The organism is Ramlibacter sp. (assembly GCF_050250995.1).
Taxonomy (GTDB): Bacteria; Pseudomonadota; Gammaproteobacteria; order Burkholderiales; family Burkholderiaceae_C; genus Ramlibacter.
Genome location: NZ_JBFWNP010000033.1, coordinates 1 through 55,119 on the forward strand (window position 1 = coordinate 1; position 55,119 = coordinate 55,119).

Consider the following 55,119-nt stretch of genomic DNA (forward strand, 5'->3'; position numbering starts at 1 on the left):
ACGGGGGACATTCGCGGAAGGGGCCGCCCCCGTCCCGGTCCGGGGTGCGCCACCGCATTCAACGCCACAGCTTCAGAATCTGTGGAGAAGGGCGCGGGCTACCCTTCTGCCGCCCACACTCCTAGCCGGAGCCCGCCGTCCCCCAATCGCCGCCATCGGCCGAATCAATCGGCGCCTGGCTGGCACCCTCCGGGTTTGCCCTTATCATTGACCTTGTCAATCGACACAACCACATCAATAGAGGAACCCAACAATGTCTCTGATCAACCAGCAAGTCCCCGAGTTCAGCGCCACCGCTTACCACAACGGCAAGTTCGTGCCGGTCACGCAGGACAACTTCAAGGGCAAGTGGTCGGTCGTCGTTTTCTACCCCGCCGACTTCACTTTCGTGTGCCCGACCGAACTGGGCGACCTGGCCGACAACTACGCCGAGTTCCAGAAGCTGGGCGTCGAGGTGTACGGCGTGTCCACCGACACCCACTTCACGCACAAGGCCTGGCACGACACGTCGGACACCATCCGCAAGGTGCAGTACCCGCTGGTCGGCGACGCCAGCCACCAGCTCGCGCGCTTCTTCCAGGTGCTCATCACCGAGGGCGAGGACACGGGCCTCGCGCTGCGCGGCACGTTCGTGATCGACCCCGAGGGCCGCATCAAGACGATGGAAGTGCATGACAACGGCATCGGCCGCGACGCCAAGGAAACGCTGCGCCGCGTGAAGGCCGCGCAGTACGTCGCCGCCCACCCCGGCGAAGTCTGCCCCGCCAAGTGGAGCGAAGGCGCGGAAACGCTGAAGCCGTCGCTCGACCTCGTCGGGAAGATCTAGCCCACCCCGAAGCGCCTGACGGCGCTTCCCCTCAAGGGGCGCAGCCTGCGGCCCGGCAAAGCCGGTTCCGCGCTGCCACGAAGGGCGCTACTGCCGCTGCGCGGCAGTGCGCCGCCGCATTCAACGCCATCTGAATTTTCGGCATCAACGCTGAGGTATCGCCATGCTCGACGCACAACTCAAAGCGCAACTGTCTTCCTATCTGGAGCGCATCACGAATCCCGTGGAGATCGCGGCCGCGCTCGACGACTCCGCGGCGTCCCTCCAGTTGCGCGACTTGCTGACGGACATCGCGGACGCCTCGCCGCTCGTGAAAGTCACCAAGACCAAGGGCGGGCCGCACCGCACGCCCTCGTTCGCCATCAACCGCCCCGGCGAGAACACCGGCGTGCGCTTCGCCGGCCTGCCCATGGGCCACGAGTTCACCTCCCTTGTGCTCGCGCTGCTGCAAGTGGGCGGCTATCCGCCCAAGGTGGACGAGGCCGTGCTGCGCCAGGTGCGAGAGCTGCCCGGCGACTACGAATTCGAGATCTACATCTCCCTGTCGTGCCACAACTGCCCGGACGTCGTGCAGGCCCTGAACCTCATGGCCGTGCAGAACCCGCGCATCCGCACGACGATGATCGACGGCGCCCTCTTCCAGAAGGAAGTGGACGAGCGCCGGATCATGGCGGTGCCCACCGTCTTCCTCAACGGCACGCATTTCGGCCAGGGCCGCATGACGCTCGAGGAAATCCTGGGCAAGCTCGACACGGCCGGCGCGCAGAAGCAGGCCGAAGCCCTGACGGCGCGCGAGCCCTACGATGTGCTGATCGTGGGCGGCGGACCGGCCGGCGCCGCGGCCGCGGTGTACGCGGCGCGCAAGGGCATCCGCACCGGCATCGCGTCGGAGCGCTTCGGCGGACAGGTGCTGGACACGCTCGGCATCGAGAACTTCATCTCGGTGAAGGAAACCGAGGGGCCGAAGTTCGCCCTGGCGCTCGAGGAACACGTGCGCCACTACGACGTGGACATCGTCAACCTGCAGCGCGCGAAGGCGCTGCGCCCGGTGAACGGCCACGTGGAGGTCGATCTGGAGAGCGGCGGCACCCTGAAGGGCAAGACCGTCATCGTTTCGACCGGCGCGCGCTGGCGGATGATGGGCGTGCCCGGCGAGAACGAGTACCGCAACAAGGGCGTGACGTTCTGCCCGCACTGCGACGGGCCGCTCTTCAAGGGCAAGAAGGTCGCGGTGATCGGCGGCGGCAACTCCGGCGTCGAAGCGGCGATCGACCTCGCGGGGCTCGTGCAGCACGTGACGCTGGTGGAGTTCGGCGGCGAACTGCGCGCGGACGCCGTGCTGCAGAAGAAACTGCGCTCGCTGCCCAACGTCGACGTGATCGTGAACGCGCAGACGACCGAGGTGACGGGTGACGGCCAGAAGGTCACCGGCCTCGTCTACAAGGACCGAACGAGCGGCGAGGACCGGCGGCTCGCGCTCGAGGGCGTCTTCGTGCAGATCGGGCTCGTGCCCAACACCGAATGGCTCAAGGGCACGCTCGAACTCTCGAGACACGGCGAGATCCTGATCGACGGCAAGGGGCAGACCTCGATCCCCGGCGTGTTCGCCGCGGGCGACTGCACGACCGTGCCGTTCAAGCAGATCATCATCGCCGCCGGCGACGGCGCGAAGGCCGCGCTCGGCGCCTTCGATCATCTGATCCGCCATTGACGCTGCGGCTTGGGGGATACTCCCGGGACGACAACAACATCCCGGGAGTGTTCGCATGCAAGGCGATCCCCAAGTCATCCAGCATCTGCAGGCGCAGCTCAAGAACGAGCTGACGGCCACCAACCAGTATTTCCTGCACTACCGCATCCTCAAGCACTGGGGCTTCGCCCGGCTCGCGAAGAAGGAGTACGAGGAGTCCATCGGCGAGATGAAGCACGCCGACAAACTCATCGAGCGCATCCTCTTCCTCGACGGCCTGCCCAATCTGCAGGACCTCGGCAAGCTGCTCATCGGCGAGGACGTGCCCGAGATCCTCGAGTGCGACCTGAAGAGCGAACGCGCCGCGCAGGCCGCGGTGAAGGAAGGCATCGCGCACTGCGAGTCCGTGCGCGACTACATCTCGCGCGAAATCCTCGAGCGCATCCTCGAGGACACCGAGGAGCACATCGACTACCTCGAGACGCAGATCGACCTCATCGCCAAGGTCGGGCTGCAGAACTACCTGCAGTCGCAGATGGAGCCGGCCTCCAGCTGAGCGGGCGCGCGCAGGCGCGTCGAGGGAAAGCCGCCGCACGCGGCTTTTTCTGCGACCGCAAATGAGAGTGATTCGTATTTGATGTATGCTTCAGCCGTTCAGAAAACGGAGAAGACATCTTGCCTACCTCATCGAATGCACTGCTTCCGCTCGGCGCGGCCATGCTCGCCGCCTCGTTTTCCAGCTGGGCGCAAACGCCCGCCACACCGCCCGAGTCGCGCCCGCCCCGAAACAGCACGACGCTCGCCCCGGTCATCGTCACCGACAAGGCCGAGGGCAAGGACACGATCCGCGCCACGACCACCAACATCGGCCGCGGCACGCAGGAACTGCGCGACATCCCGCAGTCGATCACCGTCGTCACCGAGAAGCTGATCGACGACCGCAACCTCGACACGCTGAAGGACGCGCTGAAGCAGACCGCCGGGATCACCTTCCTCGCGGCGGAGGGCGGCGAAGAGGACATCCGCCTGCGCGGCTTCTCGCTCGCCGGCACGGGCGACATCTTCCTCGACGGCATGCGCGACCCGGCCTTCTACGAGCGCGACACGTTCAACAACGACCGCATCGAAGTCCTGCGCGGATCGGCCTCGATGCTGTTCGGCCGCGGCTCCACCGGCGGCGCGGTCAACCAGGTGAGCAAGGTGCCGCGCCTGATGAACCAGCACGAGGTGACCACCACCCTCGGCAACTTCGCGTACAAGCGCCTCACCGGCGACTTCAACTGGAAGACCGGCGAGGATGCGGCGCTGCGCATCAATGCCATGGCGACGAACGCGAACAACAACGGCGCGGGCTCGAGCCTCGACAAGCAGGGCCTTGCGGGCGCGTTCCGCTGGGGCATCGGCACGCGCGACGAGTTCAACGTCAGCGCGTTCCACCTGAACAACAGGAACGGCATCAACTACGGCCTGCCCTGGATCCGCCCGACGGCCGCGTCGACGTCCGCGTCCAACACGATTCTTCCGGGCCTGAACCCCGAGGACTACTTCGGTGCCGCGAGCGACCGAGGCGACGGCAACGCGACGGTGGCCACCTTCAGCCACCTGCACCGCTTCGACAACGCGGAGCTGCGCACCCAGGTGCGCAAGGGCGCGTTCGAGCGCGACCAGCGCGCAAGCACCGTGCGTTTCGCGAATGCCACCACGCTGCAGAACTTCGGCCCCGGCACGGTGTTCAACCGCGGCTCGCAATTGAAGATCCAGGACGTCGATACGCTGCACGCCCAGTCGGACCTTTCCGCGAAGCTCAAGGCCTGGGGCATGGAGCACACGATCCAGACCGGCATCGACTTCGCGCACGAGGAGAAGACCGTCTATACGGCGCTCACCGCGGCACAAGGCGGCGTGGCGCCCACGAAGCCGCAGACGACGGCGGGCACGCCCTTCGACGGCGGCGCCGTCAGCGAAAATCGCCCGCTGCGCGTCGGCAACCAGTTCACCGCCAAGGGCTGGGGCGCCTACCTGCAGGATCTCGTGCAGGTCGCGCCGCACTGGAAGGTGCTGGGCGGCCTGCGCTACGACAGCCTCGACGGCAACTACGACGTGTTCGCCATTCCGAACAATGCGGCCGGACCGGTGACGGCCACGAACTACAACCAGCGCATCTCCGAATGGAGCAAGCGCGTCGGCCTGTTGTACCAGCCGACCGACCGCCACTCGTTCCACTTCTCCTACGGCACCTCGTTCAACACCTCGGGCGACACCTACTCGTACAACGCGCTGAGCGCGAACACGCCGCCCGAGTCGAGCCAGAACATCGAGGTCGGCGCGAAGATCGACTCCGCCGACAAGCGCTTCACCTCGCGCTTCGCGATCTTCCATTCGACGAAGAAGAACGAGCGCAACACCGACCCCGACACGGCCGCCACGCGCCTGCTGCTCTCCGGCAAGCGCCACACGGCCGGCTTCGAGGTGGACCTGTCCGGCCGCATCACGCCGAAGTGGGAAGTGTTCGGCTCGTACATGTGGATGCCGATCGCCAAGGTCGACGTCGCCGCATCCACCGCGACGACGGTCGGCAACCGCGTGGGCGACCGCCCGGGCCTGACGCCCAAGCACAGCGGCACCATCTGGACGACCTACCAGCTCACGCCGCAACTGCGCGTTGGCGGCGGCCTCAACTTCCGCGGCAAGCAGGCGGCGCCCGACGTGACGGCGCCGATGTGGGAAGCCCCGGGCTTCGTCACCGCCGACCTGATGGCCGAGTACACGATCAACGACCGCTTCACGCTCAAGGGCAACATCTCGAACGTGACGGACAAGTACTATGGCGACGTGCTCTATCGCGGCCACTACATCCCCGGTGCGGGCCGCCTGATCCAGCTCTCGCTCACGACCCGCTTCTGGTGATGCTCACCCTGCCCTTGCTCGATGCCGAAGAGGTGCGCCACGCGCGCGCCCTGCTCGCGCGCGCGCCGTGGGCCGAGGGCCGCGCGACGGCCGGTGCGCAGGCCGCGCTCGCGAAGAACAACGAGCAGTTGCCCGCCGACGGCGATATCCAGCGCGAACTGCAGCAGATGGTGCTGCGCGCGCTGGACCGTTCGCCGCGATTCCTTTCCGCCGCGCTGCCGCGCAAGGTGTTCCCGCCGCGCTTCAACCGGTATGCCGGCGACAGCAATTCATTCGGCATGCACGTGGACGGCTCGATCCGCTATGCGGAGGGCGGCGTGCGCGTGCGCACCGACCTCTCCTGCACCGTGTTCCTGAGCGAGCTCGAGGACTACGACGGCGGCGAGCTGGTGATCCGCGATCCCGGCGGCAGCCGGCGCGTGAAGCTGCCCGCCGGCCAGGCCGTGCTTTACGAGGGCACGACCCTCCACGAAGTCGCGCCCGTCACGCGCGGCGCGCGGCTCGCGAGCTTCTTCTGGGTCGAGAGCATGGTGCGCAGCGCCGAACGGCGCCGCCTGCTGCTCGAACTCGACGATGCGCTGACCGCGCTGCGCCAGCGCCACGGCGAGGACGCAAGCACCGTGGCCCTCGTCGGGACGTATCACAACCTCCTGCGCATGTGGGCCGAGACCTGAACCGCGCGCTCCCCATGCCCGCCTCGACCGCCGTGAACCCTCACCCGATTCCCCCTTCAGCGATCCATGCCATTGCGAATGCGATGGATTCGCATTTATACTTCGCGCACTGCCTGCCCACCCTGACCGAGCCCGAACATGATCGTCTGTGTCTGCCGCCGAGTGTCCGATCGCGAGATCGCGCGTCATGCGCGGGCTGGCATGAGCTTCGACGACATCCAGTTCGAGCTGGGCGTCGCGACGCAATGTGGCCGGTGCGAGGGCTGCGCGCGGGACGTGGTCGCGCAGTGCTGCGCCTCGCAACCGGTGGCCGCGATCAGCCAGCACTCGCCGAGCATCCAGGAACCCGCTGCCGCTTGATGTCCACCGGCCCGCGGCGCGGGGCGAGGCCCTCGCCGTGAATCGTTCCCAACGCAACTACGTCATCGCGGGCAGCGTGGTCCTCTTCCACGCCGCGGCGCTGTGGGCGCTGCAAAGCGGCCTGGTGCGGCGCGTCGTCGAGGTGATCGTGCCCGTGACCGTGCTGAGCGAATTGATCACGCCCCCGACCCCGGTCGAGCCGAAGCCGGTTCCGCCGCCCCCACGCCCGCCCGAGCCCAAGACGCCGCCGAAGCAGAAACCGACGTTGCCGCCCGCGCCCCAGCCCGTTGCGCGGGCCGAGGCGCCGGCCACACCGAACGCTCCGACCGGCGTCGTCGAGCCGCAGCCGCCCGCGCCACCCATCGCCGCGCCGGTCGCGCCTTCGCCGGCCCCGGCGCCGGCCCCGTACGTTCCGCCCGCGCCACCGCCCGCGCCACCGTCACCGCCGAAGATCGAGCTGCCGTCGAGCGACGCGAACTACCTGCAGAATCCCAAGCCGGCCTACCCACCGCTCAGCAGGCGCATGGGCGAGCAGGGCACGGTGATGCTTCGCGCCCTCATCGGCGCCGACGGCAACGTGCAGCGCGTCGAAATCCTGCGCTCGAGCGGCTATGACCGACTCGACCAGGCCGCGCTCGCCGCCGTGCGGCAGTGGCGCTTCGTGCCCGGCAAGCGCGGCGGCGTCCCCACGACCATGTCGCACGACATCCCTCTCATCTTCAACCTCGATTGAACTCCATGAATCCCGACTTCGGCCTCCTCAATCTCTGGCAGCAAGGCGACTTCGTCACGCGCGCCGTCGCCGTCCTCCTGCTCGGCATGTCGCTCGCGTCGTGGATGGTGATCATCCTCAAGGCGCTCGACCTGCGCCGCCATGCCGCCGAAGCGCGCCGCATCGAGGGCTTCTGGCATGCCGCCGACTTCGCGGACGGCCTGAGCAAACTCGGCACCGACCCCTCCAACCCGTACCGCGCGCTGGCGCTCGAGGGCCGCGAAGCCGCCGCGCACCACAACGCGCAGCCGCAACTGCACGACTCGCTCGACGCGAGCGAGTGGCTCACGCGCAGCCTGCGCAACTCCATCGACGAAGCGACGGCGCGCCTGCAGTCGGGCCTGGCCGTGCTCGCCTCGGTCGGCTCCACCGCCCCTTTCATCGGCCTCTTCGGCACGGTCTGGGGCATCTACCACGCGCTCATCTCCATCAGCACGGCGGGCCAGGCCACGATCGACAAGGTCGCCGGCCCCATCGGCGAGGCGCTCGTGATGACGGCGCTCGGCCTCGCCGTGGCCATCCCGGCCGTGCTGGGCTACAACGCCCTCGTGCGCGGCAACAAGTCGGTGCTCGGCAAGCTCAACCGCTTCGCGCACGACCTGCATGCCTATTTCATGACCGGCGCGCGCGTCCCCCGCGCCGGCATGCCCAATGTTGTGTCGATGAAAAAAGGCAGCTGACATGGCCTTCGGAACCCAGGAAGACGTCGACGACGTCATGAACGAGATCAACATGACGCCGCTGGTCGACGTCATGCTGGTGCTGCTCATCATCTTCATCATCACCGTCCCGGTGATGAAGCATGCGGTCAACATCGACCTGCCGACGGCGAACGCGCAGCGGCAGGAGACGAAACCCGAGACGGTGCGCCTGTCGGTCGATGCGCAGGGGCGCTACTGGTGGAACGAAACCGCGGTGGACGATGCGGAACTGGCACGCCGCCTCAAGGCGGAGTCCGCCCGCGACCCGCAGCCCGAGCTGCACATCCGCGGCGACCGCGAGGTGCGTTACGAACGCGTGGCGCAGGCCATGGCCGCGGCGCAGTCGGCCGGGCTGAAGAAGATCGGCTTCATCACGGAGCCGAAGCCCTGAGCTCAGCCCAGCGCCGCGATCCCCGCCCGCCCGACCTCGACGTCCTGCGTCGACTTCACGCCGCTCACGCCGACGGCGCCGATGCAGTGGCCGTCCTTCAGGATCGGCACGCCGCCTTCGAGCAGGCCTTCCAGCCCCGGCGCGCTCAGGAAGGACACGCGCCCCCCGTTGATCATTTCCTCGTAGATCCGGCTCTCGCGCTGGCCCAGCGCCGCCGTGCGCGCCTTGGCCGGCGCGATCTGCGCCGAGATGGGCGCGGCGCCGTCGAGCCGCTGCAGCCACAGCAGGTGGCCGCCGTCGTCGACGACGGCGATGGACACGGCCCAGGCGTTTTTCAGCGCTTCGGCTTCGGCGGCGGCCGCGATGCGCTTCACGTCCGCCAGTTCGAGGGTAGGCTTGGTCTTCATCCGGCTAGCATAGCCGGAAAGGTTTCGCGCCTCTTTCGCGTCTCATCTTGAACCATTCTAGAATGCGCGCATCCAACCCCGACCTGGGTTGAAAGGAGTCCCCGATCATGAACGACCGTGTCCAGACCCTCCCGACCGCCGACTACGGCTACGTGGAGACCACGCGCGAACAGCGCAACAAGGTGCTGCGCAATACCTATTGGCTGCTGGCGCTGAGCCTCGTGCCGACAGTGCTGGGCGCGTGGCTCGGCATCGCAACCGGCATCACGCGCAGCCTCTCCGGCGGCGTCGGCCTGATCGTGTTCCTCGCGGGCGCGTTCGGCTTCATGTACGCGATCGAGAAGACCAAGAATTCCACGGCCGGCATCGGCGTGCTGCTCGCCTTCACGTTCTTCATGGGGCTGATGCTCTCGCGCATGCTCGCGATGGTCCTCGGCATGAAGAACGGCAGCGAAATCGTCATGACGGCCTTCGGCGGCACGGCCGGCGTGTTCTTCGTGATGGCGACGCTCGCCAGCGTGATCAAGCGCGACCTGTCCGGCATGGGCAAGTGGCTCTTCGTCGGCGCGATCGTGATCCTGGTCGGCGCGGTCATCAACGTGTTCGTCGGCTCCACGGCGGTCATGATGGCGATCAGCACGCTGGCCATCGGCGTCTTCAGCCTGTTCATGCTCTACGACCTGAAGCGCATTATCGACGGCGGCGAGACCAACTACATCAGCGCCACGCTCGCGCTGTACCTGAGCATCTTCAACGTGTTCCAGAGCCTTCTGGCGCTGCTCGGCATCACGAGCGGGAACGATTGAACCGCTTTCGCGGCTCACGACGGAACGGGGCTTCGGCCCCGTTTTTCATGGCCGGTCGAACACCGCGATCGATTCGACGTGCCCCGTGTGCGGAAACATGTTCACCACGCCGGCCGCGCTGCACCGGTAACCCGCCTGATGCACCAGCAGGCCCGCATCGCGCGCGAGCGTCGCCGGGTTGCAGCTGACGTAGACGATGCGCCGTGGCGGCTGCCAGTTGTCGCCCTTCAGCGCCGGGTTCTGCTCCAGGTCGGCGAGCGCCTTGGCAAGCGCGAAGGCGCCCTCGCGCGGCGGATCGACCAGCCAGCGGTCCGCGCGGCCATCCTCCACCAGCTGCTGCGTCGTCATCTCGAACAGGTTGCGCGCCGCGAACGTCGTCGGGGCGAGCGCCGTCGTGGCAGCGTTCAGCGCATGGTTCTCGCGCGAGCGCGCGACGAGCGCCTCGCTGCCCTCGATCCCGTGGACCTCGCCCGCGCGCGTCGCGAGCGGCAGCGTGAAGTTGCCGAGGCCGCAGAACCAGTCGATCACGCGCTCGTGGCGCGCCGGCGCCAGCAGGCGCACCGCGCGATCCACCAGGACGCGGTTGATGTGCGGATTGACCTGCGTGAAATCGGTCGGCCGGAACGGCATGCGGATGCCGTATTCGGGCAGCGCGTAGGCGAGCTCGGGGCCGCCCTCGTCCAGCAGCTTCACGGTATCCGGCCCCTTGGCCTGCAGCCACCATTGCACGCCCGGATGGTCGAGCGCGAACCGCCGCAGCTTCGCCAGGTCGCCCTCGGAGAGCGGCTCGAGGTGGCGCAGCACGAGCGCCGTGACCTCGTCGCCGCAGGCGAGCTCGATCTGCGGACAAGTCTCGATGGCCTCCATCGAGCCGATCAGCGCGCGCAGCGGCAGCAGCAGCGCGCTCACGTGCGGCGGCACGACGTGGCACTCGCGGATGTCGGCCACGTAGCGGCTCTTGCGCTCGTGGAAGCCGACCAGCACGGTTTCCTTCTTGCGCACGTGGCGTACCGAAAAGCGCGCACGCCAGCGGTAGCCCCAGTCGGGGCCCTGGATGGCCGGCAGCATCCGGTCGGCCTTCACCTTGCCGAGGTGCCACAGGTTGTCTTCGAGCACGCGCTGCTTGATCGCCACCTGCGCGCCCACGTGCAGATGCTGCATCTTGCAGCCGCCGCACGCGCCTTCGTGCAGGCCGAAGTGCGGGCAGCGCGGCACGACGCGCTGCGAACTCTCGCGCTGCACGCTCACCAGGCTCGCCTGCTCCCAGTTGTTCTTGCGGCGGTGAACGCTGGCCGTGACGGTCTCGCCCGGCAGCGCGCCGTCAATGAACACCACCTTGCCGTCTTCCCGCCGCGCCACGCCCTGCGCCTCGATGTCGAGGGCATCCACCCGCAACACCTCCGGCGGCGAAGCCGCTTTCCTGTCCTTTGATCGCATTCCCCGATTTTCTCAGGCTTGGGGCCGCGCATACTGCGGCGCATGGATATCCGCATCTGCATCGACGTGAGCGACCTCGACGCGGCCATCGCGTTCTACACGCAAGGAATCGGCCTGCGCCTCGGCCGGCGGTTGCAAAAGGGCTGGGCGGAACTGCTGGGTGCCACCTCGCCCATCGATCTGCTGTGCGAAGAAGATGGCTCGTCGCCGCTCGGCGCGGACCATCCGCAGCGCCGCAGCTTCGCGCGGCACTGGACGCCGGTCCACCTGGACTTCGCGGTCGACGACCTCGACGCAGCCGTCGCACGCGCCGTCGCGCAGGGCGCGAAGCTGGAGCGGCCGATCCAGGAACGGAAATGGGGCCGAATGGCCAATCTCGCCGACCCGTGGGGTCACGGCTTCGACTTCCTGCAGTTCGCCGGCCGCGGCTACGACGAGATCCTTTCGCCCTGACCCCATCCCGTCATTCCCGCGATGGCGGGAATCCAGGGCGCCCGTCTTCCGTGCGCCGCGCTACTTCCAAGCCGCCAGATACTCCGCCCAATGCGCCTCGGCATGCGCCAGCGTGCCCAGCGTCTCCTTCACCATCGCGATCTCCTGCTCGTACTCCGCGTCGTTGAAGCCGCAACGCATCTTCTGGAAGCGGCAGTACAGCAGGTAGGTGTTCATCACGTCCGTCTCGCAGTAGCGGCGGATGTCCTCGAGCTTGCCGTCGAGGTAGGCGGAATACACCTGCGAGCCATCCATGCCCAGCTTGCCCGGAAAACCGCACAATTTCGCCATCGCATCGAGCGGCGCGCTCGCGCGCGGCTGGTACATCGCCAGCACGTCCATCAGGTCCATGTGGCGCATGTGATAGCGGTTGATGTAGTTGTTGTACTTGAACTCGCGGTCGTCCGGCGCCCCACCCTCGCCCAGGCACCAGTAGCGGTCGGCGTTCACGCCGTGGCGCAGGCCGCGGTAGTTGAGCACCGGCAGGTCGAAGCCGCCGCCGTTCCAGCTCACGAGCTGCGGCGTGTGCTTGTCGATCGTGTTGAAGAAGGTCTGCACGATGCGCCCCTCGCTCGCGCCGTCGCGGTCGACGAAGGAATGCACGCGCAGCCCCTCGGCGTTGCGGAACACGCAGCTGATGACCAGGATGCGCTGCAGGTGCAGCGGCATGAAGTCGGACTGGTTCGCGTCCTTGCGCTCCTGCAGCCAGGCGGCGTGCAGCTGCGCATCGGTGACGTCGTCCGGCGTGTTGCGCAGCAGGCGCAAGCCGGCGATGTCGGGGATGGATTCAATGTCGAAAACTAAAACGGGCCACGGCATCGAGCGACTTTAACAAGTCGTCCGCACGGCCTCAGAAGAGCGCTTCCTTCGAGACGCCCTGCTTCACCATGTTCCGCTTCAGCTTGAGCAGGGCTTCGTTCTGGATCTGCCGCACGCGCTCGCGGGTCAGGCCGAGGCGGTCGCTCAGCACCTCGAGCGTCTCGGGCTCGCGGTCGCGCAGGCCGAACCGGCCTTCGAGCACTTCCTTTTCGCGCGTGGACAGGGTGTCGATCCAGCGGCCGAGCAGGCGCTCGACCTCGTGGTTGTGCGTGATGCCGGTCGGATCGACCGCGAGCTCGTCGGCCATGAATTCGCCGAGCGTGTGCTCCTCGTCGTTGCGGTCCACCGCGGCATCGATCGACCGGGGCGTCTCCGACATCGCGAGCAACTGCGCCACCTCGTTCACGTCGCGATTGAGCAGCGCGGCGATGTCCTCGACGCGAACGCCATCGCCCTCGACGCCGCCGCGCGCCGCCATGAAGGCGGGATCGTTCTCGAGCGTGCGGCGCGCGCGCAGCACCTGCTGCAGCTCGCGCACGACATGGACGGGCAACCGGATCACGCGCCCCTGGTTCATCACGGCACGCTCGACCGCCTGGCGAATCCACCACGTCGCGTAGGTCGAGAAGCGAAAGCCGCGCTCCGGCTCGAACTTGTCGATGGCGTGCATCAGGCCGAGGTTGCCCTCCTCGATCAGGTCCGAAAGCGGCACGCCCCGCCCGAGGTACCCCTTGGCGATGCTCACCACGAGCCGCAGGTTGTGCTCGATCATCGACTGGCGCGCCGCGAAATCGCCGGCCCGCGCGCGCGTCGCTGTGGCGAACTCTTCCTCGGGGGTGAACAGCTCGGTGCGGCGCACCTCGCGCAGATAGAGGGTCAGCGTGTCGCTCGATTCGCCGGCGACATCGGCCGGGATCTCGCGAAGCTGGATCTCGGGGACTTCCTCGGCCCGCTCAGCCGGCGACGCGCCCGCGTCCTCGCCATTGCCTTCGGGCAGGGGGGGAGCGTGGCCGTTGCGCCGCTTCATGCATCACCTCGGTGGCAGGTACTTCGTCGGGTCGACAGGCTTGCCCTGGCGACGGATTTCGAAATGCAGCTTCACGCGGTCGGCATCGGAAGAGCCCATCTCCGCGATCTTCTGTCCCTTGCTAACCGATTGGTCCTCGCGCACCAGCAGCGCCTGGTTGTGCGCATAGGCCGTGAGGTAGGTGTTGTTGTGCTTGAGGATGATGAGGTTCCCGTAGCCGCGCAGGCCGGCGCCCGCGTAGACGACGCGGCCATCCGCGGACGCGAGCACGGGGTCGCCGGCGCGGCCGCCGATGTCGATGCCCTTGTTCTTCTGCTCGTCGAAGCCCGCCAGCACGGAGGACCCTGCCGCCGTCGGCCACGACCAGGCGATGTCTTCTTCGCCCGCAGCCACCGGCGGCGTGTTCACCGGCAGCGACGGCGTGGAAGCCCCGGCGCGCGGCGCACTCGCGGCCGGCGCGGCGGAAGCAGCGGCGAGCGGCGCGGAGGCCACGGCCGCGGGCGGCGCGATCGGACGCGCGGTGGCTTCGCCCACCAACGTGCCCGGCGGCGCGACGCGAATCACCTGCCCGACCTCGATGAGGTTCGGGTTGTCGAGGTTGTTCCAGCGCGCGACGTCGCGCCAGTTCTGGCCGTTCTCGAGTGCGATGCGGATGAGCGTGTCGCCCGGCCGCACGGTGAAGTAGCCCGGCTTGCCCGCGTTCTCGGCGCCGGGCAGGACACGCGCGACTTCGGGGGCGCCGGAGGGCGCGACCACGACGCGCGGCGGCGTGCGATCTTCCAGCGGCGCGGGCGCGCGCGTCGGCGACGAGCACCCGGCCAGCACGGCCAGGCCTCCCACCAACGACAACCACCACCGGCAACGCGCACGCTTGTTCTGCATCTGGATCGATTCTTCTAGGCGACGCCTGATTTTAGGGGGACAAAGTGAACCGTCTCAAGCACACTTTGTCGCAGACCTGAAGATGTCTTCTCGACCATCATCAGGGCTTGCCGCCCGTCGGTTCCGAGGACGGGCGCGACGATGCGCGCGCCTTCGCCCAGCTGATCCAGCCACTCGCGCGGCATGGCGTCGCCGCCGGCCGCCGCGATGATGCCGGCGTAGGGCGCGCCCTTGGCGTAGCCGGCCATACCGTCGCCGAACAGAAGGTGGATGTTCGCAATGCGCAGCGGGCGCAGGTTCTCGCGCGCCTTGTCGTGCAGCCCGCGCAGGCGCTCGATGCTGTAGACCTCGCTCGCCACCTGGCTCAGCACGGCCGCCTGGTAGCCGCAGCCCGTGCCCACTTCGAGTACGCGGCCCAGCCGCCCGTTCGCGCCGCGACGCCCGCCCAGCAGCAGCTCGATCATGCGCGCCACCACGCTCGGCTTCGAAATGGTCTGCCCGAGCCCGATGGGCAGGCTGGTGTCCTCGTACGCCTGGTTCACGAGCGCGGAGTCGACGAAGCGGTGGCGCTCCACCGTCGCCATGGCAGCGAGCACTTGCGGGTCGCTCACGCCGTCGGCCGCGAGCTTCGCCACCATGCGGTCGCGCACCGCCTGCGAGTCGAGCCCATGGCCGCTCGGCGCGAGGCGCACGTTCATCGCGGTCGCCGCGCTGCGCACGGGCGGCTTCGCGCCGGCGAAGTCGAGGCGTGCGGGAAAGCCCGGCCGCTTCGTCGTCACGGAGCGTTCCCCGTTTTCGCCTGCGGCGTGGCCTTCGACCAGTACTGCAGCGCATCATGGTCGGTCAGGTCGACCTTCAGCGGCGTGATCGTCGGATGGCCCTGCAGCGCCGCGTGGAAGTCGGTGCCGTCCGCGTCGTCCTTGGCCGCGCCCGCGCCGCCGATCCAGTACATCACGTCGCCGCGCGGGCTCGTTTGCGAAATCACCTTCTCGGCGCTGTGGCGCCGGCCGAGCCGGCACACCTTGAACGGCTTCAGCGCCTCGTACGCGAGGTTGGGGATGTTGACGTTCAGCAACCAGAGCGCATCGTCGGCTTCGCGCCGCTTCAGCAGATGCTGCACCAGCTCGCGCGCCTTGCGCGCGGCCGCGTCGAGATTCGCCCAGCCTTTTTCCACCTGCGAGAACGCGATAGCCGGCACGCCGAAGAGATAGCCCTCCATCGCCGCGCCGACGGTGCCGGAGTAGATCGTGTCGTCGCCCATGTTGGCGCCGTTGTTGATGCCGCTCACGACGAGGTCGGGCTTGTAGCCGAGAAGGCCCGTGAGCGCGATGTGGACGCAGTCGGCCGGAGTGCCGTTCACGTAGCGAAAGCCGTTGCCCGCGATGTTCACGTACAGGGGCGCGTTGAGCGTGAGCGCGTTCGACTTCGCGCTGTTGTTGTGCTCGGGCGCGACGACCTCGACATCGCCCAGGTCGCGAATCGCCTCGTACAGGGCCACGATGCCGGGGGCCTGGTAGCCGTCGTCGTTGGAAAGCAGGATCTTCATGGGGTGCGGATCATTGTAGGGTTCGCCCGGCCCTATGATCGGTCGAAATATCTGCCCGGAGACCGACGATGCATGCATGGATTTGCGAGAACCCGACCGGCGTGGACGCCCTCGAATGGCGCGAGGTGCCGACGCCTTCGCCGAAGAAGGGCGAAGTGCTGATCGAGGTGAAGGCGGCAAGCCTGAACTTCCCCGACCTGCTGATCGTGGAGAACAAGTACCAGATCAAGCCGCCGTTGCCCTTCGTGCCCGGCGCGGAATTCGCGGGCGTGGTGGCGGCCGTCGGCGAAGGTGTCACGCACCTGAAGGTCGGCGACAACGTCGCCTCGCGCTCCGGCACGGGCGGGTTCGGCACGCATGCGGTCGCCGATGCGTCGCTCGTCATGGCGCTGCCCCCCGATTTCTCCCATGTCGATGCATCCGCGTTCTTCTTCACGTATGCGACGAGCCATCACGCGCTGATCGATCGCGGGCAGCTGAAGGCCGGCGAAACGGTCCTCGTGCTCGGCGCGGCGGGCGGCGTGGGCACGGCGGCCGTCGAGATCGCGAAGCTCAAGGGCGCGAAGGTGATCGCCGCCGCGTCGAGCGACGAGAAATGCGCCGTGTGCAAATCGATCGGCGCCGACGTCACGATCAACTACAGCAAGGCGACGCTGCCGGACGCATTCCGCGAAGCGATCAAGGAAGCCACAGACGGCAAGGGCCCGGACATCATCTACGACCCGGTCGGCGGCGACTTCGCCGAGCCCGCCTTCCGCTCGATCGGATGGCGCGGCCGTTATCTGGTGGTCGGCTTCGCCTCGGGGCCGATCCCGAAGCTGCCGCTGAACCTGCCGCTGCTCAAGGGCGCCTCCATCGTCGGCGTGATCTGGGGCTTCTTCGCCCGCCGCGAGCCCGAAGCCGGGCTCGCCGACATGCGCGAACTGGTGCAGTGGTACACCGAAGGCAAGATCAAGCCGGTGATCGACAGCACGCGGCCGATGAGCGAGCTGAAGGCGGCGTACGCGCACATGGCGTCGCGTGGTGTGAAGGGCAAGGTGGTGATGGTGAACTGACGCGCGTTCCGCGCGGATCAGTGCGCAGCGGGCTCGGCGAGCGGATACACCTCCAGTGGCGCGGCCTTGCCCTTGGCCACGAGATCGCGGCGCGGGCCGACCGCCCACGCGCCTGCCAGTTGACGGAGCATGACGCCGGACACCAGGATCTCGCCGCCGCCCGCCGCGCCCTCGATGCGCTTGGCGGTGTTGACGGTGTCGCCGATCACGTCGTACGCCTTCAGACCTTCACTGCCGAGCAGGCCCTCGACCACCGGGCCGGCGTGCAGCCCGATGCCGGCATGCAGGCCCCACAGCGACAGCGCATCCCGCGCGCGCGCCCGCAGCTCGCGGGCGCAGGCCACGGCGGTGGCCGGCGCGTCGAAGACGGCCAGCACCTCGTCGGCGGAGAACTTCAGCTTGATGGCCGCGTGGCGGCGCAGCACGGGTTCTGCCGCGGCGTAGTAGGCATTGAGGGCCTGCACCACGGTCTCGGGCGCGCAGCCCTCGCTCCATGCGGTGAAGCCACGAACATCCATGAACAGCACGCTACGTTCGCGCCGCGCCAGCGACAGGGCGGCAGGGTCCTCGATGGCGCGCTCCAGCAGCTCGGTGCCGAACAGCCATTCGGAATAGCGCTGGAGCTGCGTGGAGGTGCTGCGCAACAGCGCAAGGTAAGAGCGCGCCGACCAGGCCTCCAGCCCGCTGGACAGGCCCAGCAGCAGCGTGGCCAGCCCCATGAAGACGTGGGACGGGTCGCTCAGGAACACCGGCCACGAGAAGGGGCGGTTGCCGGTCAGCACCTCGAAGATCGCGTACATGATGAACAGGATCGAGGCCTTGGCGACATGCTCCAGCACGACGAGTGCCGCTGCCGCGCGCGGGCCGGCGGCGCGTTGCCCGTACTGCAGCAGCCCGATGGCGGCGCCGTAGCCCAGGTAGGCGACGTGGTTGGGCGCGGCAAAGAAGGCCGGCCCTTCGAGCGCGAACTCCACCCCCGCATAGAACGCCGGGCCCACCAGGTTGCCGAGGAGCCGGTTCACCGGGCGGGTGTCGCCGCGCTGCGTGAGCACCCAGGCCTGCAGCAGCGCCGCGGCCACCAGCACATACATGTCGGGCGCCAGCAGGATGCGGGGCCCCTCCAGCAGCATCTCGAGCAGCAGGTTGGCGATGGGGAACTGCGCGGAGTTGCGCAGCAGCTCCTGCGCGAGGCGTTGACGGAACGAACCGGCAATGCGAGCGTCGAGAACGGAAGAGGCGCCCATGGTTGGCTTCATGATGGTTCGTGGCCACCCGTGACTTGAGCAGGCCGGCATCGCGAGTTCGGCTTCGACAGCCTACCTGAACAGAGCCTCGATCCCTTTTTTCTCGATCACCTGCAGAAGCCGAGCCGCCGCTCCCGTCGGGCGTTTTCCCGAGGCGGGCGACTCCCACTTCTGGACAGCTGAGACGGTGACGTTTAGCGCGCTCGCGAATACCGACTGGCTCATTCGCGCCTTTTTGATGCGGATGTCGGCGACGTTCCGCGGCGTATAAACGGGAGGGGCCGCGCATAGCGCGCTCATCTCGGCCATGTCATCCTTGGTGAGCAAGCCATGGCGGTTCAAGTCGGCCGCAGTCTCCATCATCTCCAGCAGGATGCGATCCTCGGCCGACCCGGATCGTGAGTTTGTCTTCGACGTCATGTGCAAATCTCCTTGATCGAACCATCCACTAGCAGATCGACAAGTTTCTGCTCGCTGGCCGCCTGCAAACCCTTCGCGATCAACCTCGCCGCCGCTTCCTGCTTTTCCGAGAAGTCCGTTCCCGGATCCCCCTTTTGCCGTCCGGCGATGAAGAAGATAGCCCCCTTGTGCCTCTTCGCGATCAGCGTCCTTGTCCCGCCGCTCTTGCCCCTTCCGGCAGTCGCGATACGCTTCTTGCACAGACCACCACCGAGGTCAGCTTCGAACTGCCCTGCCATGACCTCGCCGGCCGCGGTACAGAGCATCGCATCCGACAGGATTCCGCGGGCCCAACGATCGAAGGATCGCGACTTGAAGACGCGCTTGGTATGGGTCATATTCTACGGGGCCATAGCACGAGGTGCAATAATCAGAGAGCATCGGCAGGATCGATGCCGTTCCGAACTGCATGCTGGTAACGCGCGTGCTCCAAAGCAACATACGTTCATCTCGTTCGCCCCCCGAAGGCGCAGCCGAGCGCGCGCCGTGCCTTCCACCCTCTCCCCCTCGGGGGAGAGGGCCGGGGAGAGGGGGTTCCGAAGTCTGGGGGGAACCCCATTGGCAAAAGCAAAGGCCCGCGAATGCGGGCCTTTGCTTTTGCTAAATGGGGTGGCTGATGGGACTCGAACCCACGACGACCAGAATCACAATCTGGGACTCTACCAACTGAGCTACAGCCACCGTAGAGCCCTCGATTATAGCGGGGCCGCCTTCACTGCGTGGTGGCCGCCCCCTCCGCGGGCTTCGGCGCCGTCAGCTGCACCTTGTAGCGCTCCTTCAGCAGGTTGAAGTAGGCCAGCGTCTCGGCCGCGGTCCACGCGTTCGCGTACTGCTGCACCTCCTGCTGTGCCTGCGGCGGCGGCGATGCGTCGCGGGGCAGGCCCTTGTTCACCTTCACGACGGCATAGCCCTCGGCGCCCATGTCCACGCCGACGAACGCCGGCACCGTGCTCGTGTCGGCGCGCAGCGCCGCTTCGACCACCTGGCGCGGCAGCTTCTGGTCGCTGATGCGCGACACGACCACGGCAGGCGTCAAGGCCGCATTCGCGCTGGCCGGGGCGGCCTTCCAGGCGGCGAGTTTCTCCTGGCCTTCCTTCTTCGCGAGCTCGGCGGCGCGCTGCGCGACGACCTGCTCGCGCACCTGCGCCTTCACTTCGGCAAAAGGCTTGGCGCGCGCCAGCGTGTACTGCACGATGCGGCCCGACACCATCTGGCTCGGCCCGAATTCCATCGCCTCGGTATTGCGCTTCTTCTCGACGCTGTCGGGCGTGAAGAGGGCCGTGAGGAACTTCGAACTGGCGAGCGGGCCCTTGGCGTCCCCCGCGCCCTGGCGCGTCACGTTGTCGGCCTTGCGGACCTCGAGCTTCAGCTTGTCGGCCACCGGCTTAAGCGTGTCGGCCTGCTCGTAGACGCCGTTGCTGAACGTCTCCGCGGCTTCGGCGTACTTGCGCTGCGCCTGCTGCTTCTTCAGCTCGGCCTCGAGCTGCGGGCGCATCTGCTCGAACGTGGGCGCCTGCTGGGCCTTGAGGTCGGTGAGCTGGATGATGTGGTAGCCGAAGTCGGTCTCGACCACTTCGCCGATCTCGCCCTTCTTCATCGCGAACACGGCATCGTCGAACGGGCCCGTCATCGCGCCGCGCTGGAACCAGTCGAGGTCGCCGCCGCGCGCGGCCGAGCCCGGGTCCTGCGAATTCTTCTTCGCGACGTCGGCGAAGCTCGCGGGATTCTTCTTCACCTCGGCCAGCAGCTGCTGCGCCTTGGCCTTCGCCTTCTCGCGCTCGGCGGCCGGGGCGGTCTTGGGCGCCGCGACGAGGATGTGGCTTGCGCGACGCTCCTCCTTGCCTGCGAGCCGCGACGCGTTCTGCTCGTAGTAGGTCTTGAGGTCCTGCTCGTTGACCGCGACCGTCTTCGACACCGCGTCGAGGTCGAGCACCACGTACTCGATGCTCGCCTGCTCCGGCTGCTGGAACAGCTGCGGGTTCGTCTTGTAGAAGGCTTCGAGCTCGGCATCGGTCGGATTCACCTTGGCGGCGAACTCGTGCGTGTTGAAGCGCGCGACCTGCACTTCGCGCTTTTCGAAGTAGGCGCCGAGCGCCACGGACGCGGGCGCGGCGCTCGGCATGGCGGTGGCCTGCAGGCCGGCGAGCACCTGCCGGCCAGAGATGTCGGCACGGATCTGGTTCTCGTACTGCTCCGGCGTCATGCCCTGCGAGCTCACGAGCTGGCGATAACGCGCCATGTCGAGCTTGCCGTCGGGGCCGCGCAGCGACGCGATCAGCTGGTCCTGCTCGAGCTCGCGCGCGAGGCGCTGGTCGCTGGTGACGAGCTTCGAGTGGTGCGCGGCGGAGGCGATCACGCGCTCGTGGACCAGGCGCTCGAGCGATGCGTACTTCGCTTCCGGGGAGTCGAGCAGCTTCGCATCGATGTTGGGAACCTGGCGGCGGATGCGCTCGGTCTCGTTGCGGTGCGCGTTGTCCCACTCGGCCTGCGTGATCGCGCGGCCGTCCACCTTGCCGGCGTCGGCGCCCTTCTCCTGGAAGCGGTTGTAGCCCTCCAGGCCGAACAGCACGAACGAGGGCACGATGAGGATGAACAGCATGAACTGCATCACCCGGGTGTGCTTGCGGACGAAATCAAACATGCTCGAAGACTCGCTTTGTCGACAGGAAAAACAAAAAGGCGAACCGGGGTTCGCCTTCGTTCGTTTGGTGGGTGCTGACGGGATCGAACCGCCGACCTACGCCGTGTAAAGGCGCCGCTCTGCCAGCTGAGCTAAGCACCCCACCGGGCGACCGCCTTCAGTTCAGCGCATCCTTGAGCGCCTTGCCGGGACGGAACTTGGGCACCTTGGCAGCCTTGATTTTAATCGCTGCGCCGGTCCGCGGATTGCGGCCGCTGCGCGCGGCCCGCTTCCCCACCGCGAAGGTCCCGAAGCCCACGAGCGAAACCGACCCGCCTTTCTTCAGCGTGGTCTTGATGGCGCCGACCATGGATTCGAGCGCGCGGGTGGCGGCGGCTTTGGAAATGTCGGCGTGCGTGGCGATGTGCTCGATGAGTTCGGTCTTGTTCACAAGGGCCCCTCGTGGAGAGTGTGGATTGAAGTTTCTGTTCGTCCGAAAAAATTTTTGTCTCCCGAATCCGAGGGGGGCGCAAGGCGCCGGAGCCGGGATGCGGGAGACACGTGTTTGGCCGCACGGGCCACTGCCGACCGATTAGAGCGAGCGCCGCAAACCGTGTCAATACGACCGGCGCATCGGGACCGCGCGAACGCGGAATTTCCCGCGGTAAGCAGTCGTCACGGCAGGGTTCAAAGGGCGTCGGCGATGGCCTTGCCGAGGTCGGAGGTCTTCGCCGTTCCCCCGATGTCGGGCGTGCGCGGCGCGCCGCTGCCGGGCTGCAGGACCTTCTCGATGGTGGAGAGGATCGCATCGTGCGCCTCCTTGTGCCCCAGGAACTCGAGCATCATCGCGCCGCACCAGATCTGCCCGATGGGGTTGGCGATCTGCATGCCGTAGATGTCCGGCGCCGAACCATGCACCGGCTCGAAGAGCGAAGGAAACTTGCGGTCGGGGTTGAGGTTCGCACTTGGCGCGATGCCGATCGTTCCCGTGCAGGCCGGACCCAGGTCGCTCAGGATGTCGCCGAAGAGGTTGCTCGCGACGACGACGTCGAAGAAGTCGGGCCGCTGCACGAAGTGCGCGGTGAGGATGTCGATGTGGAACTTGTCGAGCTTCACGCCCGGATACGCCTTGCCCATTTCGGCCACGCGCTCGTCCCAGTAGGGCATGGTGATCGCGATGCCGTTGGACTTGGTCGCGCTCGTCAGGTGCTTCTTGGGCCGGCTCTGCGCGAGCTCGAAGGCGAACTTGAGCACGCGGTCCACGCCGATGCGCGACATGATCGTCTCCTGCATGACGATCTCACGCTCGGTGCCGGGGTACATGCGGCCGCCGACGGCGGAGTATTCGCCCTCGGTGTTCTCGCGCACGATGTACATGTCGATCTCGCCGGGCTCGCGGCGGCTGCCGTCCTTGCGGACGACGGGCGCGACGATGCCGGGCATCAGGCGCGCGGGGCGCAGGTTCACGTACTGGTCGAATTCGCGGCGGAACAGCAGCAGCGAAGCCCACAGCGAGGTGTGATCGGCGATCTTCTCGGGCCAGCCCACCGCGCCGAAGTACAGCGCATCGTGGCCGCCCACCTGGTCCTTCCAGTCGTCCGGCATCATCTTGCCGTGCTTCTCGAAGTAGTCCCAGCTCGAGAAATCGAAGTGGTCGAACGCGAGGTCGATGCCGAACTTGCGCGCGGCCGCATCCATGACGCGCACGCCTTCGGGCATGACTTCCTTGCCGATGCCGTCGCCGGCGATGACTGCGATGCGCTTCTTGCTCATGTCTGCTCCTCGGGAAATGAAATGCGCGATCGGGCGAACCTTCGATCGTCGGAATGATTCTGCACCACGCGGCTCACGTGCCTTCCGTGCGGGCCGCACGCACGACCACGCTCACGCCGACCGCGGTGAGCGCCATGCCGCCCAGGATGAGCGGCGTGAGCGGCTCGCCGAAGAGCAGCCACGCCATCGTTGCGGTCGAGGGCGGCACGAGGTACATGAGCGCGGTGACGCTGGTGGCGGCGCCGCGCTGGATGAGCAGGTACAGCAGCGAGCTCGCGCCGAGCGTGAGCGCGAGCACGGACCACGCCATCGCGCCCGCGAGCTGGCCCGTGAGCCGCATCGGCTCGGCTTCGAGCAAGGCGAGCGGCAGCGTGACGGCGAAGGCGGCGAGCAGCTGCACGAGGCTTGCCGCGCGCACGTCGCAGGGGGCGAGGTAGCGCTTCTGGTAGAGCGTGCCCGACGTGATGGCGACGAGCGCCCCCGCGGCGAGCGAGAAATTGAAAGCCGTGACCTCGCCCAGGCCGAGCTTCTGCCACACCACGAGCACGAGGCCCGCGAGGCCCAGCGCCAGGCCGAGCCACTGGCGCGGGGTCACCGCGCCGCCGCGCGACGAGATCCAGATCGCCGTCAGCACGGGCTGCAGGCCGACCAGCAACGCGGCAAGCCCCGCGCCCATGCCGGCCTTCACCGCGGCCCAGACGCCGCCGAGATAGCCCGCGTGCATGAGGATGCCGATGACCGCAAGGTGGCCGATCTGCACGCGGTCGCGCGGCAGCTTCACGCGCGCCAGCACGATCCACGCCCCGAAGCACAGGACGGACAAGGCGTAGCGCCACGCCAGGAACTTCATGGGCGGCGAATACGGCATGCCGAAGCGCGCGACGATGAAGCCCGTGCTCCAGATCAGCACGAACACCGCCGGCATGGCGCGCAGCAGCGCATCCTGCGCGGCCTGCGCATCGCGGTCCCCGGAGGCCACTACTTCACCACCCGCTTGCGGATCTCGGGCAGCGCCTTGCGCAGGTAGTAGATCATCGACCACACCGTGAGGATGGCCGACACCCAGATGAGCACGGTGCCCCACTCGCCGGTGTCGATGGCGCCGAAGAGCACGCCGTCGTACAGCAGGAAGGGGATGGCGATCATCTGCACCGTCGTCTTCACCTTGCCCAGCATGTGGACGGCGACGCTCTTGGACGCGCCGATCTGCGCCATCCATTCGCGCAGCGCCGAGATGGCGATCTCGCGGCCGATGATGATGAGCGCGACGAAGACGTCGGCGCGCTTGAGATGGACGAGCACGAGCAGCGACGCGCAGACGAGGAACTTGTCGGCGACGGGGTCGAGGAAGGCGCCGAACGACGACGCCTGGTTCAGCTTGCGGGCCAGAAAGCCGTCGAGCCAGTCGGTGAGCGCGAACACGACGAACATGACGGTCGCCACGGTGTTCTGCAACTCGAGCGGCAAGCCGATGTAGAAAATCCCCACGAGCAGCGGAATCGCGACGATGCGCGTCCAGGTGAGGATGGTGGGGATGGTGAAGAACATCAGCCGCCGCCGTGCCGCGCCCAGGCGGCTGGAACACCCGCGGGGGGCGGCGTGGTACGCGAAGCGACGGGCGTGGGGACAGTCATCTGGGGGGATTCTGCATGAATGTCCGATCAGTGCAGCGCGCGGTAGATTTCTTCGGCCAGTTCGCGCGACACGCCTTCGACGGTCGCGATGTCTTCCACGCTCGCCGCCGCGACGCCCCGCACGCCGCCGAATCGCTGCAGCAGGCGGGCCCGCTTCTTCGCGCCGATGCCCGCGATCTCCTCCAGCCGGCTGCCGCCCACGCGCACCTTCGCCCGGCGCGCGCGCATGCCCGTGATCGCGAACCGGTGCGCCTCGTCGCGGATCTGCGCGACGAGCATCAGCGCGGCGGAGTCGCGACCGAGATACACCTTCTCGCGCCCGTCGGCGAAGACGAGTTCCTCCAGGCCGACCTTGCGGCCTTCGCCCTTCTCCACGCCGACGATCACGGACAGGTCGAGCCCCAGTTCCGCGAACACCTCGCGGGCCATGCTCACCTGCCCCTTGCCGCCGTCGACGAGCACGAGGTCGGGCAGGCGCTCGGCGCCGCCGGACGTGGCGCGCTTCTTCTTCGCGCCCGACGCCTCCACGTCATTCCCGCGAAGGCGGGAATCCAGGGCTTCCACAGCATCGGCGAGCGGCGGCTCCTCCGACGATGCACCCTCCGCCGCCAAGGCTTCGGCCGCATCCCCCGCCTCCACGCTGTCCGGCGGCGTCGCATCCGGCGTGTCCGGTCCCGCCTGCGCGAGCCGCGCATAGCGCCGCGCGAGCACCTGGCGCATCGCCGCATAGTCGTCGCCGGGCGTGATGCCGTCGATGTTGAAGCGGCGGTACTCGCGGTTGACCATCCGGTGGCCCTGGTAGACCACGCACGAGGCCTGCGTCGCCTCGCCCGCCGTGTGCGAGATGTCGAAGCACTCCACGCGGAAGGCATCGAGGTCGTCGGGCGCGAGATCGAGCGCTTCGACGAGCGCGCGCGTGCGCGCCTGCTGCGAGCCCTCCTCGGCCAGCAGGCGCGCGAGCTGCAGCCCGGCGTTCTTCTGCGCCATCTCGAGCCAGAGACGCCGCTGCTCGCGCGGGTTGTGGACGGCGGCGATCTTCACGCCCGCCTGCTGCGACAGCGCCGCGACGAGTTCCCGCGCGACCGGTTGGCTCGTGATGAGCGCGGGCGGCACGGGCACGCCGATGTAGTGCTGCGCGATGAACGCCTCGAGCACCTGCACCTCGACCGGCTGCGCCGTCGCCGCGTCCACGGCATCGTCGAACTCCTGCATTGCCGTCGCGTCCTCGACATGGCTCGGGAAGTACGCGCGGTCGCCCAGGTGCCGCCCGCCGCGCACCATGGCGAGGTTGACGCAGGCCTTGCCGCCCTGCACGCGCACCGCGAGGATGTCGACGTCCTTGTCCGAATCCGTCTCCACCGACTGCTGGTGCAGCACCTTCGACAAGGCGCTCACCTGATTGCGGAGTTCCGCCGCCTGCTCGAATTCGAGCTTCTCCGCGTGCGCCATCATTCGCCGCTCCAGCGTCGAGAGCACCTGCTGCGTCTGCCCGTTGAGGAACGCTTCCGCATTCGCCACGTCGTGCCGGTAGTCCGCGGGCGCGACGAGGTTCACGCAGGGGCCCGAGCAGCGCTTGATCTGGTACAGCAGGCACGGCCGCGTGCGGTTGGCGAACACGGTGTCCTCGCACGTGCGCAGGCGGAACACCTTCTGCAGCAGCTGGATGGATTCCTTCACCGCCCACGCGCTCGGGTACGGGCCGAAGTAGCGGTGCTTGCGGTCCACCGCGCCGCGGTAGTAGGCGACGCGCGGGAAGTCGGCGGCCCCGGCGGCCTTGCGGGCGGCGTCGGCGCCCGCCTTGTCCGCAGTGCCCGCCGTGCCCGTGATCTTGAGGTAGGGGTAGCTCTTGTCGTCGCGAAACAGGATGTTGTAGCGCGGCGCGAGCGTCTTGATGAGGTTGTTCTCGAGCAGCAGCGCCTCGGCTTCGGAGCGCACCGCCGTCGTTTCGAGCCGCGCGATCTTGCCGATCATGTGCCCGATGCGCGTGCCACCGTGGTTCTTCTGGAAGTAGCTGGAGACGCGCTTTTTCAGGTTGCGCGCCTTCCCCACGTAGAGCACGCCGCCTTCGGCGTCGTAGTAGCGGTAGACGCCGGGCAGCGCGGGCAGCGCCGCCACCTGGGCGAGGAGTTCGTCGGAATGGCCGGACATGTCCACCCTATTATCGGGAGGCATGTTGTTCGATGTTTTTTGCCGCGTGATCGACAACCACGGCGACGTGGGGGTCTGCTGGCGCCTGTGCCGCGAACTGGGCGAACGCGGCCATGCGGTGCGGCTGTGGATCGACGATGACTCGGCGCTGGCCTGGATGGCGCCCAAAGGCCACCCCGCCGTCACCGTCATTCCCGCGAAGGCGGGAATCCAGGGCGTCCGCGTTGAAACCCCAGGCGATGTCGTCATCGAAGCCTTCGGCTGCGAACTCCCCGGCGATTTCATCCACGCCATGGCCGGGCGCGGCTCGACGTGGATCAATCTCGAATACCTCAGCGCCGAGCCCTACGTCGAACGCAGCCACGGCCTGCGCTCTCCCGTGCGGGACGGCCTCGACAAGTTCTTCTTCTACCCCGGCTTCACGCCGCGCACTGGCGGCCTGCTGCGCGAGCAGGATCTGGCCGCGCGCCAGGCGGCCTTTGTCCGCCCTTCGAGCGACGAGCGCCGCGTGAGCCTCTTCTGCTACGAGCCCGCCGTGCTCGACGGCCTGCTGCGGCAACTCGCCGGCGCCTCCGTGAGCACCCGCCTGCTCGTCACGGCCGGACGCGCGCACGCCGCCGCTCGCGCCGCCATCGCGCGACTGGACGCGCTCGAACCCGGCTGGAACGCAGGGGGACAACTCATCGCAGAGTGGCTGCCGCTGCTCAGCCAGCGGAGCTACGACGAACTCCTGTGGACGTGCGATTTCAACTTCGTCCGCGGCGAGGACTCGCTCGTTCGCGCGCTGTGGGCCGGCCGGCCCTTCGCCTGGCAGCTCTACCCCCAGGACGACGGCGCGCATTTCGCCAAGCTCCGAGCCTTCCTCGACTGGCTGCAGCCGCCCCCGGCGCTGCGCGACCTGTTCCTGGCGTGGAACGGCGCTCCCGGTGCGGAATTGCCGGACTTCGATCCACCGGCCTGGCAGGACGCCGCACAGGCGGCACAGGCGGCGCGGGACCGCGCGCTCGCGCTGCCCGAACTCGCGGGCGCTCTCCTACGGTTCGCGGATCGGGGTAGAATCTAGGGCTTTGCGCAGGAGCCAAGACCGAGCTTCGCGACCTGCGCCCCACCTGCCGCCGGTGACGCCAACCCCCTAGCGGCTCTCCTCGACTGACACGCTTATGAAAATCGCTCAAGAAATCCGCGCCGGCAACGTCATCATGAACGGCGGCAACCCCTGGGTCGTGCTGAAGACGGAATATTCGCGCGGCGGCCGCAACGCCGCCACCGTGCGCATGAAGCTCAAGAGCCTGCTGAACAACCAGGGCACCGAAGTCGTCTTCAAGGCCGACGACAAAATGGACCAGATCATCCTGGAGAAGAAGGACTGCACGTACTCCTACTTCGCCGACCCCATGTACGTCTGGATGGACGGCGAGTACAACCAGTACGAGGTCGAGAAGGAGAACATGGGCGACGCGCTCAACTACCTCGAAGAGGGCATGCCCGCCGAGGTCGTGTTCTACGAAGGCAAGGCCATCTCCGTGGAGCTGCCCACCAGCGTCGAGCGCGTGATCACCTGGACGGAGCCGGCGGTCAAGGGCGACACCTCGGGCAAGGTGCTCAAGCCCGCCAAGATCGCGACCGACTTCGAAGTCGGCGTGCCGATCTTCGTGGCGCAGGGCGACAAGATCGAAATCGACACCCGCACCGGCGAATACCGCCGCCGCGTCTGAGAAGCCGAGTCGGGCAGGCGGCACAATCCGGGCTCCGCAGGGAGCTTGCCGAAAGGGCTCCCCAGGGAGCCCTTTTTCTTTTCCGCTCGATGGATTTCGACTTCGCGCACATCGCCGTACCGTTTCGCATGCAGCCGGGGCTGCGCAAGCTCGCGCGCGGCGCGGCGCGGCTCACGCCGCTGGCGCCGGCGAGCGCGCTGCGCGCCGAGAAGCAGCGCGTGCTGGAGGCGGGCGCATCGCGGCTCGCCGTGCCGGGGTTCGATGCGGCGCCCGCGCTCGAAGCCATCCACGACGTCCACCCCTACGACGGGCCGCTCGAACTCGCGTTCGAGGAAGACTTCGCGGTGCTCGACGGCGCCGACACCACCCTGCCCTGGCTGTGCGTGTGCGTGCCCTCACACTGGGCGCCGGAAGAAAAGATCGGTCTGCCGTTCGCGGCCGTGCATGCGCCCGTGGCGGACAACGCGACGCTGCTCGCCGCGTCGCGCCAGCTGGTGCGGCTGGCCACGAGCGGCGACGAGTTCGAGCGCTTCGTCTGGACCGTCACGCCCTCGGGCCGCTACGACCAGCACCCCCGCCGGCACGCCCGCGAGCCCTGGCCTGCGGCCGATGACGCGAAAGCCTTCGCCGCTCGCTGCCATCTCCGCGCGGAGCGCCAGGCCTTCTTCCCGGTGGGACGGGGCACGCGTCAGGCCGTGTTCACGATCCGCGTCATGCTGCAGCCGCTTGCCGAGGCCGTCGACACGCGCGAGAAGGCCGCTCGCCTGCACGACTCGCTTGCCTCGATGAGCGAGGACGTGCTCGCGTACAAGGGCCTCGCGCCGGCGCGCGAACCGCTGCTGCGCTGGCTGGAAGGACAACGCTGATGGAGCTGCTCTGGCGCATCGCGCAGGTCATCATCCCGGTCTTCCTGATCGTGGCGCTGGGCTTCCTCTATTGCCGGCGCGCGCAGCCCGACCTGCGCGGCTTCAACCGCGTCGTGCTGGACGTGCTCACGCCGCTGCTCGTCTATACCGGCCTCGCTTCCCGGGAGTTCCGCATCGCCGAGCACGGCACCCTGCTCGTGGGCGGCGCGCTCCTCACGCTGTTCGCGGGCGTGCTGGCCTGGGGCCTGTCGCGCGCGACCCGCACCGACCCCCGCACGCTCGTGCCGGTGGTGATGTTCTCCAACTCCGGCAACATGGGCCTGCCTCTGGCACTGCTCGCATTCGGCCCCGCCGGTTTCGGCGCAGCGGTGGCGCTTTTTTCCATCAGCAACATCATCCATTTCTCGCTCGGCGCGCGCATCACGAGCGCGCACGCCTCCACGCGAGAGCTGCTGCTGAGCCCGATGATGATCGCGAGCGCGCTCGGCTTCGCGAGCGCCGCGATCGGCGTGCGGCCGCCCGACGTGGTTTTCACGGGCATGAAGATGCTCGGCGACGCGATGCTGCCGCTCATGCTGTTCTCGCTCGGCGCGCGCCTCACGATGCTGAAGCGGGAAGACATTCCGCGCGGGCTGCTCGGCGCATTCGCGCGGCCGGTCATCGGACTCGCGGTCGGCCTGCCGCTGGCGTGGGCCCTCGGACTCGAAGGCGCGGCGCGCGCGCAGTTGCTGCTGTTCGCGGCGCTGCCGCCGGCCGTGATGCAGTTCCTGCTGGCCGAGCGCTACGAGCAGGAGCCCGAGCGCGTGGCGGCGATGATCCTGCTGGGCAATGCGCTCGCGGTCGTGTTCGTGCCGCTGGCGCTGGCGATCTCGCTGTAGCTCGCCTCAGAGTACCCGCCGCGACAGCAGCACGGTGAACACGACCATGATCGTGACCGCCGTCCCGGCGATCGCGATCCAGACCGTGCGCGTGCTCGCGGCGGCGGGCTGAAGCGGCACGGGCCGGCTCTGGGGTTCGGGCCAGGGCGTCGCCTCCGGCAGCCACTTCACGAAATCCGCCGCCAGTTCCGGCGAAAAGAAGTCGAGCGCGAGCCGCTGGCAGTCCTGCGCATCGTCGCCATCTGCGTGCAGCCACAACTCCACCGCCGAGCCGTGCACGCGCCGGTGCCGGATCGAGCGCAGCGGAATCTTCACGCGGTCCTCGCGCCAGCCGAAGACCCGCCGGAAGCGTCCCGCGAGCCGCAGCACGTCGGTCTGCACGCGCGTTTCGACCTCGCCGCGGAACCGCGGAATGGCCAGGCCGCGGCCGCGCAGGCCGAGCAATGCGCTGGAGAACGTGGCCTGGACGAGCGAGAAGCTGCCGCTGCGCGCGGCCTGGAACGCGGGATCGGACGGGTGCATCCTCAGCAGGTCCGACACGGCGAGACGCGCCCCCTGGTCGTCCACGAGCACATCGAAGCTCGCGAGCGTGTCCTTGATGCGCATGCCGACGATCGTGCGGCGGTCGTAGGGTCCGACCTGCCTGTCTCCCAGGATGACGTGATACTGCGGTTCGGCCAAGGAATTCGTTTCCTGCGTTCGACTTTCGGTGGAGGATAACGGAGACCCCGTTGGGGCGACAATCGCGCGATGTCTTCCACGCGCAACATTCACGACCGCCGCCTCTCGGATGCATGGGCCACGCTCACGGCGCATTCGCACGGCGGATTGCCGCTCGACCCCGACGCCAGCCGCCTCGCATTCGCCGACCCCGAGTTCCTGCTGCGCCGCGAGACGCGCGGCATCCGCTTCCAGCTCGAGCTGCTCAAGCCCGACCTCGAACAGGCCGCCCACGGCATCGAAAACACCATCGTGGTGTTCGGCAGCGCCCGCTTCCGTAGCGCCGAGGAAGCCGCCGCGCTCGTGAACGCGGCGGAGACGGCGGGCGACGAAGCGCAGATCCGCCGCGCCCGCGCGCTCGCGCGCAACTCGCATTACTACGAGAAGGCGCGCACCTTCGGCCGGATCGTCGCCGAGTACAGCGACGGCAAGGAGCCGCGCGACAAGCTCTTCGTTTGCACGGGCGGCGGCCCGGGCATCATGGAGGCCGCCAATCGCGGCTCGCACGAAGGCGACGGCATGAGCGTCGGCCTCGCGATCGCGCTGCCGATGGAGGAGGCGCCGAACCACTATGTGACGCCGGCGCTCTCGTTCCGCTTCCACTACTTCGCGCTGCGCAAGATGCACTTCATGATGCGCGCGAAGGCGCTCGTGGCTTTCCCCGGCGGCTTCGGCACGCTCGACGAGCTCTTCGAGGTCATCACGCTCGTGCAGACGCGCAAGGCGAAGCAGGTGCCCATCGTGCTGTTCGGCGCCGAATACTGGAAGCGGCTGATCGATTTCGACCTGCTCGTCGAAGAGGGCGTGATCTCGCCCGACGACCTGGCGCTGTTCACCTTCGCCGACGCGCCCGAGGATGCGTGGACCGCGATCAGGACTTTCTATCGTCTCTGAGCAGCCAGGCGACCCGCGAGCCGCCGAGCACCCACACCCCCACCGCCCAGAACACGCCCGCCACGCCGACGGCGGCGCCCGCCGCGCCGAACAGCAGCGGCATGGTCACGCTCGACGCCTGGATCACCATCATGCGCAGGCCGACGGCCTCGCCGTGGCGGTGCTCGGGCGTGATCTGGTGCAGCATGCTCATCACCATCGGCTGGACGCAGCCGAGGGCGACGCCGAGCAGCACGGAGCACAGGCCCATCGCGAGCGGCGTCTGCAGGAGCGGGTAGATGCCCAGCAGCACGCCCGTGGCGATCATCGCGCCGAAGATCAGCGCCCATTCGCGCAGGAAGGCCGCGACCATCGGCAACACGACGCGGATCAGTCCCGCGGCGATGGCGAACGCGCCCAGCAGCGTGCCGATCACCGAGGCGGAAAATCCGCGCTCGTGCCCCAGCACGGGCACCACGAAGGTATGCACGTCCCAGCAGGACGACAGGAACCAGTTGACGAGGAGCACGCGGCGGAAGGTGGTGTCGCGCAACAGGTCCCATGCGCGCGGCCGTCGCTCGCCCGGCGGCTGGATGACCGGGGGCAACTCCGTGGCACGGCGCATCGCGAGCCAGGTGGCGATCGGCAGCAGCGCCATCGCCAGGAAAGCGGCGCGAAAACCGGCGCCGTCGATCAGCAGGCCGGCGATGAAGGGGCCGAAGAAATTCGAGAACGCCGGGCCGATGGCCAGCCACGAGAACACCTGCTTGAGCTGCGTCGGCGTCTGCGCGGCGCGCCCCGCATGCCGTTGCAGTGCGATGACCGACGAACCCGTCGCCCCGCCCGTGAGCAGCGCACTCACGCACAGGACGGGAAAGATGGGCCAGATCGCAGCGAGTCCCGCGCCCGCCGCCGCGGCGATGACGGCGTAGCGAACCGGACGCTTGAGGCCGTGGCGGTCCGCGTAGCGCCCCGACGGCAGGGCGAGGAAGACCTGCGTCAGCGCGAAGAGCGCGATCAGCACGCCCACGGCCACTTCGCTGTAGCCCTGCCGCAGCGCCTGCAGCGGCGCGGCCAGGCGCATGCCGGCCATGCAGGCATGGGTCAGCGACTGTCCCGCGATCAGCAGGATCAGCTCGCGGGACATGCCGCCTTCAGTTTTCTGCGTCGTCACCGGGGACTTCCGTTTCGTCGGCCTGCGGCAGCAGGGACCGGGATTGCGTCTCGGGCAGCGCCTCGACCGCCTTGAGCGCGCGCCGCATCTGCCGGGTCCGCGTGTCGGCGCGGTCGATGGTGTCGGACGCCTTGTGGACCTGCTCGCGGATGCGCGCGACCCATTCGCCATAGCGCTCGAACTCGGTCTTGACCGCGCCCAGCACCTTCCACACCTCGGAGGCCTGCTGTTCCAGCGCGAGCGTGCGGAAGCCCATGTGCAGGCTGTTCAGCATGGCGAGCAGCGTCGTGGGGCCGGCGAGCGTGACGCGGTGGTCGCGCTGCAGCTGGTCCATGAGCCCCGGCCGGCGCAGCACCTCGGCATAGAGGCTCTCGATGGGCAGGAAGAGGATGGCGAAGTCGGTGGTATGCGGCGGGCTCAGGTAGCTCTCGCGGATCGTGCGGGCTTCATGGCGGATGCGCGCTTCGAGCGCGCGGCCCGCGCTGTCGGCCGCGGCCTGGTCCGCGCGCTCGTGCGCGTCGACCAGCCGCTCGTAGTCCTCGCGCGGAAATTTCGCGTCGATGGGCAGCCACACCGGCGCGCCCTCGGCGCTGCGGCCGGGAAAGCGGATCGCGAAGTCGACGCGCTGGTTGCTGCGCGGGCGCGTCTCCACCTGCTTCGCGTACTGCTCCACGGTCAGCACCTGTTCGAGCAGCGCTTCGAGCTGCACCTCGCCGAACATGCCGCGCGTCTTGACGTTGGTCAGCACGCGCTGCAGGTCGCCCACGCCGTCCGCCAGTTTCTGCATCTGGCCGAGGCCCTGGTGGACTTGCTCCAGCCGCTCGGCGACCTGCCGGAAGCTTTCGCCCAGCCGCTGCTCGAGCGTCGACTGCAGCTTCTCGTCGACCGTCCTGCGCATCTCCTCCAGCTTCGCGGCGTTGGTCTGCTGCAGGATGGCGAGCTGCGCTTCGAGCGTGCCTCGCACCTCGGCGATGCGGCGCGCGTTCGATTCGGACAATTGCTGCAGCTGCTCGGCGATGGTCCTGTGCAGCAGGGTCAGCTGCTGCGCGAAGGCATCGATCTGCGCGTTCTGCGTGCGCGTGGCCTCGGCGCCCTGCTTGACGATGGCCTCCTGAAAGGTCGCCAGCGTGTGCGTGAGTTCGGTCCGCGCGCCGCGCGAGGACTCGCTGATCTCGCGCCGCAGCTCGCGCTCGAGCCGTTCGCTGGCCGCCAGCAGTTCGACGCGCATCGCATCCTGCGATGCGGCGGCGGGGCGGCGCACCAGCAGCACGACCAGGACGACGAGGTTCGCCGCGGCGAGCACACCCGCCAGCGCGAGGGCGACCCCGGCGTCGATCAAGCCGCCGCCTTGCCCAGCACCTGCGGATTCAGCGGCGTGAGCGGCTTGCCGTGGACGAGGAAGCCGATCAGGTTGTCCGCGGCGAGGTTCGCCATCGCCAGGCGCGTGGGCATCGTCGCGCTCGCGATGTGCGGCGTCAGCACGACGTTCGGAACCGTCAGCAGATCCGGATGCACCTTCGGCTCGCCCTCGTACACGTCGAGTCCGGCGGCCGCGATGCGCCGCTCGCGCAGCGCGCGGGCCAGCGCCGCGTCGTCCACGATGCCGCCGCGCGCGATGTTGACGAGCGTCGCGGTCGGCTTCATCGAGGCGAGCTCCGCCTCGCCGATGGTGTGATGCGACTGCGGCGTGTAGGGCAGCACGAGCACCACGTGGTCGGCCGTGCGCAGGAGTTCCTCCTTGCCCACCCAGGTCGCCTTGCATTCGGCTTCGAGCGATGCTTCCAGCCGCGAGCGGTTGTGATAGATCACCTTCATGCCGAAGCCGTGCGCGCCGCGCTTCGCGATGCCCTGCCCGATGCGGCCCATCCCCAGGATGCCGAGCGTGCTGCCATGCACCTCGGTGCCCGCGAACATGTCGTAGCGCCAGCGGTCCCATTGGCCGGAGCGCAGGAAATGCTCGCTCTCCGTCACCCGGCGCGCGGTCGCCATGAGCAGCGCGAAGCCGAAGTCCGCCGTGGTCTGCGTCAGCACGTCGGGCGTGTTGGTCGCGAGCACGCCCCGCGCCGTCATCGCGGCGATGTCGAAGTTGTTGAAGCCCACGGCCATGTTCGCGCAGATCCTCAGCTGCGGGCACGCGGCCAGCAGTTCGGCGTCGATGGCCTGCGTGCCGGTCGTGAACACGCCGGCCTTGCCCTGCAGGCGCTGGATCAGCTCGGCGCGCGTCCACTGCGCGTCGTCCTGATTGGACTCGACTTCGAAATGCGCGGCGAGCCGCTCGAGCGTCTCGGGAAAGACGGCGCGGGTCACGAGGATGGGGAGTTTGTTCATGGAACTGCCGGAAGTGGGGTTCATCGGAACCAGATGAAGGTCATGGCCACGAACAGCGGAACGAGCACCGCGCCGGACCAGGCCATGTAGCCGAAGAAGCCCGGCATTTTGACACCGCGGCTCTCGGCGACGGCCTTCACCATCAGATTGGGCGCGTTGCCGATATAGGTGTTCGCGCCCATGAAGACCGCGCCCGCGGAAATCGCGGCGAGCGTCGCCGCGTGCGTCGTCATGAGCGTGGCCGCGTCGCCGCCGGCCGTGTTGAAGAAGACCAGATAGGTCGGCGCGTTGTCGAGAAAGGAGCTGAGCGCGCCCGTCGCCCAGAAATACATCGCCGGATCGGGGCTGCCGTCGGGCCGCGTCACCGCGGCGACGATGGGGCCGAAGGGGCCGGACGTCCCGGCGCGCAGCATCGCGATCACGGGAATGATCGTGAGGAAGATGCCCGCGAACAGCTTCGCGACCTCGGCCATCGGCGCCCAGTCGAACTGGTTGGTTTCATGCACGCGCCGCGGCGTGACCTTCAGCGACACGAGGGTCACGAGGATGAGCCCCGCGTCGCGCACGAGCCCGGGCAAGCCGACGGGCGTTCCGAAGACGTCGAAGGCGATGGGCGACTTCCACAGCCCGCTCATCAGCACCAGCGCGACGACCGCGCCGAGCAGCCAGAAATTGCGCGCGCCATCGAAGCCGATGCCGCGCGTGTCCGGCGTCGGGTCGCGCGGCAGCAGTTCCTCGCGCCGATGCCAGTAGTACGAATCCAGCGCGAAGAAGATCGCGAGCAGCGCGCCGACCAGGAACAGCGTCTCGGGGAAGATCTGGCGCACGGTCCAGAAGAACTCCACGCCCTTGAGGAAGCCGAGGAAGAGCGGCGGGTCGCCCAGCGGCGTGAGCGAGCCGCCCGCGTTGGACACGATGAAGATGAAGAACACGAAGACGTGCGCGCGGTGCCGGCGGTTGTCATTCGCGCGGATGAGCGGGCGCACCAGCAGCATCGACGCGCCCGTGGTCCCCATGAAGCTCGCGAGCACGGCGCCGATGGCGAGCACGGCCGTGTTGAGGCCCGGGCTGCCGTGGAGGTTGCCGCGGATGAAGATACCCCCCGAGACCGCGAAAAGCGCCGCAAGCAGGATCACGAACGGGATGTATTCGGCCACGAGCGCATGCACGACGCTCGCCGCGGCGAGGGGCGCGCCGAAGGCGAGCGCGAATGGCGCGAGAAAGGCGATCGACCAGGCCGCCGCGACCTTGCCGAAATGGCGGTGCCAGAAGTGCGGCGCGAGCAGCGGCATGAGGGCGATGGAAAGAAGCAGCCCGGCGAAGGGAATCCCCCAGGAAGCGGCAAGCCGGGCGCCGTCGATTTCCGCGGCCTGCGCGGGCACGCAGGCGAACAGCGCGGCCGCAAGGGCCGTTGCAGGTAGTGGATTGCGCAAAGCCGTGTCTCCTCGGCGTGGAGCATACCGAGTGCGCCGCCCCCCCGTCGAGCCTGTAGGCCCAGGCCTACGCCAGCTTGCGCGGCGCCCGCATGTCGCCGAAGCGGCGAGCCGCCTACCGTAGAGGCATTGGAGGCAGCCGCCATGAACCAGGATCGCATCGAGGGCCGCTGGAAACAGCTCAAGGGCAAGCTGCGCGAGCGTTGGGGCAAGCTCACCGATGACGACATCGACGTGATCGCGGGGCGACGCGACCAGCTGCTCGGCCGCATCCAGCAGCGCCACGGCATCGCCCGGGACGAGGCGGGTCGGCCTGCACAGGCCCGGGAGAGCCGGCAACCGGACACGTCGAAATGAACGGCCCCGTCCTCCTCGCCCTCGCGGCGGCCGCCTGGCTCGCGGCCCAGGATGCGAACGCGATGTCACAGGCCGAATACAAGGCGCAGCGGGCTCGCGTCCAGGCGGCCTATGCCACGGCGAAGGACCGTTGCACGTCCGTGCAGGGCAGCGTCCGCGTCTGCGATGCCGAGGCACGGCGCGACTACGACATCGCGCGCGCGGATCTGCGGGCGCGGTACCGGCCGACGCCGAACAACATGGAGAAGGCGCAGCGCATGAAGGCCGATGGCGAATTCCGGGTCGCCGTCGAGAAATGCGGCGACCTTCGTGACGGCGCGAAGGCGCTGTGCCAGGAAGAAGCGAAGACGAAATGGAAATCGGCGAAGGGCGAAGCCCTTGCCGAACGGGCCGAGCACCGCAAGCAGGCCCGCCTGGAAAAGAGCCAGCGCCCCTGAAGCGCGGGCGGCGCCCTATTCGAGCCAGCGCGTGAAGTTCGCGACCGGCTCGCGCGGCGTGTGGAAGCGGTTCACCGGCGCGGCGAGGTCGGCGTAGCCCAGCGACATCCCCGTGAGCAGCAACTGGCTGTCGGGGATGCCGGCATGCGCCTTCACGATCGTGCCGTAATCCAGCCACGCCGCCTGCGGGCAGGTATGAAGGCCGTGCCCGCGTGCCGCCACCATCACGTTCTGGATGAACATCGCCGCGTCCATCAGCGAGCCGCGGCCGAGCACCTTGTCGATGCTGAACATGAGGCCCACGGGCGCGTCGAAGAACTCGTAGTTGCGCTGGTGCTGCGCATGCATTTTTTCCTTCTCGCCCCGCTGGATGCCCAGCAGGCCGTAGAGGCCCCAGCCGTTCTCGCGGCGGCGGTCGATGAAGGGCGAGGTCCACTTCTCGGGGTAATAGTCGAAGTCCTCTCGATAGCGTGCCGCGGCCGCCGGGTTCGCCTGCACTTCGTCGTGCGCCGCGCAAACCTTGCGCGAGAGTTCGTCGCGACTCGCGCCTTGCAGCACGACCACGTTCCACGGCTGCGTGTTGGTGCCCGAAGGCGCGCGGCTCGCCACCCTCAGCAGCGACTCGATCAGCTCGCGCGGCACCGGCTTGTCGCGCAGGAACGCGCGGCAGGAGAAGCGGCTTTCGATGGCGGCATCGACGCTCGCGGCGTCGCTCACCTGGGTTTCGACCTGGCTCGTCGTCATTTCAGTGTCTCCAGCACGGACTTGAGTTTTTCGGGAAGCGGCGCGGGACGGCGGGTCTGCCGGTCCACGTAGACGTGGATGAAGTGGCCGCTCGCGGCGCACAGCGTATCGTCGGCGCCGAAGAGGCCGACCTCGTAGCGCACGCTCGAACTGCCCACGCGCCCGACACGCAGGCCCGCCACGACATCCTGCGGGAAGGCGAGCGGCGCGAAGTAGTTGCACCGGGTTTCGACGACGAGGCCGATGACCGCGCCGCCATGGATGTCGAGCGCGCCCTGCTCGATGAGGTGCGCATTCACCGCCGTGTCGAACCAGCTGTAGTAGACGACGTTGTTGACGTGGCCGTAGACGTCGTTGTCCATCCATCGCGTTCCGATGGTGCGGAAGACGCGGTAGGCGCTGCGGGATTCGGGCTCGGGGCGGGCGTCGCTCATCGCGCGCGATTGTGCCAGCGTGCCGCGTACCGGGCCGCGACGCGGAAGGTGTTGACCTGCGCCTGCACCGTGTCCTCCAGCCGTTCGCCGTAGCCGCCGGCCATCGCGAACGCGAGCGGCACGCCGCGCTCCCACGCCCAGTCGAACACGCGGCGGTCGCGCGCCTCCAGGCCGTCGAACGTGAGCTTCAGCCGCCCGAGCCGGTCGCCCTCGTGGGGGTCGGCGCCCGCGAGGTAGAAGACGAGTCCGGGGGAGAACCGCGCATCGAGTTCGGCCAGCGCGACCTCGAGTGCGTGAAGGTACTCGTCGTCGCCGCAACCGTCGGGCAGGTCGACGTCGAGGTCGCTCGCCTCCTTGCGGAACGGAAAATTCTTCGCGCCGTGCAGGGAGAGCGTGAAAACGGAATCGTCGCCGCGAAAGACGTGCGCCGTGCCGTTGCCCTGGTGAACGTCGAGGTCGACGATGGCGACGCGCAGCGGCCTGGCGCGCGTGCGCGACCATTCCGCCTGCATCAGCCGCGTCGCCACGGCCGCATCGTTGAACACGCAGAAGCCCCCGCCCCGGTCCGCATAGGCGTGGTGCGTGCCGCCCGCGATGTTGCCGGCTACACCCTCCGTGAATGCGGTGCGTGCCGCCGCGATGGTGGCGCCGACCGAGCGGCGCGCGCGCTCGGCCATGGCGAGGCTCCACGGGAAGCCGATCTCGCGCATGACCCTGGCGTCGACGGAGCCGTCGGCAATGCCCGCGATGTAGGCCGGCGTGTGGACCAGCGCGAGCTCGCCATCGGACGCGGGATGCGCCGCCTCCAGCATGACCGTGGGCAGTTCGGCCGCGAGGCGGTCGCGCAACAGGCGGTACTTGCCCATGGGAAATCGATGTCCCGGCGGCAGAGGCAGGACGAACTGATCCGTATGGAAGACCCGCATCCCCCGAATTTAGACCCGCGACCCCAATTTGTTGCATTGCAGCAAAAAATGCTTGCAATGCATCTCGACGACCCTATACTTCGATCCATGCTGCACTGCAACAAGAGTGCGGTGCAAGCCCCGAACCCTTGTCGAACTCACTGGAGATACCCACCATGCTGACCGCTGAACAAATCGTCGCCGCCCAGAAGGCCAACCTCGAAACCCTCTTCGGCCTGACCACCCGTGCGTTCGAAGGCGTCGAGAAGCTCGTCGAGCTGAACGTCACCGCTTCCAAGGCCGCGCTGGTCGAAGCCGCCGGCACCGCCCAGGCCGTCCTGAGCGTCAAGGACGCGCAGGAACTGCTGGCCCTGCAAGCCGCGCTGTTCCAGCCCCTCGCCGAAAAGACCGCCGCCTACAGCCGCCACCTGTACGACATCACGTCGTCCACGGGCGCCGAGTTCGGCAAGGCCTTCGAAGGCCAGTTCGGCGACGTGCAGCAGAAGTTCCTGGCCGTCGTGGACAACGCTTCCAAGAACGCCCCGGCCGGCTCCGAGACCGCCGTCGCCGTGTTCAAGAGCGCCGTTGCCGCCGGCAACAACGCCCTCGAGTCCGTGCAGAAGGCCGTGAAGCAGGCGACCGAAGTGGCCGAAGCCAACTTCAACGCCGTTGCGAACACCGCCGTCAACGCCGCCAAGACCACGACGGCCAAGGCCAAGCGCGCCGCCTGATACCAAAGCCTTCCGACCGGCGGCCTTCTGGAGGCCGGTCTCTACCCAACACGAGGCGTCTCGTCGATACTGCGGTTCACGAACCCCAGGTTCCACAGGTTGTCTCCTCGGGTCCTTTCGAAACCTCCAGAGGTTCAGGGATCCTTCCAAGCCCCAGTTCTCGAACTGGGGCTTTTTTTATGCTCACGACGCGCGGCCCTTCCAGCGGCGCAGGGTCAGCGCATTGGTCACCACGCTCACCGACGAGAACGCCATGGCCGCGCCCGCGAGCATCGGGCTGAGCATGCCGAACGCCGCGAGCGGAATTCCCACCACGTTGTAGAAGAAGGCCCAGAAGAGGCCCTGGCGGATCTTCGCGTAGGTCCTGCGCGAAATGTCGATCGCGTCGGCGACGAGCCGGGGGTCGCCCCGCATGAGCGTCACACCGGCCGCGTGCATCGCGACCTCGGTCCCCGTCGACATCGAGAAGCCGACATCGGCGGCGGCCAGCGCCGGCGCGTCGTTGATCCCGTCGCCCACCATCGCCACTTTCGCTCCGCCCTTGCGCAGTTCCGCGACGATGTCGGCCTTGTCCTGGGGCAGCACCTCGGCGCGGACCTCGTCGATCCCGAGTTCGTGCGCGACCGCGCGCGCCGCACCGCGGTTGTCGCCCGAGAGCATGGCGGACTTCACGTCGATGGCACGCAGCGCGTCGATGGCTTCGCGCGCCGTGGGCTTGACGACATCGCCGAAGGCCAGCAGGCCGAGCAGCGTCGGCGCGGCCGTCGTGTCGGCCAGCCACGAGACCGTTCGGCCTTCCGCTTCGAGTTGCGCGGCGCGTGCCGCCAGCGGCGAGAGATCGACACCCAGTTCGCGCATCCAGCGGCTGCTGCCCAGTCGCAATTCGCGACCTTGCGCCAGGGCCGACATGCCGCGGCCGGCGACGGCGCGGGCCTCCCGGGCCGGCACGACCGCGAGCGACGACTGCGAAGCCGCCTCCATGACCGCCTTGCCGAGCGGATGCTCGCTGCCGGACTGCACGGCCGCAGCCGCGGCCAGGAGTTCATCCGCGGTGCCGGTCGCGGGCTCGTACGCGGCAAGACGCGGCTTGCCCTCGGTCAGCGTGCCGGTCTTGTCGAAGGCGACCACTCGCACCTCGTGGGCGATCTCGAGCGCTTCGGCGTCCTTGATCAGGATGCCGCGGCGCGCGGCCACGCCGGTGCCCGCCATGATGGCAGTGGGCGTCGCGAGCCCCAGGGCGCAGGGACACGCGATGACGAGCACCGCGACGGCATTGAGGATGGCCTGCTCCCAGTCGCGCGCCGCGACGCCCCAGCCGATGAGCGTCAGCAGGGCCAGACCGATCACGACCGGCACGAAGACCTCGCTCACGCGGTCCACCAGCCGCTGGATCGGCGCCTTTTTCGCCTGCGCCGACTCCACCATGCGCGCGATGCGCGACAGCGTGGACTCGGCGCCCACCGCGGTCGCGGTCACGAGCAGAAGCCCTTCCGCGTTCACCGAGCCGCCCACGACCTTGCTGCCCTGCGACTTCGCGACCGGCAGGCTCTCGCCGGTGATCAGCGACTCGTCGACGTGCGTCGAGCCTTCGACGACGTGGCCATCGACCGGGATGCGCTCGCCGGGCCGCACGACGACCATTTCGCCGAGCTTCACCTGCGCGGCAGGCACTTCCATGTCGACGCTGCCGCGCCGCACGCGTGCGACATCCGGGCGCAAGGCATTCAGGGCGCGGATGGCCTCCGTCGTCTGCCGCTTGGCCCGGCCTTCGAGCCATTTGCCGAGCAGCACCAGCGTGATGACGACGGCGGATGCTTCGAAGTACAGGTGCGGCGCCCCGCCGTGCCCCGCGTGCCCCGCACCCCGGACCAGCAGGTAGATCGACATGAAATAAGCCGCCGAGGTGCCCAGGGCCACCAGCAGGTCCATGTTGCCGGCGCGCGCCTTCACCGCGCTCCAGGCCGAGCGATAGAAGCGAGCGCCCAGCCAGAACTGCACGGGCGTGGCCAGCGCGAACTGCCACCACCCGGGCAAGGCCCAGTCGGCGCCGAAGGCCATGCCCAGCATCGGAAACACGAGGGGGAAGGAGAGCAAGCCTGCCACGGCGACAGGCCACCACGGCGGCAGCGCCTGACCGACCGCCGCCTGCGCGGCGGCGTCGCCAGGGTCGGTCGGCGGCACGGTCGCCGCGTAGCCTGCCTTCTCCACGGCGCCGACCAGGCGCGGCAGCATCTCGTCCGCCTCGCCGACGAATCGGACTTCGGCCTTCTCGGTGGCGAGGTTGACCTCCGCCGAGACCACGCCGGGCGTCTTGTTCAGCGCCTTTTCCACCCGGGACACGCACGAGGCGCAGGTCATGCCGACGATATCGAGGCTCAGCGATTCCTCGGCCGGCGGATTCAGCATTTCGGAGTGGATTGCGGTGTTCATGGCAGCATGTTCGAGCCTGCCATGATGGAAAGGTCAAGTCTTTGACAAATATCGACCCACTCACAAACGAAGTCGATACAATTGAGAATGATTCGTGTTCTTCTACACGACCGTCCTCAAGGATTTCCTCGATGATCAAGAAAGCCTTCGGCATTGCCGGCGCTCTGGTCCTGCTCTCCGCCTCCTGCCCGGCCATGGCGCAGGAGCGGGTGCTCAACCTCTATTCGGCACGCCACTATTCAACCGACGAGGCGCTCTACGCGAACTTCACCAAGGCGACCGGCATCAAGATCAACCGCGTCGACGCGGACGATGCGGGCATCCTGGCCCGGCTGAAGGCGGAAGGCGCGGCCTCCCCCGCCGACGTGATCCTGCTCGTGGACGCGGTGCGCCTGCACAAGGGGGAGGCCGACGGCCTCTTCAAGCCGATCAAGTCGCAGGCGCTCGAAGCCGCGATCCCCGCGCAATACCGCGCCAGGCCGACGGCCGAAGGCACCACCTGGTTCGGCTTTTCCACGCGCGCCCGCGTCGTGCTGTACGACAAGATCAAGGTCAAGCGCGAGGACGTCGACACCTACGAGGAGCTCGCCGACCCCAAGAACAAGGGCCGCATCTGCATCCGCTCGGGCTCGCACCCGTACAACCTCTCGCTCTTCGGCGCCGTCACCGAGCATTTGGGCGAGCAGAAGGCCGAGGCCTGGCTCAAGGGCGTGGTGGCGAACCTCGCGCGCGACCCCAAGGGCGGCGACACCGACCAGATCAAGGCCGTGGGCGCGGGCGAATGCCAGGTCGCCGTGAGCAACACCTACTACATCGCGCGACTGCTGCGTTCGAACAATCCCGAGGACAAGGCGCTGATGGAGCGCGTGGGCGTGGTGTTCCCGAATCAGGCGACCTGGGGCACGCACGTCAACATCGCGGGTGGCGCGGTCGCGAAGAACGCGAAGAACACGGCCGCCGCGGTGCGATTCCTGGAGTACCTCGCGAGCAGCGAGGCGCAGAACCACTTCGCCAACGGCAACAACGAGTGGCCCACGGCCCGGGGCGTGAAGGTGAGCAACCCCGCGCTGCAGGGCATGAGCGGCGGCGGCGATTTCAAGGCCGAGACGATTCCGCTCGCCGCCATCGGCGCGAACCAGGTGAAGGTGCAGCAGATGCTGGACCGCGTCGGATTCAAATAACGGACGTTTCCCTTTCGCCCGTCTTCGGCCCGCTTCGGCGGGCCGTTTCGTTCCCGTTTCGTTGTGCCCGATAATTGACGTTGACGTAACGTCAATCAGGAGAAGACATGGACATCCAAGGCAAGGTATTCATCGTGACCGGCGGCGCTTCGGGCCTCGGCGAAGGCACGGCGCGCATGCTCGCCGCGGCGGGCGGCAAGGTCGTCATCGCCGACATGCAGGTCGAGAAGGGCGAAGCGGTCGCGCGCGAGATCGGCGGCGCATTCGTGAAGTGCGACGTGACGCAGGAGGCCGACGGCCAGGCGGTCGTCGCCAAGGCCACCTCGCTCGGCAAACTGATGGGGCTGGTCAATTGCGCTGGCATCGCGACCGCCGAGCGCACCGTCGGGAAGACGGGGCCGCACAACTTCGCGCAGTTCTCGCGCACCGTCACGATCAACCTGATCGGCAGCTTCAACATGATCCGCCTCGCGGCCGATGCCATGTCGAAGAACGAGCCGGAGTCGACCGGCGAGCGCGGCTGCATGATCTCGACCGCCTCGGTCGCGGCGTACGACGGCCAGATCGGCCAGGCGGCTTACAGCGCGTCCAAGGGCGGCGTGGTCGGCATGACGCTGCCCATCGCGCGCGACCTGGCCCGCAACGGCATCCGCAACATGACGATCGCGCCCGGTATCTTCGGCACGCCCATGATGTTCGGCATGCCCAAGGAAGTGCAGGAGTCGCTCGCCGCGAGCGTGCCCTTCCCTTCGCGACTCGGCACGCCGGAAGACTACGCGAAGCTCGCGAAGCACATCTTCGAGAACGACATGCTCAACGGCGAGGTGATCCGCCTCGACGGCGCGATCCGGCTCGCGCCGAAGTAATCGCCGGAGATCGGGAGCCCGTGATTCCCGCCTGCGCGGGTATGACGGGCAACATGATCCCGGGTTACCGCCTTCGCGGGATCCAGGGCTTCCATGACTTCATTCCGCCTCCTCGCCGCGCTCGCCTGCGCCACGCTGCTCGCCGCGTGCGCCACCGCGCCCCCTCCGCCCACCCAGCCCGAATCCGCCTCGGGCTGGACGCCCAGGCCCGGCTGGGCGACGACGAAATTCGCCGTCGCCGCGGCCAACCCGCTCGCCACCGAGGCGGGCTACCGCATCCTGCGCGCGGGCGGCTCCGCGGTCGACGCCGCCATCGCCGTGCAGATGGTGCTCACGCTCGTCGAGCCGCAATCGAGCGGCATCGGCGGCGGCGCGTTCCTCATGCATTTCGATGGCCGACAGGTCGAAGCCTACGACGGCCGCGAGACCGCGCCCGCCGCCGCGACCGAACAGCTCTTCATGCGCGACGGCAAGCCGATGGGCTTCGACGAGGCGAAGGTGGGCGGTCGAGCCGTCGGCGTGCCCGGCGCGGTGCGCATGCTCGAACTGGCGCATCGCGACCACGGGAAGCTGCCGTGGCCCGCACTCTTCGAGCCGGCGATCCGGCTCGCCAAGGACGGTTTTCCGCTTGGCGCGCGGCTGCGCACGCTGCTCGCGGCCGAGCAACATTTGCGCAAGGACGGCGATGCGGCTGCGTACTTCCTGCAGCCCGACGGCACGCCGCGCGCCGTCGGCAGCACCCTCCGCAATCCCGAACTCGCCAGCGTGCTCCGGCGTATCGCACGCGAAGGCTCGGCGGCGCTGCACGAAGGCGAGCTCGCGCAGGCCATCGTCGACAAGGTGCGCCAGCATCCCACCAACCCCGGCGCATTGACCCTGGCCGACCTGGCCGGCTACCGGCCGATGAAGCGCGCGCCGCTGTGCCACGACTGGCGGGCACGGGGCAAGGACTGGCGCGTCTGCGGCTTTCCGCCGCCCGGCTCCGGCGCGATCGCCATCGGGCAGATCCTCGGCATGCTGGCGCACACACCCGCGGCGACGCTGCCGCTGCAGCAAGGCCTGCCGTCCGCCGACTGGCTGCATCTCTACACCGACGCGGCGCGCCTCGCCTACGCGGACCGCGGCCAGTACGTCGCGGACCCCGACTTCGTCCCCGCGCCCGCCGGAGACTGGGCGAGCCTGCTCGCCCCCGCTTATCTCGCCGAGCGTGCGAAGCAGATCCAGCCGCGCGGGCCGAGCCTGAAGCAGGCGCAACCCGGCACGCCCGGCGCCGCGTCCGCCTCCTCGTCGTTCGCCCCCATGCCCGAGCAGATCGAACACGGCACCTCGCACATCAGCGTCGTCGACGCCGAAGGCAAGGCCGTTGCGATGACGACGACGATCGAGGACGCCTTCGGCTCGCGCCAGTTCGTGCGCGGCTTCCTGCTCAACAATCAGCTCACCGACTTCAGCTTCGCGCCGGCCGACGCGCAGGGCCGGCCCATCGCCAACCGCGTCCAGGCCGGCAAGCGGCCGCGCTCCTCGATGTCGCCCACGCTCGTGTTCGACAAGGCGTCGGGGCAGCTCGTCTTCACCGGCGGCAGCCCGGGCGGCGCGCAGATCATCCACTACACCGCGAAGGCGCTTTACGGCGTGTTCGCCTGGGGACTGGATGCGCAGCGCGCGATCGACCTGCCGAACTTCGGCTCCAACAACGGGCCGACATCGTTGGAGGCGGGGAAGTTTCCGCCAGCCACGGTGCAAGCACTGCGGAGTCGCGGCGCGGAAGTCCGCGAGCAGGACATGACGAGCGGGCTGCAAGGCATCCAGCGCACGCAGCGCGGCTGGTTCGGCGGCGCCGACCCGCGCCGCGAAGGCATCGTCATGGGCGACTGACCGCGCCCGCGGGCGTGCGGCTGATCCGCTCATACTCCGAAATCACCTGCGCGCCCAGCAGCAGCAGCCCCGCGGCGATCTCGAGGCTGAAGAGCACGACGATCGCCGTGGTGAGCGAGCCATAGACCACGCTCACCTGCGACAGCGTGCTGAAGTACCACACGAGGACGTGCCGCGTCACTTCCCACAGCAGCGCGGCCGTCGCGCCGCCCAGCAGCGCATGCCGCCACGACAGGCGGCCCACCGGCATCACCATGTACACCGACGACAGCAGCACGATCTCGCCGATCAGGCCGAGCAGGTAGAGCAGCACGCCCGAGACGCCCTTGAGCGACCACTCGAAGCCGAGGAAGAACAGCATGCGGTCGCCCATCGTCTCGAGCATGCCGGCCACGATCGTCATCACGAGCAGGCCGAACGCCAGGCACACGATGTAGCAATAGGGCAGCAGCGCCGAGACGAGGAAGTGCCGTCTGCGCACGGCGAAGCGATGCAGGAAGATCACGGACATCGCCTTTTCCAGCACGGTGAAGGCGAGCGAGCTGAAGAACAGCATGGTGAGCAGCAGCACCCAACCGATCACGCCGCGGTGGGTGACGAAGCTGGACAGCTCCGCGACCACCGCGCGCGACTGCCCCGGCATCACCCATTCGAGGTAACGGCCCAGCGTTTCGAGCAGTTCGCGCTGGTCGACCACATGCGACAGCGCGATGACGGCGAGGATCAGAAGCGGCACCACCGACAGCAGCGCGTAGTACGCGACGGCGCCCGCGAGGAGCAGGCCCTGGTTCTTCTTGAAGCCCGCGAGCACCTGCCTGGCGAACGCGGCGGGGCTCGCCAGCACATGGGCGGCGGCGGGGCTGATGACGCGCATGTGACGAGTATGCCCGTCCTCTTCGGATTTACCCGGTGGCCGAGTCGCCATCGACGCCCTAGATTGGCGCGAATCCCAAGGAGACCGCCCATGTCGTTATTCCGCCCCGACCGCCGCCGCTTCGTGCGCGCGGCCGCCGCCTCGTCGGCCGCCATCGCGCTGCCGTCGCTGTCGTTCGCGCAGTCGTATCCGACGCGGCCGGTGAAGCTCATCTGTCCGTGGCCCGCGGGCGGTTCGACCGATGCGGTGATGCGCGCGCTCGGCGAAAGCGCGAGCAAGCACCTCGGCCAGCAGATCGTGATCGACAACAAGCCCGGCGCGGGCGGCCTGCTCGGCGCGAACGAGCTCGCGAACGCGCGGCCCGACGGCTACACGCTGAGCCAGATCCCGCATGGCGTCTTCCGCATCCCGCACATGCAGAAGGTGCAGTTCGATGCCATGAAGGACTTCACCTGGATCGTCTGCCTCACCGGCTACACCTTCGGCCTGGTCGTCCCCGCCGATTCCCCGATCAAGTCGGTGAAGGACCTCGTCGACTACGCGAAGGCCAACCCCGGAAAGTTCAGCTACGGCTCCACCGGCACCGGCACCAGCCCGCACCTCGCGGTGGAGGAATTCGCGCAGCGCGCCGGCATCCGGCTCACGCACGTGCCCTTCAAGGGCAACGCGGAAAACATGCAGGCCATCCTGGGCGGCCACATCATGGGCGCGAGCGACGCGACGGGCTGGGGCCCGCACGTGGACGCCGGCAAGCTGCGCCTGATCGCCACCTACGGCAGCAAGCGCACGAAGCGCTGGCCGAACGTGCCGACGCTCAACGAGCTCGGCTACAAGACCGTGTCCGACTCGCCCTTCGGCGTCTGCGGTCCGAAGGGCATGGATGCGGCCGTGGTTCGCGCCATCCACGATGCGTTCAAGAAGACGCTCGACGATCCGGCGGTGATCGCGAGCTTCGACAAGTACGACCAGAGCGTGATCTACATGGACACCTCGACGTATACGAAGTGGGCGGCCGAGACCTACGCGGCGGAGAAGGCGACGATCGAGCGGCTGGGCATGGCGGCGAAGACCTGAGGACCTCGCCCCGACCCTCTCCCGCGCGCGGGAGAGGGGGGCATCGGCGTTTCTTGTAGGCTCGGTGGTTTCCCGCCATGGCCATTCCGCAAAACTTCATCCAGGAGCTGCTCTCGCGCGCCGACGTGGTGGAGATCGTCGGGCGCTACGTGCAGCTCAAGAAGGGCGGCGCCAATTACATGGGGCTGTGCCCCTTCCACGGCGAGAAGTCGCCCTCGTTCAGCGTGAGCCCGTCCAAGCAGTTCTATCACTGCTTCGGCTGCGGCAAGAACGGCAACGCCATCGGCTTCCTCATGGACTATGCGGGCATGGGCTTCGTGGAGGCCGTGAAGGACCTCGCGGGCCAGTACGGCATGCAGGTGCCGGAGGACGAGCGCTCGCCCGCCGACCGCGAACGCGCCGCGCAGGATCGCCAGAAGCAGGCCACGCTCTCCGACGTGCTCGAGAAGGCCGGCGCCGCCTGGAGGAAGCAGTTGCGGGGTTCGGCCAAGGCGGTCGACTACCTCAAGGGGCGCGGCGTGACGGGCGAAATCGCCAAGGTGTTCGGCCTCGGCTACGCGCCCGAAGGCTGGCGGGGGCTCGCGAGCGTCTTCCCGGACTACGACGACCCGCTGCTCGCGGAAAGCGGCCTCGTGATCGTGAACGACGATGACGGCAAGCGCTACGACCGCTTCCGCGACCGCGTGATGTTCCCCATCCGCAACGTGAAGGGCGAATGCATCGGCTTCGGCGGCCGCGTGCTCGGCGACGAGAAGCCGAAGTACCTCAACTCGCCCGAGACGCCCATCTTCAGCAAGGGCCGCGAGCTGTACGGCCTGTTCGAGGCGCGCAACGCGCTGCGCGAACACGGCTACGTGCTGGTCACCGAGGGCTACATGGACGTCGTCGCCCTCGCCCAGCTCGGTTTTCCGAATGCGGTGGCGACGCTGGGCACGGCCTGCACGACCGACCACGTGCAGAAGCTCTTCCGCTTCACCGACAGCGTCGTCTTCAGCTTCGACGGCGACGCGGCCGGCCGCCGCGCCGCGCGCAAGGCGCTCGATGGGGCCCTGCCCTATGCCACCGACGTGCGAACGGTGAAGTTCCTGTTTCTTCCGGCCGAGCACGACCCCGACACCTTCATACGCGAGTTCGGCCAGGACGCTTTTGCGCGCTACGTCCACGATGCCACGCCGCTGTCGCGCTTTCTCGTCGAGGTCGCGCGCGAGGGCTGCGACCTCGCGACGGCGGAGGGACGGGCGCACATGGCGGCGAATGCGAAGCCGATGTGGATGCAGTTGCCCGAGGGCGCGCTGAAGCGGCAATTGCTCACCGAGATCGCCGAACTCGCGCAGCTCGGCCCGCATGAGCTGGGCGAGCTGTGGGGACTCGCACCGGCAGCGCCGCCGCGCCAGAAGTGGCGCCCGCCGGCCCCGCCCGCGGCATCGCGGCCCCGCGTCGCCGGGCGGCAACTTCCCGTGAGTCGCCCCACCCGCGCCCTGCAGATCGTGTTGACCGAGCCGCTGGCCTGGGAGCGGCTGAGCCATGACGACCACCACCTGTTGTGCGAATTGCCGGCGCCGCACGGCCCGATGTTCGCGTGGCTCGACGCGCAGCACCACGACCACGGCGCGCAACCCTGGAGCGCCTTGCGCGAGGCGCTGCGCGGGCATGAACACGAGGACTTCGTGGCCGGCGAGGTGGCGAAACTGCCGCCCGAGATCGAAAGCGATCCGGCCGAGCTCGCGCAGATCCTCGCGCAGGAACGCAAGCTGAGGCAAGCCGAGGAAATGAAGCGCCTGTCGGCCACCGCGGCCACCGATCCGCAGGCCTACGAACGACTCAAGGTGCTGGTGGAAGCGCAAAAAGCGAAGCGCCCGTCTTGATTTCGAACGATGACGATATAATGTAAGGTTGCTGAGGCAAGAGCGACAGCAGCACCTCCGGAACGGCCAGCGCCGCGCAATGCGGGCATCCCCCAACAGGGCAGGCCAATCACCCGCAAGGACTGCACACCAAATGTTCGCCCTCCCATCTTGCCCGGCCGCCGCTCGTGCCTTATTTGCCGAGCCGGTTTCTCGCCCGCGCCGGGTCTTCGTGGCGCATCGTGTGTTTGCAGTTACTGCCGAGTATCCACTCCGAGGTATTTTTCATGCCCGCTGCCAAGTCCGCCGTCGCCGCGAAGACAACTACGAAACCTGTGGCCACGAAGCCGGTCAAACCTTCCACGACTGCGCCTGCCAAGGCTTCGTTGAAGGTCGTGAAGAACGACAAGCCCAGGCATCCCGCCACGCCCGCAACCCAACCCGCCAAATCCGTGCCCGCAACGAAGTCCCCCGCCAAAGCCGAAAAGTCCGAGAAGATCGTCGCCAAGGAAGAGCCGCGCAAAGCCGTCAAGGCGGCCGCGGCCGCCGTCGATGAGCCCCTGAAGAAGAAGCCGGGCCGTCCGCCCAAGTCCGCCTCCGCCGACGGCGAGTCGCCGGCCACCGGCGCGAAGCGCGGCCGCAAGCCCAAGGCGGCGGCCGGCGCCGCGGGCGCGAAGGGCGCGCTCGACGAGGGCGACGTAGACCTGGGCGACGTCGAGGCCGACTTCGTCGACAGCGAACCCGCGGCGGTGGTCGAGGCCCCGGCCGAGAAGGTCAAGCCCCTGCGCATGAAGATCAGCAAGGCGAAGGAACGCGCCTTGATGAAGGAGTTCGGGCTCGACGAGACCATCCTCACCGAAGAGGAAATGCTCAAGCGCCGAGCGCGCCTGAAGGCGCTCATCAAGCTCGGCAAGACGCGCGGCTACCTCACGCACGCGGAAATCACCGACCACCTGCCCGAGAAACTCGTCGACGCCGAGACGCTGGAAGTCGTGGTGTCCATGCTCAACGACATGGGCGTCGCGGTGTACGAGCAAACGCCCGACGCCGAGACGCTGCTGCTGACGAACACCGGACCCACGGCCGCGACGGAAGAGGAAGCCGAAGAGGAAGCCGAGGCCGCGCTCTCCACGGTCGACAGCGAATTCGGCCGCACCACCGACCCCGTGCGCATGTACATGCGCGAGATGGGCACGGTGGAACTCCTCACGCGCGAGGGCGAGATCGAGATCGCCAAGCGCATCGAGGGCGGCCTCATGGCCATGATGGAAGCCATCTCGGCATCGCCCGCCACCATCGCCGAGATCCTGCGCCTGGCCGCGGAGATCCGCGAAGGCAAGATCGTCATCTCGACCATCGTCGACGGCTTCTCCAACCCCAACGAGGCCGACGACTACGTGGCCGAGGAGGACTTCGACGAGTTCGATGCCGACGACGACGACGACGGCTCGGGCGGCTCGAAGGCGCTCACCAAGAAGCTCGAGGAGCTAAAGGCGCAGGCGCTGGAGCGCTTCGACCGCATCGCCGGCCTGTTCGAGAAGGTCCACAGGATCTACGACAAGGAAGGCTGGGGCACGCCGGCCTATCACAAGGCGCAGCACGCCCTGTCGGAGGAGCTGATGACGATCCGCTTCACCGCGAAGACCATCGAGAAGCTGTGCGACATGGTGCGCGGCCAGGTCGACGACGTGCGCAAGAAGGAGCGCGAACTGCGCCGCATCATCGTCGACAAGTGCGGCATGCCGCAGGAGGTCTTCGTGCGCGACTTCCCGCCCAACCTGCTGCAGCTGAAGTGGGTGGAGAAGCAGGCCGCCGCCGGCAAGCCCTGGAGCACGATCATCGCGCGCAACGTGCCCGCGATCCAGGAGCTCCAGCAGAAGCTGATGGACCTGCAGTCGCGCGTCGTCGTGCCGCTGGCCGAGCTGAAGGAAATCAACAAGCGCATGAACGAGGGCGAAGCGTCCTCGCGCGACGCCAAGAAGGAGATGATCGAGGCCAACCTGCGGCTCGTGATCTCCATCGCCAAGAAGTACACCAACCGCGGCCTGCAGTTCCTCGACCTGATCCAGGAGGGCAACATCGGCCTGATGAAGGCGGTCGACAAGTTCGAATACCGTCGCGGCTACAAGTTCTCGACCTACGCGACGTGGTGGATCCGCCAGGCCATCACCCGCTCCATCGCCGACCAGGCGCGCACGATCCGCATCCCGGTCCACATGATCGAGACGATCAACAAGATGAACCGCATCTCGCGGCAGCATCTGCAGGAGTTCGGCTTCGAGCCCGATGCGTCGATCCTCGCGGCGAAGATGGAGATCCCCGAGGACAAGATCCGCAAGATCATGAAGATCGCGAAGGAGCCGATCTCCATGGAGACGCCGATCGGCGACGACGACGATTCACACCTTGGCGATTTCATCGAGGACACCGGCAACACCGCGCCGATCGAAGCCGCCATGCAGGCCGGCCTGCGCGACGTGGTGAAGGACATCCTCGACAGCCTCACCCCGCGCGAGGCGAAGGTGCTGCGCATGCGCTTCGGCATCGAAATGTCGACCGACCACACGCTGGAGGAAGTCGGCAAGCAGTTCGACGTCACCCGTGAGCGCATCCGCCAGATCGAAGCCAAGGCGCTGCGCAAGCTGAAGCATCCGAGCCGCTCGGACAAGCTGCGGTCGTTCATCGACACGCTCTGACCGGAATGCGGCCCCTCGGGGCCGCATCTCTTTTGTGCGCCACAATGCGGCACATGAAAGAGGACGGCAAGCGGACCGGCACCCAGACGATCGAGCGCGTGGCGCTCCTCCTGCGCGAACTCGCCGTGCGCGGTTCCACGGGCTGGGCGGGACGCAACCTCGCCCAGCATTGCGGGCTGCAACCCTCCACGGCGCACCGCATCCTCCAGGGCCTGGTGCGCGAAGGCTTCGTCCAGCAACGCGCCTCGGACGCGCGCTATTTCATCGGTCCCTTCAACTTCGAACTGGGCCTGACCGTCCCCGGCCGCCTCGAACTGCTGGAGGCGGCGCCGGCGGTGCTGCGCCGCCTGGCGCGCGCGCTGCCGAACGTCACCACGGTGCTGTTCCTGCGCAGCGGCAACGAATGCGTCTGCACGGGGAGGGGCGGCGCTTACGCGAGAGCGGCGACGCTCACGAGGGTGGGCCAGCGAGTGCCAGCTCTGGCGCTGGCGAGCGGCATCGCCATCGTCGCGCACCTGCCCGAAGCCGAGGCGCGGGCCGCGTGGGACTATGCGCGCAAGAAAGGGGCACACCTGGGCGACGCGCACTTCGCCCAGCTGCGCGAGATGCTGAAATCGGCCCGGCGGGACGGCTACGTCGTCAGCGAAGGTGTTCTCTGGCAGACCGTCAACTCGATCGCCGTTCCGTTCGGACCGTCGAATTCGCCCATTGGCGCCGTCGCGATATCGTCTCGCTCGGCGGACACCTCGCCGGCGGCGCTGCTGGGTGCCCTGCCGGAACTACGGTTCGCCGCCGAGAAGTTGGCCGCGCATGCGGCATGGGAATGAAGGCCCGGGGCTTCGCTGCTGGATGTCACGGGCCTCGCCTGGCTACGCCCGCGACGACCGCACCATGCCGCGGCCCACGCGATACAGGAGCCACATCAACAGGCAGGCGATGGGTGTGATCGCCAGGAAGGCGGCCATCTCGCCGCAGGCTTCCCTGCCGCTCGTGCCGATGCAGCCCATGCCGTAGACCGAGGCGAAAGCGAGCCCCACCACGGCGCACCATGCCAGCCCGAGGCCGGCGCCGATGGCGATGGCGTAGCCCAGAAAGGTTTTCGTGCCGCGTTGCATGCGGCAGAAGAATACCAGCAGCGGGTCGCCTCGGCCAGCCGGGCGCACCCCTCAGAACGGATAGTGCCGCGGCGTCGTCTGAACGGTGATCCAGCGCAACTCGGTGAATTCGTGGATGCCGGCGCGCCCGCCGAAGCGGCCCATGCCGGAGCCCTTCACGCCGCCGAAGGGCATCTGCGCCTCGTCATGGACCGTCGGGGCATTCACGTGGCAGATGCCGGAATCGATCCGGCGAGCGACGTTGAACGCGCGGGCGATGTCGCGGCCGAACACCGCGGCCGACAGCCCGTACTCGTTGTCGTTCGCGCAGGCGATGGCCTCCTCGACGCCGCGCACGCGCACGATCGGCTTCACCGGACCGAAACTCTCCTCGTGATAGATGCGCATCGCAGGCGTCACGTGGTCCAGCACCGTCGCCGGCATCAGCGTGCTGTCCGCCTTGCCGCCGCACACCACCTTCGCCCCCTTCGCCACCGCATCGTCGAGCAGCGCATTGCAATGCTCCACCGTGCTCATGCCGATCACGCTGCCCAGCACCACGGGCTCCGGCTTGCGCGGGTCGCCGACGGGCAGACCCTTCGCCTTCGCCGCGAACTTGCGCGCGAACTCGTCGGCCACTTTCTCGTCGACCACGATGCGCTCCGTGCTCATGCAGATCTGTCCGCTGTTGGCGAAGCAGCCGAAGGCGGCGGCATTCACGGCGTCGTCGAGGTCCGCGTCGTCCAGGATCACGAGCGGCGCCTTGCCGCCCAGTTCGAGCACCGCGGGCTTCAGGTACTTCGCGCACGTGAGCGCGATCAGCCGGCCCACGCGCGTGGAGCCCGTGAAGTTCACGCGGCGCACGGCCGGATGCGCGACGATCGCTTCGACGACCGCCCCCGCATCCGCCGGCGCATTGG

General features: G+C 68.2%; 54 protein-coding genes, 2 tRNA genes and 1 pseudogene (1 of these 57 only partly in view). 27 read left to right on the forward strand and 30 right to left on the reverse strand.

Features of this window, described 5'->3' with window-relative positions:
- The first annotated feature begins 253 nt into the window (after positions 1 to 253).
- From ahpC to AB7E83_RS19010, 9 genes are all read left to right on the forward strand, one after another.
- Entirely contained in the window at positions 254 to 826 is a 573-nt protein-coding gene (gene ahpC, locus AB7E83_RS18970; protein ID WP_428572256.1) for an alkyl hydroperoxide reductase subunit C, read from the forward strand.
- Between the two features lie 163 nt (positions 827 to 989).
- On the forward strand, positions 990 to 2,537 hold the full coding sequence (gene ahpF / locus AB7E83_RS18975; RefSeq protein WP_428572258.1) for an alkyl hydroperoxide reductase subunit F: 1,548 nt from the start codon (positions 990 to 992) through the stop codon (positions 2,535 to 2,537).
- Between the two features lie 55 nt (positions 2,538 to 2,592).
- Positions 2,593 to 3,072, forward strand: coding sequence for a bacterioferritin (gene bfr, locus AB7E83_RS18980; protein ID WP_428572260.1), 480 nt, complete (start codon positions 2,593 to 2,595; stop codon positions 3,070 to 3,072).
- 119 nt (positions 3,073 to 3,191) lie between these two features.
- Positions 3,192 to 5,423 carry a TonB-dependent receptor gene (locus AB7E83_RS18985; RefSeq protein WP_428572262.1) on the forward strand — a complete coding sequence of 744 codons (2,232 nt, stop codon included), beginning with the start codon at positions 3,192 to 3,194 and terminating at the stop codon, positions 5,421 to 5,423.
- Positions 5,420 to 6,097 carry a Fe2+-dependent dioxygenase gene (locus AB7E83_RS18990; protein WP_428572264.1) on the forward strand — a complete coding sequence of 226 codons (678 nt, stop codon included), beginning with the start codon at positions 5,420 to 5,422 and terminating at the stop codon, positions 6,095 to 6,097. The genes AB7E83_RS18985 and AB7E83_RS18990 overlap by 4 nt, the downstream gene beginning before the upstream one ends.
- Positions 6,098 to 6,235: 138 nt before the next feature.
- Positions 6,236 to 6,457: a (2Fe-2S)-binding protein gene (locus AB7E83_RS18995; protein WP_428572266.1), complete on the forward strand. Its 222-nt coding sequence runs from the start codon at positions 6,236 to 6,238 to the stop codon at positions 6,455 to 6,457.
- 37 nt (positions 6,458 to 6,494) lie between these two features.
- Entirely contained in the window at positions 6,495 to 7,190 is a 696-nt protein-coding gene (locus tag AB7E83_RS19000) for an energy transducer TonB (RefSeq protein ID WP_428572267.1), read from the forward strand.
- Positions 7,191 to 7,195: 5 nt separating this feature from the next.
- Positions 7,196 to 7,909: a MotA/TolQ/ExbB proton channel family protein gene (locus AB7E83_RS19005; RefSeq protein ID WP_428572269.1), complete on the forward strand. Its 714-nt coding sequence runs from the start codon at positions 7,196 to 7,198 to the stop codon at positions 7,907 to 7,909.
- 1 nt (position 7,910) lies between these two features.
- Positions 7,911 to 8,321, forward strand: coding sequence for an ExbD/TolR family protein (locus AB7E83_RS19010; RefSeq protein ID WP_428572271.1), 411 nt, complete (start codon positions 7,911 to 7,913; stop codon positions 8,319 to 8,321).
- A 2-nt stretch (positions 8,322 to 8,323) separates the two neighbouring features.
- On the opposite strand, the gene AB7E83_RS19015 is transcribed toward AB7E83_RS19010, so the two are convergent.
- The gene (locus AB7E83_RS19015; protein WP_428572272.1) at positions 8,324 to 8,728 is read right to left on the reverse strand and encodes a GlcG/HbpS family heme-binding protein; all 405 of its coding nucleotides are present in this window, start codon (positions 8,726 to 8,728) and stop codon (positions 8,324 to 8,326) included.
- A gap of 107 nt (positions 8,729 to 8,835) precedes the next feature.
- Between AB7E83_RS19015 and AB7E83_RS19020 the strand changes: the two genes are divergently transcribed.
- Positions 8,836 to 9,534, forward strand: coding sequence for a Bax inhibitor-1/YccA family protein (locus tag AB7E83_RS19020; RefSeq protein WP_428572274.1), 699 nt, complete (start codon positions 8,836 to 8,838; stop codon positions 9,532 to 9,534).
- A gap of 45 nt (positions 9,535 to 9,579) precedes the next feature.
- Here AB7E83_RS19020 and rlmD read toward each other — a convergent pair whose 3' ends face one another.
- Positions 9,580 to 10,971, reverse strand: coding sequence for a 23S rRNA (uracil(1939)-C(5))-methyltransferase RlmD (gene rlmD, locus AB7E83_RS19025; RefSeq protein WP_428572276.1), 1,392 nt, complete (start codon positions 10,969 to 10,971; stop codon positions 9,580 to 9,582).
- A gap of 42 nt (positions 10,972 to 11,013) precedes the next feature.
- On the opposite strand from rlmD, the gene AB7E83_RS19030 reads away from it, so the two are divergent.
- On the forward strand, positions 11,014 to 11,424 hold the full coding sequence (locus AB7E83_RS19030; protein ID WP_428572278.1) for a VOC family protein: 411 nt from the start codon (positions 11,014 to 11,016) through the stop codon (positions 11,422 to 11,424).
- A gap of 60 nt (positions 11,425 to 11,484) precedes the next feature.
- Here the strand turns inward: AB7E83_RS19030 and AB7E83_RS19035 are convergent, their stop codons facing one another.
- Genes AB7E83_RS19035 through surE form a run of 5 tightly spaced genes read right to left on the reverse strand, consistent with a single transcriptional unit; the run spans position 11,485 to position 15,737 of the window.
- Positions 11,485 to 12,282 carry a 3'-5' exonuclease gene (locus AB7E83_RS19035; protein WP_428572279.1) on the reverse strand — a complete coding sequence of 266 codons (798 nt, stop codon included), beginning with the start codon at positions 12,280 to 12,282 and terminating at the stop codon, positions 11,485 to 11,487.
- Between the two features lie 31 nt (positions 12,283 to 12,313).
- On the reverse strand, positions 12,314 to 13,309 hold the full coding sequence (gene rpoS, locus AB7E83_RS19040; protein WP_428572280.1) for an RNA polymerase sigma factor RpoS: 996 nt from the start codon (positions 13,307 to 13,309) through the stop codon (positions 12,314 to 12,316).
- A 3-nt stretch (positions 13,310 to 13,312) separates the two neighbouring features.
- Positions 13,313 to 14,191 (reverse strand): peptidoglycan DD-metalloendopeptidase family protein, encoded by an 879-nt coding sequence (locus AB7E83_RS19045; protein WP_428572282.1) that lies wholly within the window; start codon positions 14,189 to 14,191, stop codon positions 13,313 to 13,315.
- Between the two features lie 14 nt (positions 14,192 to 14,205).
- A complete protein-coding gene (locus AB7E83_RS19050) occupies positions 14,206 to 14,970 on the reverse strand; it encodes a protein-L-isoaspartate(D-aspartate) O-methyltransferase (protein ID WP_428572284.1) in 765 nt (254 codons plus the stop codon).
- Positions 14,967 to 15,737: a 5'/3'-nucleotidase SurE gene (gene surE / locus AB7E83_RS19055; protein ID WP_428572286.1), complete on the reverse strand. Its 771-nt coding sequence runs from the start codon at positions 15,735 to 15,737 to the stop codon at positions 14,967 to 14,969. Before surE ends, AB7E83_RS19050 begins: the two co-directional genes overlap by 4 nt.
- Before the next feature lie 68 nt (positions 15,738 to 15,805).
- On the opposite strand from surE, the gene AB7E83_RS19060 reads away from it, so the two are divergent.
- Positions 15,806 to 16,792, forward strand: coding sequence for an NADPH:quinone oxidoreductase family protein (locus AB7E83_RS19060; protein ID WP_428572287.1), 987 nt, complete (start codon positions 15,806 to 15,808; stop codon positions 16,790 to 16,792).
- Between the two features lie 17 nt (positions 16,793 to 16,809).
- Here the strand turns inward: AB7E83_RS19060 and AB7E83_RS19065 are convergent, their stop codons facing one another.
- The 11 genes and pseudogenes from AB7E83_RS19065 to uvrC form a co-directional block, all read right to left on the reverse strand.
- A complete protein-coding gene (locus AB7E83_RS19065; RefSeq protein ID WP_428572289.1) occupies positions 16,810 to 18,036 on the reverse strand; it encodes an adenylate/guanylate cyclase domain-containing protein in 1,227 nt (408 codons plus the stop codon).
- A gap of 72 nt (positions 18,037 to 18,108) precedes the next feature.
- Complete coding sequence (locus AB7E83_RS19070) at positions 18,109 to 18,456, reverse strand: helix-turn-helix domain-containing protein (RefSeq protein WP_428572291.1); 348 nt, start codon at positions 18,454 to 18,456, stop codon at positions 18,109 to 18,111.
- Entirely contained in the window at positions 18,453 to 18,833 is a 381-nt protein-coding gene (locus AB7E83_RS19075; RefSeq protein ID WP_428572293.1) for a type II toxin-antitoxin system RelE/ParE family toxin, read from the reverse strand. The genes AB7E83_RS19070 and AB7E83_RS19075 overlap by 4 nt, the downstream gene beginning before the upstream one ends.
- Positions 18,834 to 19,100: 267 nt before the next feature.
- A tRNA-His gene (locus AB7E83_RS19080) sits at positions 19,101 to 19,176 on the reverse strand.
- 31 nt (positions 19,177 to 19,207) lie between these two features.
- On the reverse strand, positions 19,208 to 21,136 hold the full coding sequence (locus tag AB7E83_RS19085; RefSeq protein ID WP_428572294.1) for a SurA N-terminal domain-containing protein: 1,929 nt from the start codon (positions 21,134 to 21,136) through the stop codon (positions 19,208 to 19,210).
- Between the two features lie 65 nt (positions 21,137 to 21,201).
- Positions 21,202 to 21,277, reverse strand: a tRNA-Val gene (locus AB7E83_RS19090).
- Positions 21,278 to 21,293: 16 nt separating this feature from the next.
- Positions 21,294 to 21,578, reverse strand: a pseudogene (locus AB7E83_RS19095) (HU family DNA-binding protein); the annotation flags it as partial.
- A 224-nt stretch (positions 21,579 to 21,802) separates the two neighbouring features.
- Positions 21,803 to 22,888, reverse strand: coding sequence for a tartrate dehydrogenase (locus AB7E83_RS19100; RefSeq protein WP_428572296.1), 1,086 nt, complete (start codon positions 22,886 to 22,888; stop codon positions 21,803 to 21,805).
- A gap of 73 nt (positions 22,889 to 22,961) precedes the next feature.
- Positions 22,962 to 23,813 carry a DMT family transporter gene (locus tag AB7E83_RS19105; protein ID WP_428572362.1) on the reverse strand — a complete coding sequence of 284 codons (852 nt, stop codon included), beginning with the start codon at positions 23,811 to 23,813 and terminating at the stop codon, positions 22,962 to 22,964.
- A gap of 53 nt (positions 23,814 to 23,866) precedes the next feature.
- The gene (pgsA, locus tag AB7E83_RS19110; RefSeq protein ID WP_428572297.1) at positions 23,867 to 24,436 is read right to left on the reverse strand and encodes a CDP-diacylglycerol--glycerol-3-phosphate 3-phosphatidyltransferase; all 570 of its coding nucleotides are present in this window, start codon (positions 24,434 to 24,436) and stop codon (positions 23,867 to 23,869) included.
- 113 nt (positions 24,437 to 24,549) lie between these two features.
- A complete protein-coding gene (gene uvrC, locus AB7E83_RS19115) occupies positions 24,550 to 26,670 on the reverse strand; it encodes an excinuclease ABC subunit UvrC (RefSeq protein ID WP_428572299.1) in 2,121 nt (706 codons plus the stop codon).
- Positions 26,671 to 26,692: 22 nt separating this feature from the next.
- On the opposite strand from uvrC, the gene earP reads away from it, so the two are divergent.
- From earP to AB7E83_RS19135, 4 genes are all read left to right on the forward strand, one after another.
- A complete protein-coding gene (gene earP / locus AB7E83_RS19120) occupies positions 26,693 to 27,733 on the forward strand; it encodes an elongation factor P maturation arginine rhamnosyltransferase EarP (RefSeq protein ID WP_428572300.1) in 1,041 nt (346 codons plus the stop codon).
- 97 nt (positions 27,734 to 27,830) lie between these two features.
- Positions 27,831 to 28,385 (forward strand): elongation factor P, encoded by a 555-nt coding sequence (gene efp, locus AB7E83_RS19125; RefSeq protein WP_428572302.1) that lies wholly within the window; start codon positions 27,831 to 27,833, stop codon positions 28,383 to 28,385.
- Positions 28,386 to 28,474: 89 nt separating this feature from the next.
- Positions 28,475 to 29,251, forward strand: a complete 777-nt coding sequence (locus AB7E83_RS19130; protein WP_428572304.1) for a heme-dependent oxidative N-demethylase subunit alpha family protein — start codon at positions 28,475 to 28,477, stop codon at positions 29,249 to 29,251.
- A complete protein-coding gene (locus AB7E83_RS19135) occupies positions 29,251 to 30,129 on the forward strand; it encodes an AEC family transporter (protein WP_428572306.1) in 879 nt (292 codons plus the stop codon). Before AB7E83_RS19130 ends, AB7E83_RS19135 begins: the two co-directional genes overlap by 1 nt.
- Before the next feature lie 6 nt (positions 30,130 to 30,135).
- On the opposite strand, the gene AB7E83_RS19140 is transcribed toward AB7E83_RS19135, so the two are convergent.
- A complete protein-coding gene (locus AB7E83_RS19140; RefSeq protein ID WP_428572308.1) occupies positions 30,136 to 30,810 on the reverse strand; it encodes a hypothetical protein in 675 nt (224 codons plus the stop codon).
- 69 nt (positions 30,811 to 30,879) lie between these two features.
- Between AB7E83_RS19140 and AB7E83_RS19145 the strand changes: the two genes are divergently transcribed.
- Complete coding sequence (locus tag AB7E83_RS19145; RefSeq protein WP_428572310.1) at positions 30,880 to 31,743, forward strand: TIGR00730 family Rossman fold protein; 864 nt, start codon at positions 30,880 to 30,882, stop codon at positions 31,741 to 31,743.
- On the opposite strand, the gene AB7E83_RS19150 is transcribed toward AB7E83_RS19145, so the two are convergent.
- From AB7E83_RS19150 to AB7E83_RS19165, 4 genes are read right to left on the reverse strand one after another with little or no spacing between them, the layout of a single operon-like run.
- Entirely contained in the window at positions 31,721 to 32,869 is a 1,149-nt protein-coding gene (locus AB7E83_RS19150) for an MFS transporter (RefSeq protein ID WP_428572312.1), read from the reverse strand. The genes AB7E83_RS19145 and AB7E83_RS19150 overlap by 23 nt on opposite strands.
- A 7-nt stretch (positions 32,870 to 32,876) precedes the next feature.
- Positions 32,877 to 34,232, reverse strand: coding sequence for a DNA recombination protein RmuC (locus AB7E83_RS19155; RefSeq protein WP_428572364.1), 1,356 nt, complete (start codon positions 34,230 to 34,232; stop codon positions 32,877 to 32,879).
- Positions 34,232 to 35,224, reverse strand: a complete 993-nt coding sequence (locus AB7E83_RS19160) for a 2-hydroxyacid dehydrogenase (RefSeq protein ID WP_428572313.1) — start codon at positions 35,222 to 35,224, stop codon at positions 34,232 to 34,234. The genes AB7E83_RS19155 and AB7E83_RS19160 overlap by 1 nt, the downstream gene beginning before the upstream one ends.
- Before the next feature lie 20 nt (positions 35,225 to 35,244).
- On the reverse strand, positions 35,245 to 36,657 hold the full coding sequence (locus AB7E83_RS19165) for a sodium:proton antiporter (RefSeq protein WP_428572315.1): 1,413 nt from the start codon (positions 36,655 to 36,657) through the stop codon (positions 35,245 to 35,247).
- Between the two features lie 144 nt (positions 36,658 to 36,801).
- Here AB7E83_RS19165 and AB7E83_RS19170 point away from each other — a divergent pair, with 144 nt between their 5' ends.
- The gene (locus AB7E83_RS19170; RefSeq protein ID WP_428572317.1) at positions 36,802 to 37,014 is read left to right on the forward strand and encodes a CsbD family protein; all 213 of its coding nucleotides are present in this window, start codon (positions 36,802 to 36,804) and stop codon (positions 37,012 to 37,014) included.
- Positions 37,011 to 37,451, forward strand: a complete 441-nt coding sequence (locus AB7E83_RS19175) for a hypothetical protein (protein ID WP_428572319.1) — start codon at positions 37,011 to 37,013, stop codon at positions 37,449 to 37,451. Before AB7E83_RS19170 ends, AB7E83_RS19175 begins: the two co-directional genes overlap by 4 nt.
- 15 nt (positions 37,452 to 37,466) lie before the next feature.
- Here AB7E83_RS19175 and AB7E83_RS19180 read toward each other — a convergent pair whose 3' ends face one another.
- Genes AB7E83_RS19180 through AB7E83_RS19190 form a run of 3 tightly spaced genes read right to left on the reverse strand, consistent with a single transcriptional unit; the run spans position 37,467 to position 39,555 of the window.
- Positions 37,467 to 38,195 carry a nitroreductase gene (locus AB7E83_RS19180; protein WP_428572321.1) on the reverse strand — a complete coding sequence of 243 codons (729 nt, stop codon included), beginning with the start codon at positions 38,193 to 38,195 and terminating at the stop codon, positions 37,467 to 37,469.
- On the reverse strand, positions 38,192 to 38,629 hold the full coding sequence (locus AB7E83_RS19185) for an acyl-CoA thioesterase (RefSeq protein ID WP_428572323.1): 438 nt from the start codon (positions 38,627 to 38,629) through the stop codon (positions 38,192 to 38,194). Before AB7E83_RS19185 ends, AB7E83_RS19180 begins: the two co-directional genes overlap by 4 nt.
- Positions 38,626 to 39,555 (reverse strand): histone deacetylase family protein, encoded by a 930-nt coding sequence (locus AB7E83_RS19190; protein WP_428572325.1) that lies wholly within the window; start codon positions 39,553 to 39,555, stop codon positions 38,626 to 38,628. The genes AB7E83_RS19185 and AB7E83_RS19190 overlap by 4 nt, the downstream gene beginning before the upstream one ends.
- Before the next feature lie 155 nt (positions 39,556 to 39,710).
- Here AB7E83_RS19190 and AB7E83_RS19195 point away from each other — a divergent pair, with 155 nt between their 5' ends.
- On the forward strand, positions 39,711 to 40,265 hold the full coding sequence (locus tag AB7E83_RS19195) for a phasin family protein (RefSeq protein WP_428572327.1): 555 nt from the start codon (positions 39,711 to 39,713) through the stop codon (positions 40,263 to 40,265).
- Positions 40,266 to 40,448: 183 nt separating this feature from the next.
- Here AB7E83_RS19195 and AB7E83_RS19200 read toward each other — a convergent pair whose 3' ends face one another.
- Positions 40,449 to 42,695, reverse strand: a complete 2,247-nt coding sequence (locus AB7E83_RS19200; protein ID WP_428572329.1) for a heavy metal translocating P-type ATPase — start codon at positions 42,693 to 42,695, stop codon at positions 40,449 to 40,451.
- Between the two features lie 131 nt (positions 42,696 to 42,826).
- Between AB7E83_RS19200 and AB7E83_RS19205 the strand changes: the two genes are divergently transcribed.
- From AB7E83_RS19205 to AB7E83_RS19215, 3 genes are all read left to right on the forward strand, one after another.
- Positions 42,827 to 43,876: an extracellular solute-binding protein gene (locus AB7E83_RS19205; protein WP_428572331.1), complete on the forward strand. Its 1,050-nt coding sequence runs from the start codon at positions 42,827 to 42,829 to the stop codon at positions 43,874 to 43,876.
- Between the two features lie 107 nt (positions 43,877 to 43,983).
- The gene (locus AB7E83_RS19210; protein ID WP_428572333.1) at positions 43,984 to 44,742 is read left to right on the forward strand and encodes a 3-hydroxyacyl-CoA dehydrogenase; all 759 of its coding nucleotides are present in this window, start codon (positions 43,984 to 43,986) and stop codon (positions 44,740 to 44,742) included.
- Positions 44,743 to 44,835: 93 nt separating this feature from the next.
- Positions 44,836 to 46,617 carry a gamma-glutamyltransferase family protein gene (locus AB7E83_RS19215; RefSeq protein WP_428572335.1) on the forward strand — a complete coding sequence of 594 codons (1,782 nt, stop codon included), beginning with the start codon at positions 44,836 to 44,838 and terminating at the stop codon, positions 46,615 to 46,617.
- Here AB7E83_RS19215 and AB7E83_RS19220 read toward each other — a convergent pair.
- On the reverse strand, positions 46,604 to 47,491 hold the full coding sequence (locus tag AB7E83_RS19220; protein WP_428572337.1) for a YihY/virulence factor BrkB family protein: 888 nt from the start codon (positions 47,489 to 47,491) through the stop codon (positions 46,604 to 46,606). The genes AB7E83_RS19215 and AB7E83_RS19220 overlap by 14 nt on opposite strands.
- Before the next feature lie 90 nt (positions 47,492 to 47,581).
- Here AB7E83_RS19220 and AB7E83_RS19225 point away from each other — a divergent pair, with 90 nt between their 5' ends.
- From AB7E83_RS19225 to AB7E83_RS19240, 4 genes are all read left to right on the forward strand, one after another.
- Positions 47,582 to 48,565 (forward strand): tripartite tricarboxylate transporter substrate binding protein, encoded by a 984-nt coding sequence (locus AB7E83_RS19225; RefSeq protein ID WP_428572339.1) that lies wholly within the window; start codon positions 47,582 to 47,584, stop codon positions 48,563 to 48,565.
- A 77-nt stretch (positions 48,566 to 48,642) separates the two neighbouring features.
- A complete protein-coding gene (gene dnaG, locus AB7E83_RS19230; RefSeq protein ID WP_428572341.1) occupies positions 48,643 to 50,430 on the forward strand; it encodes a DNA primase in 1,788 nt (595 codons plus the stop codon).
- Between the two features lie 266 nt (positions 50,431 to 50,696).
- On the forward strand, positions 50,697 to 53,105 hold the full coding sequence (gene rpoD / locus AB7E83_RS19235; RefSeq protein ID WP_428572343.1) for an RNA polymerase sigma factor RpoD: 2,409 nt from the start codon (positions 50,697 to 50,699) through the stop codon (positions 53,103 to 53,105).
- 53 nt (positions 53,106 to 53,158) lie between these two features.
- On the forward strand, positions 53,159 to 53,932 hold the full coding sequence (locus AB7E83_RS19240; RefSeq protein WP_428572345.1) for an IclR family transcriptional regulator: 774 nt from the start codon (positions 53,159 to 53,161) through the stop codon (positions 53,930 to 53,932).
- Positions 53,933 to 53,974: 42 nt separating this feature from the next.
- Here AB7E83_RS19240 and AB7E83_RS19245 read toward each other — a convergent pair whose 3' ends face one another.
- Complete coding sequence (locus tag AB7E83_RS19245; RefSeq protein WP_428572347.1) at positions 53,975 to 54,220, reverse strand: hypothetical protein; 246 nt, start codon at positions 54,218 to 54,220, stop codon at positions 53,975 to 53,977.
- Positions 54,221 to 54,271: 51 nt separating this feature from the next.
- Positions 54,272 to 55,119, reverse strand: partial view of an aldehyde dehydrogenase gene (locus tag AB7E83_RS19250; protein WP_428572349.1) — the 3' portion only. 607 nt of this gene lie beyond the right edge of the window; the window shows 848 of its 1,455 coding nt (coding positions 608-1,455); its start codon lies off the right edge, out of view — the gene reads right to left on this strand; the stop codon is at positions 54,272 to 54,274.

Excerpts from the sequence above, each read along its gene's own strand:
- ahpC (WP_428572256.1), top strand. The coding sequence starts at position 254 with ATGTCTCTGATCAACCAGCAAGTCCCCGAGTTCAGCGCCACCGCTTAC.
- ahpF (WP_428572258.1), top strand. The coding sequence starts at position 990 with ATGCTCGACGCACAACTCAAAGCGCAACTGTCTTCCTATCTGGAGCGC.
- bfr (WP_428572260.1), top strand. The coding sequence starts at position 2,593 with ATGCAAGGCGATCCCCAAGTCATCCAGCATCTGCAGGCGCAGCTCAAG.
- AB7E83_RS18995 (WP_428572266.1), top strand. The coding sequence starts at position 6,236 with ATGATCGTCTGTGTCTGCCGCCGAGTGTCCGATCGCGAGATCGCGCGT.
- AB7E83_RS19005 (WP_428572269.1), top strand. The coding sequence starts at position 7,196 with ATGAATCCCGACTTCGGCCTCCTCAATCTCTGGCAGCAAGGCGACTTC.
- AB7E83_RS19010 (WP_428572271.1), top strand. The coding sequence starts at position 7,911 with ATGGCCTTCGGAACCCAGGAAGACGTCGACGACGTCATGAACGAGATC.
- AB7E83_RS19015 (WP_428572272.1), bottom strand. The coding sequence starts at position 8,728 with ATGAAGACCAAGCCTACCCTCGAACTGGCGGACGTGAAGCGCATCGCG.
- AB7E83_RS19020 (WP_428572274.1), top strand. The coding sequence starts at position 8,836 with ATGAACGACCGTGTCCAGACCCTCCCGACCGCCGACTACGGCTACGTG.
- rlmD (WP_428572276.1), bottom strand. The coding sequence starts at position 10,971 with ATGCGATCAAAGGACAGGAAAGCGGCTTCGCCGCCGGAGGTGTTGCGG.
- AB7E83_RS19030 (WP_428572278.1), top strand. The coding sequence starts at position 11,014 with ATGGATATCCGCATCTGCATCGACGTGAGCGACCTCGACGCGGCCATC.
- AB7E83_RS19035 (WP_428572279.1), bottom strand. The coding sequence starts at position 12,282 with ATGCCGTGGCCCGTTTTAGTTTTCGACATTGAATCCATCCCCGACATC.
- rpoS (WP_428572280.1), bottom strand. The coding sequence starts at position 13,309 with ATGAAGCGGCGCAACGGCCACGCTCCCCCCCTGCCCGAAGGCAATGGC.
- AB7E83_RS19045 (WP_428572282.1), bottom strand. The coding sequence starts at position 14,191 with ATGCAGAACAAGCGTGCGCGTTGCCGGTGGTGGTTGTCGTTGGTGGGA.
- surE (WP_428572286.1), bottom strand. The coding sequence starts at position 15,737 with ATGAAGATCCTGCTTTCCAACGACGACGGCTACCAGGCCCCCGGCATC.
- AB7E83_RS19060 (WP_428572287.1), top strand. The coding sequence starts at position 15,806 with ATGCATGCATGGATTTGCGAGAACCCGACCGGCGTGGACGCCCTCGAA.
- AB7E83_RS19065 (WP_428572289.1), bottom strand. The coding sequence starts at position 18,036 with ATGGGCGCCTCTTCCGTTCTCGACGCTCGCATTGCCGGTTCGTTCCGT.
- AB7E83_RS19070 (WP_428572291.1), bottom strand. The coding sequence starts at position 18,456 with ATGACGTCGAAGACAAACTCACGATCCGGGTCGGCCGAGGATCGCATC.
- AB7E83_RS19075 (WP_428572293.1), bottom strand. The coding sequence starts at position 18,833 with ATGACCCATACCAAGCGCGTCTTCAAGTCGCGATCCTTCGATCGTTGG.
- AB7E83_RS19085 (WP_428572294.1), bottom strand. The coding sequence starts at position 21,136 with ATGTTTGATTTCGTCCGCAAGCACACCCGGGTGATGCAGTTCATGCTG.
- AB7E83_RS19100 (WP_428572296.1), bottom strand. The coding sequence starts at position 22,888 with ATGAGCAAGAAGCGCATCGCAGTCATCGCCGGCGACGGCATCGGCAAG.
- AB7E83_RS19105 (WP_428572362.1), bottom strand. The coding sequence starts at position 23,813 with ATGCCGGCGGTGTTCGTGCTGATCTGGAGCACGGGCTTCATCGTCGCG.
- pgsA (WP_428572297.1), bottom strand. The coding sequence starts at position 24,436 with ATGTTCTTCACCATCCCCACCATCCTCACCTGGACGCGCATCGTCGCG.
- uvrC (WP_428572299.1), bottom strand. The coding sequence starts at position 26,670 with ATGTCCGGCCATTCCGACGAACTCCTCGCCCAGGTGGCGGCGCTGCCC.
- earP (WP_428572300.1), top strand. The coding sequence starts at position 26,693 with ATGTTGTTCGATGTTTTTTGCCGCGTGATCGACAACCACGGCGACGTG.
- efp (WP_428572302.1), top strand. The coding sequence starts at position 27,831 with ATGAAAATCGCTCAAGAAATCCGCGCCGGCAACGTCATCATGAACGGC.
- AB7E83_RS19130 (WP_428572304.1), top strand. The coding sequence starts at position 28,475 with ATGGATTTCGACTTCGCGCACATCGCCGTACCGTTTCGCATGCAGCCG.
- AB7E83_RS19135 (WP_428572306.1), top strand. The coding sequence starts at position 29,251 with ATGGAGCTGCTCTGGCGCATCGCGCAGGTCATCATCCCGGTCTTCCTG.
- AB7E83_RS19145 (WP_428572310.1), top strand. The coding sequence starts at position 30,880 with ATGTCTTCCACGCGCAACATTCACGACCGCCGCCTCTCGGATGCATGG.
- AB7E83_RS19150 (WP_428572312.1), bottom strand. The coding sequence starts at position 32,869 with ATGTCCCGCGAGCTGATCCTGCTGATCGCGGGACAGTCGCTGACCCAT.
- AB7E83_RS19160 (WP_428572313.1), bottom strand. The coding sequence starts at position 35,224 with ATGAACAAACTCCCCATCCTCGTGACCCGCGCCGTCTTTCCCGAGACG.
- AB7E83_RS19170 (WP_428572317.1), top strand. The coding sequence starts at position 36,802 with ATGAACCAGGATCGCATCGAGGGCCGCTGGAAACAGCTCAAGGGCAAG.
- AB7E83_RS19175 (WP_428572319.1), top strand. The coding sequence starts at position 37,011 with ATGAACGGCCCCGTCCTCCTCGCCCTCGCGGCGGCCGCCTGGCTCGCG.
- AB7E83_RS19180 (WP_428572321.1), bottom strand. The coding sequence starts at position 38,195 with ATGACGACGAGCCAGGTCGAAACCCAGGTGAGCGACGCCGCGAGCGTC.
- AB7E83_RS19185 (WP_428572323.1), bottom strand. The coding sequence starts at position 38,629 with ATGAGCGACGCCCGCCCCGAGCCCGAATCCCGCAGCGCCTACCGCGTC.
- AB7E83_RS19190 (WP_428572325.1), bottom strand. The coding sequence starts at position 39,555 with ATGCGGGTCTTCCATACGGATCAGTTCGTCCTGCCTCTGCCGCCGGGA.
- AB7E83_RS19195 (WP_428572327.1), top strand. The coding sequence starts at position 39,711 with ATGCTGACCGCTGAACAAATCGTCGCCGCCCAGAAGGCCAACCTCGAA.
- AB7E83_RS19200 (WP_428572329.1), bottom strand. The coding sequence starts at position 42,695 with ATGAACACCGCAATCCACTCCGAAATGCTGAATCCGCCGGCCGAGGAA.
- AB7E83_RS19205 (WP_428572331.1), top strand. The coding sequence starts at position 42,827 with ATGATCAAGAAAGCCTTCGGCATTGCCGGCGCTCTGGTCCTGCTCTCC.
- AB7E83_RS19210 (WP_428572333.1), top strand. The coding sequence starts at position 43,984 with ATGGACATCCAAGGCAAGGTATTCATCGTGACCGGCGGCGCTTCGGGC.
- AB7E83_RS19215 (WP_428572335.1), top strand. The coding sequence starts at position 44,836 with ATGACTTCATTCCGCCTCCTCGCCGCGCTCGCCTGCGCCACGCTGCTC.
- AB7E83_RS19220 (WP_428572337.1), bottom strand. The coding sequence starts at position 47,491 with ATGCGCGTCATCAGCCCCGCCGCCGCCCATGTGCTGGCGAGCCCCGCC.
- AB7E83_RS19225 (WP_428572339.1), top strand. The coding sequence starts at position 47,582 with ATGTCGTTATTCCGCCCCGACCGCCGCCGCTTCGTGCGCGCGGCCGCC.
- dnaG (WP_428572341.1), top strand. The coding sequence starts at position 48,643 with ATGGCCATTCCGCAAAACTTCATCCAGGAGCTGCTCTCGCGCGCCGAC.
- rpoD (WP_428572343.1), top strand. The coding sequence starts at position 50,697 with ATGCCCGCTGCCAAGTCCGCCGTCGCCGCGAAGACAACTACGAAACCT.
- AB7E83_RS19240 (WP_428572345.1), top strand. The coding sequence starts at position 53,159 with ATGAAAGAGGACGGCAAGCGGACCGGCACCCAGACGATCGAGCGCGTG.
- AB7E83_RS19245 (WP_428572347.1), bottom strand. The coding sequence starts at position 54,220 with ATGCAACGCGGCACGAAAACCTTTCTGGGCTACGCCATCGCCATCGGC.